The sequence below is a fragment of the Thauera sp. genome, from assembly GCF_035444905.1.
Taxonomy (GTDB): domain Bacteria; phylum Pseudomonadota; class Gammaproteobacteria; order Burkholderiales; family Rhodocyclaceae; genus Thauera.
Genome location: NZ_DAOMPS010000004.1, coordinates 55,499 through 111,203, shown reverse-complemented (window position 1 = coordinate 111,203; position 55,705 = coordinate 55,499). Strand labels below are relative to the sequence as shown.

The following is a 55,705-nucleotide window of genomic DNA, read 5'->3' as shown; positions in this document are numbered from 1 at the left end:
GGTGTCGAGCAGGTAGATCACAGCGCCTCGCGCTCCTGCACCCGCAGCGGCGCTTCCTGCTCGGCCTAGAGCGCGGCGACGAAGTCGTCGTCCACTTCGCCCAGCGCCTTCAGGGCCTGCATCAGGGCGGTGCCACGCTGTACGCGCAAGGGGTGGATCACCAGATCGCCCGCGTCGTTGCGCGTGATGCTGACGCGGTCGGTGTCGAGGCGGAACTCTGCGGGTATGCGCACAGCCTGGCTGTTGCCGTTGTTGAAGATACGGCTGGTCAGCGTTTCCAGCATGCCTCCTCGTGTAATTACGGCAATGTGTGTATTTTAGTCCCTGTAGATAGCACGGCAAACCTTCGCTACCCCTTACGTGGCATGTCACCGGCGCGCAGGAAATTCCCGTGCGGTGTGAACGACGTTGAGCACGATCACCGAGTCATCCGTCACTTTCACGAAGGCAATGTAGGGCAGTCGGCGAACGACGAGTTCGCGTGCGGCCGGGATCCGCGCACTTGCCCGGATACGGTCCGGGAAGACGCGCAAGGCTTCGACTTCGGCAATGATGCGCGACTGGACGGATGCTGCAGTCAAGGGGCCCGCCTCCGCGTGGTAATAGGCGAGAATTTCCTCGAGGTCGTCCAGCGCCTCGTCGGTCCATAGGAGGTTCATGCACGACGATTCCGCGCCGCCACACGTTCGCGCAGCATGGCCATGGCTTCGTCGTGATCATGCAGCTTGGTCTGGCCTGCCTCCAGGCGTTCGAGCGTGGTCGTAAGCTTCTCGAAGAGCCAGCCGTCGTAACCGGGGGTCTTGTCGAGCAGGAATTCGGGCAACAGTGTGTCTGCTGCATCCTCGATCGACACCATGATGCCGACGGGGCGATCGTTCTTGGTGATGACGACCGGCTCCCGGCGCGATGCATCAAGGAATTCGCCGAACCGGTTCTTTGCTTCGCGTGCGGTCATGACTTTCATGATCAGTGTCCTGATTAGTGTTGAGATAGATCCATAGTAGCTACTTTAGGCGGCGCGGCAAGCGTCTGTGCTCGAGGTGGTGTCCTCCGCCGAGATCCTTGTCATCCCCAAGAACGGCAAGCTGTTCGCCGAACTACACCCTCATCGGGGCGTGTGCGCATCGAGCAGGCCTGGCGCGCGGGCGAGCTCGCGGTGAGCGCGATCAGCCTCAGGGAATGCGCGATGCTTGTGGAGAAGGGCCACATTGTCCTGTCGCTTGCGGTCGAGGGCTGGCGAGCAGGCCTGCTCCGCGCGGGGCTGCTCGAGATTCCGCTCGATGGCCGCATTACGCTCGCGGCCGCAGGGTTCGCCGACCTGCATCGCGACCCCGCGGACCGCTTCATCGTCGCCTCTGCAGTCGTGCGCAACGCGACGCTGGTGACGGCGGACGAAAAGCTGTTGGCATGGAAGGCGGACCCGTCGCGGCTCGACGCGCGGCGCTGAACGGGCGTTCTGTTGCACGTCCGCAACAAGAAAGTCTGGAATGTGGTGTTTTCGCGCTATGGCGCTTGCAAGGCTGGCGGCAGGTTTGCAGAATCGCCTCAACTTCTCGCCAGAGAGGTGAGTAGGGCCGAGGCAGGTGCCGCGGTCTCAACTTCAAATTTGAGGAGAAACATATGCAGAAGAAACTGATCGCGCTGGCTGTTGCTGGCCTCGTTTCGGCCCCGGCCTTCGCTCAGTCGAACGTGACCATCTACGGTGTGGCTGACGCTGCCATCGGTATCGGTGAGCACGGCGACAACGACTTCCAGGGCGTGGTTAATGGCGTCCTGTCGGGCAGCCGCATCGGCTTCCGCGGCACCGAAGATCTGGGCAACGGCCTGAAGGCTGTTTTCGTGCTGGAGCAGGGTTTCGACATCGGTAATGGCGTTGCGAGCCCGTCGGTGTCCGCTACCGAGGGTACGAACGCCGGCGACCGTGACTCGGTCTTCTCGCGTCAGGCTTACGTCGGTGTCGGCGGCGCCTTCGGTACCGTCAGCCTCGGCCGTCAGTATGCTCCTGGCTACTTCTTCAACTACGACGCCGTCCTCGGCGCCCTGGTGTCGCCGCAGTCGATCCTGTCGAACGGCGCCGGCATGACCATCACCCCGAACAGCGCTGCGCGCTGGAACAACTCGCTGGCCTACACCGGCAGCTTCTCGGGTCTGACCGTTCGTGGCATCTACTCGGCCAATACGGTTGAAACCAGCATGAACCCGGAAGATGACGACGCCTATGGCCTGAGCCTCGACTATTCCAACGGCCCGCTGAAGGTGGGTGCCGTTTATCAGGTGGTGCAGAAGACCACTGATGACCAGAAGGAATGGGGCCTTGGCGCCAGCTACGACTTCGGCTTCCTGACCGTGGCTGGTTCGTACCAGGACGCTGAGGGCCTCGGCACCACAAACATTGACGGTGACCTGTGGCAAGTTGGTGTGATCGTGCCGGTTGGCGCGGCTGGCAACGTCCATGTCGGCTACGGCGAAGTCGATCTCGACAACAACCGTGGCGCCGAAAGCTGGACCGTGGCTTACACGCACGCCCTGTCGAAGCGCACCACCGCCTACGTTGGCTACAACAGCACCGAGAACGAAAGCGCTACTAAGGCTTATGGCCTTGTCGCGGCTCCGACTGTTGGTAACCTGGGTCAAGATTCCGACCTGTTCGTGGCTGGCATCCGTCACACCTTCTAATCTGTCTCCTCGACAGGTTTGAAGAGAAACGGGCCTTCGGGCCCGTTTCGTCGTTTACTACGTTCTCAACGGACGGGGCATGGTGCCGCTCGATAACTAGGGAAATAGGAAACAGGGGACAGACCCAACTCTTCCCCGCGTTGAGCGGCGACAACGATTCCAGGATGCGTGCGCGGTGTTCCTGGAGAGGCGAGGACTGTCCGAGCCGAGCGCAGCGATGGCGCTCATTTGCGTACCCTCAGCAAAGCACCGCGCAGCGGTGCAGCCTCGGAAGGAGTATCCCGTGCGCGTCCTACCCCGAGGCGCTCGAACGTGGACTCGATCTACTGACGGCCAACGATCGTCGCTACCGCCATGTCGAGCAACTCGGCATCGAGGTGTTCCGGCCATAAGGCATGGCGGTAGCGAAGGGAAGGCCTGTCGTTTGCTAACCGAGGGGCTGCTGGCATCGAGGTGTGGCCTCAGTCCCCCGTTCGTAGCCAACTTTTCACCGTCACCGTGGTCATCCTTCGGCGCGCGCCTACGGCGCAGCCTTTCCGAAACCCGATCCGGAGACGATCCCGATGCAGAAGCTGCTCACCGCCTCGATCCTCGCCCTTGCCGCCACCACCGCGCAGGCCGACCCCGCCGTGATGTTCGGCATCAACTACAATTTCGGCGGCGGTGGCCCGGGCCTGTCCGTCAAGGTGCTGTCGAGCGACCGCGAAGACCGTACCGTGGCCTCGGTGGGGGCGAACTACTACCCGATGATGAACCGTGTCGGCCTCGACCTCGGCGTCGGGCGTACCTTCCAGAACGGTGCGGCGACGGTGGGCTGGGATGTGATCAACAATGCGCCGCAGGCCAGCATCGGCTATGTCGATACCCGGCGCTGAGCGTGTGAAAGGCTGAGCGTGGCGTGATTCGAGATCTTCAGGAGACGGGGCCGGCGCCGGTCGAGGAACTGGCGCAGCTGGCGTTGCGCACGTGCGCGTCGCCCAACCACGATGCGCGCCCGGCCGGCGTGGCCGTGAGCCTGATCGTGGTGCATGCGATCAGCCTGCCACCGGACGAGTTCGGCGGGCCGGGCGTCGAGCAGCTGTTCACCAACACGCTCGACCCCGACGCCCATCCCTATTACGCCACCATCCACCAGCTGCGTGTGTCGGCGCATTACTTCATCCGCCGCGATGGCGAGACGCTGTGTTTCGTCGATCCCGAGCGCCGTGCGTGGCATGCCGGCGTGTCGTGCTGGCAGGGGCGCGAGGTCTGCAACGACTTCTCGATCGGCATCGAGCTGGAGGGCTGTGACACGCAGCCCTTCGAGCCGGCACAGTATGCCGCCCTGGCGCGGTTGATCGATGCCCTGCGGGCGCGTTACCCGATCGCCGACGTGGTCGGGCACTCCGATATCGCCCCCGGGCGCAAGACCGATCCCGGTCCTTTCTTCGACTGGGAGCGGCTCGAAAGCCTGCTTTCCGGCGGCAATGACAGACGGGCAGGCGCGCATTCCCATGTCAAGTTTTGACAAAATGTTTGTCCGCGCATAGAATTCGCCCGGTGTTGCGTTGCAACATTTTTATTAATCACGGTGCGGCGCCGCCCTCCTGAGGGTTGGTGACAGTTTCATGGACGCTCGCACCGCGGGGTCCGTCGTCTGGTTGCGGCGATGGGCTTGAACACCTACTGGCGACCGAGCCTGCTTGCCCGCTGACGTGGCCTATCCGCCGCGCGACGTGCGCGCTGTCCCAACCGGCAGCGTCGATCTGAGCCCCAAGCGGGCGAGGTCATGGCAGCAGCTCAGGCCACAGCACGGAGGACACCATGAAACACGCAACTCGATTCAACGCGCTCGCGCGTCAGGCGGGCGGTGTCGCGCTCAGCGTGGCACATGCAGGGGTTCTTTCACTCGGTCTGATGGGCATGGCCCATGTGGCGACCGATGGCGACTGGACGGGCCTGCAGTTCGAACAAACCTTCTCGCTTGCGGCTCAAGAGCCGACCGCGATCACGCCCACGGCGGCCGAGCTCGCGATGGCGGCGACGGCCAGCGACCGTGTGGTGCCGCCGGTGAGCGCGCTCACCCCGGTCGAGCCGGCACCGCGCATCGTGCACAGCCCGGTGAGGCTCGAGGTCAAGGGCCTGGCCGCGCTGGCGGAGGATCCCTTCGCCCAGGAAGAGGGTGAACTGTCGCTCGAGATGGCCAAGGTGCGTGACTGGATCACCGACACCTATCGCGTCTCCGAGACGGCGATCGTGCCCGCCCTGGCCGCGGCCGAGGCCTCGGCGCAGGAGCTCGGCTTCGACCCGCTGCTGATCGTCGCCATCATGGCCGTCGAGTCCAGCTTCAATCCGCGTGCGGTCAGCAACATGGGTGCACAAGGCCTGATGCAGGTGATCCCGCGTTACCACCAGGACAAGATTGCGCCCCATCGCGGCAAGAACGTGCTGTTCGACCCCGAGGTCAATGTCCGCGTCGGCACGCTGGTGCTGCACGAGGGCTTGCAGCGCTACGGCAGCCTGCAGCGCGCGCTGCAGTACTACAACGGCGCGCTGAAGGACCCGCAGGCACGGTATACGCGCAAGGTCATGGCGCTGAAGAAGCGCCTGATGACGATCGCCGGCCGCGACACCGCGCGCACCAGCCTGGAACAGGCGGGCTGACTCTTGCCGCGCGGCGCGCCCGCGCGCACTTCAGCACACCGGCTCGGCGCCCTGCGCCGCTTCAGGCGCGCAGGGCGCTGATCCGTTCGACCGCCTCGAGCAGGCGTTCCTTGCGCGTCGTGTAGGCGATGCGCAGGTGGCGTCGCGGCAGATGGTGGCCAAAGTCGAGGCCCGGCGTGGCTGCGACGCCCGCTTCCTCGATCAGGCGCCGCGCCAGGGCTTCGGAGTCGTTCGCCAGCGGCGAGACGTCGGCGTAGATGTAGAACGCGCCTTGCGGCTCGGTGGCGATGGTGAAGCCGATGTCGCGCAGGGCCGGCAGCAAGGTGTTGCGCCTTGCCGCGAACTCTGCCCGCCGCGCTTCCAGGATCTCCAGCGTGGCCGGCGCGAAGGCGGCCAGCGCGGCGTGCTGCGCCGGTGAGGAGGGCGAGATGAAGAAGTGCTGCGCCAGCTTCTCGATCTCGCGCACATAGGCGGGCGGGGCCACCAGCCAGCCCAGGCGCCAGCCGGTCATGCCGAAATACTTGGAGAAGCTGTTGACCACGAAGACGTCGTCCGCCGCATTGAGGACGGGATTCGACAGCGCCGTGGCCGCGTCCACGCCATAGCTCAGGCCCTGGTAGATCTCGTCCACCAGCAGCAGCCCGCCGCGCCGGTGGGTGACCTGGTGCAGTGCAGCAATCTCGTCGATATCGAGCAGCGTGCCGGTCGGGTTGGAGGGCGTGGCCACCATCAGCCCGCGGCTGCGTGTGCCCCAGGCGGCGTCGACCTGGGCGGCGGTGGGCTGGTAGCGCGTCTGCGCATCCACCGGCAGCGCGCGAGCCACCCCTTCGTAGGCGCGCACCAGGTGGCGGTTGGAGGGGTAGCCGGGGTCGGGCAACAGCCATTCGTCGCCGGGGTCGGTGGTCGCCGCCAGGGCCAGCATCAGCGCGCCCGAGGCGCCGGCGGTGACGATGATGCGCTCGGGCGCGACCTCGGCATCGAGGTGGTCGTGGTAGAAGCGCGCGATGGCCTCGCGCAGCGCAGGCAGGCCGAGCGCCGGGGTGTAATGCACGTCTCCAGCGGCAATGAAGCGCGTCGCCGCCTCGATGATGGGTTGCGGCGTGGCGAAGTCCGGCTCGCCGACCTCCATGTGGATGATGTCCCGCCCCTGCGCCTCGAGCTCGCGCGCCCGGCGCAGCAGCTCCATGACGTGGAAGGGCTGGATCTCGGTGGCGCGGCGGGAAAGCGTGTGCATGGCGGGCTCCTTGGAGCTTGGCGGCGGTGTGCGCAAGGATACGGGGTTGAAAAGGAAAAGCGCCGACCGGCGGCGCTTTTTCGGTCGGGCGAGGGGCAGGGCTCAGTCGGAGTTGAGCGCCAGTTCGAACAGCTCGCGTTTCAACACGAGCTGACGCGGCAGGCGGTCCTGCAGCTTGTCGAACCACTCCTTGTGCGAATTGAGCTCGGTGCGCCAGGCGTCGGCGTCGACCTTGGTCAGGGCCTCGAACGCCTCGCGGCTGATGTCGGCGCCGGTCCAGTCCAGATCCTCGAAGCGCGGCATCCAGCCGAGTGCCGTCTCCTTGGCCTGGACCTTGCCCTGGCAGCGTTCGACGATCCACTTCAGCACGCGCATATTCTCGCCGAAGCCGGGCCACATGAATTCGCCCTTGTCGTTCATGCGGAACCAGTTCACGCAGAAGATCTTGGGCGTGTCCTCGACGACGTGGCCCATGCGCAGCCAGTGGTTGAAGTAGTCGCCCATGTGGTAGCCGCAGAAGGGCAGCATCGCGAAGGGGTCGCGGCGCACCACGCCCTGCGCGCCGAAGGCGGCGGCGGTGGTCTCGGAACCGAGCGTCGAGGCCATGTACACGCCGAAGTTCCAGTTGAAGGCCTGGTACACCAGCGGCACGGTGGTGGCGCGGCGGCCGCCGAAGATGAAGGCCGAGATCGGCACGCCGGCGGGGTCTTCCCAGGCCGGGTCGATCGATGGGCACTGGCTGGCCGGAGCGGTGAAGCGCGCGTTGGGGTGGGCGGCCTTGCGCCCGGTCTCGGCGGCGATCTCGGGCGTCCAGTCCTTGCCCTGCCAGTCGACCAGGTGGGACGGGGCCTGCTTGCTCATGCCTTCCCACCACACGTCGCCGTCGTCGGTGAGCGCCACGTTGGTGAAGATGATGTTTTCCTTCAACGTCGCCATGGCGTTGAAGTTGGTCTTCTCGGAGGTGCCGGGGGCGACGCCGAAGTAGCCGTGCTCGGGGTTGATGGCGCGGAACTTGCCGTCGGGGCCGGGCTTGATCCAGGCGATGTCGTCGCCGACCGTGGTGATCTTCCAGCCGTCGAAGCTCTTCGGCGGGATCAGCATGGCGAAGTTGGTCTTGCCGCAGGCCGACGGGAAGGCGGCGGCGACGTAGGTCTTCTCGCCCTGTGGCGATTCGACGCCGAGGATCAGCATGTGCTCGGCCAGCCAGCCTTCGTCACGCGCCATGGTGGAGGCGATGCGCAGCGCGAAGCACTTCTTGCCGAGCAGGGCGTTGCCGCCGTAGCCCGAGCCGTAGGACCAGATCTCGCGCGTCTCGGGGTAATGCACGATGTACTTGGTGGTCGGGTTGCACGGCCAGCGGCTGTCCTTCTCGCCGTGGGCGAGCGGGGCGCCGACGGTGTGCACGCAGGGCACGAACTCGCCGTCGCTGCCGAGCACCTCGATCGCGCCACGGCCCATGCGCGTCATCGTGCGCATGTTGGTGACGACGTAGGGGCTGTCCGAGATCTCGACGCCGATGTGGGCGATCGGGCTGCCGAGCGGGCCCATCGAGAACGGGATCACGTACATGGTGCGGCCGTGCATCGAGGCCTTGAACAGGCCGTTGAGCGTCTCGCGCATCACGGCCGGGTCTTCCCAGTTGTTGGTCGGGCCGGCGTCGGCCTTGTCCTGCGAGCAGATGAAGGTGCGGTCCTCGACGCGGGCGACGTCGGAGGGGTCGGACCAGGCCAGGTAGGAGTTCTTGCGCTTTTCCGGGTTGAGCTTGATCAGCATGCCGGACTCGACCATCTCGGCGCACAGGCGGTCGTACTCTTCCTGCGAGCCGTCGCACCAGACCACGCGGTCGGGCTCGGTCAGCGCAGCGATTTCGCCGACCCACTTCTTGAGGCCTTCGTGGCGGACGTAGTCAGGGGCGGCCGCAATGGCCGCCTGGGCGTGGTTCTGAGACATGTGTACAGCTCTCCCGTGCTGTGATGCGAAACCATCCCCGTCGGTCGGCCATCGCGATGCAGGGTGCTGCCTGGCCGGCGGGCTGCGAAAGCTCATAATTATGCCATGGCCGGCTGCTTCCGATCAGGGCCTGGGTGTCTATCATGAAGATTGACGGGGCGAATATACGTATTTTTCACATCGCAGTTTTTGTTTTCGCAATGCGGTAAAGTCACGTTTCGCGGTATGCTCTCGGGCGCCGAGGCGCCATGGCCGGCGCACGAGGGCAACATCATTACCAGACGAGAGGGGAAGACAAGAATGGACGAACTGATCCGCGCGGCTGCGCTCGACTATCACCGCTATCCGCGCCCGGGCAAGATCTCGGTCACGCCCACCAAGGTGCTGTCCAACCAGCGCGACCTGTCGCTCGCCTACTCGCCGGGCGTGGCCGCGGCCTGCGACGCCATCGTCGAGGATCCGGCGCAGGCGGCCGAGCTCACCGCGCGCTCGAACCTGATCGGCGTGGTCACCAACGGCACCGCGGTGCTCGGCCTGGGCAACATCGGCCCGCTCGCCGCCAAGCCGGTGATGGAAGGCAAGGGCGTGCTGTTCAAGAAGTTCGCCGGCATCGACGTCTTCGACCTCGAGATCGACGAGCCCGACGCCGACAAGCTGATCGACATGATCGCCGCGCTCGAGCCCACCTTTGGCGGCATCAACCTCGAGGACATCAAGGCCCCCGAGTGCTTCTACATCGAGCAGAAGCTGCGCGAGCGCATGAAGATCCCGGTCTTCCACGACGACCAGCACGGCACCGCCATCGTGGTCGGCGCCGCACTGCTCAACGGCCTGCACCTGCAGGGCAAGGCGCTGGACAAGGTCAAGCTGGTGACCTCGGGCGCGGGTGCTGCGGCGCTGGCCTGCCTGGGCTTGCTGGTCAAGCTCGGCATTCCGGTCGAGAACATCTGGGTCACCGACATCGAGGGCGTGGTCTATGAGGGCCGCACTGCGTTGATGGATCCGATCAAGGCGCGCTATGCCAAGAAGACCGATGCACGCAAGCTCGCCGAGATCATCGAGGGGGCGGACGTGTTCCTGGGGCTGTCGGCCGGCGGCGTGCTCAAGCCCGAGATGGTCGCGAAGATGGCGCCCAACCCGATGATCCTCGCGCTTGCCAACCCCACGCCCGAGATCCTGCCCGAGGAAGTGAAGAAGGTACGCAGCGACGCCATCATCGCCACCGGCCGTTCGGACTATCCGAACCAGGTCAATAACGTGCTGTGCTTCCCCTTCATCTTCCGCGGTGCGCTCGACGTCGGCGCGACCACGATCACCGACGAGATGCAGCTCGCCGCGGTGAAGGCGATCGCCGAGCTCGCACGCGTCGAGCAGAGCGACATCGTCGCCGCCGCCTACGGTGAGAAGGTCGGCGGCTTCGGTCCCGAATACATCATCCCGCGCCCCTTCGACCCGCGCCTGATCGTCAAGATCGCGCCCGCGGTGGCCGAGGCGGGCATGAGCTCGGGCGTGGCCACGCGCCCGATCACCGACTGGGACGCCTACCGCGGCCAGCTCAACAACTTCGTGTGGCATTCCGGCCTGATCATGAAGCCGGTGTTCGCCGCGGCGAAGATGGCGCCCAAGCGCATCATCTTCTCCGAGGGCGAATCCGAGAAGGTGTTGCGCGCGGTGCAGCAGGTGGTGGACGAGGGCCTGGCGCGTCCGATCCTGATCGGCCGCCCCGACATCGTGAAGGGCAATATCGAACGCTTCGGCCTGCGCATGGCGGCCGAGCGCGACTACGAGCTGGTGAACCCGGACTCGGATCCGCGCTTCAACGAGCTGTGGCAGCACTATCACGCCCTGATGGAGCGCCGCGGCGTGTCAGTCGAGTACGCGAAGAAGGAAGTGCGCCGCCGCACCACGCTGATCGGCACGCTGCTGCTCAAGTTCGGCTACGGCGACGGCCTCATCTGCGGCACTTACGGCATGCACCGGCTGCATCGCGAATTCGTCGAGACCGTGCTCGGCCGCGCCGAGGGCGTCGACAACCTGTACACGGTGAACCTGTTGAACCTGCCCGGGCGTACGCTGTTCCTTGCCGATACCTACGTGAATTACGACCCGACGCCGGTGCAGATCGTGGAGATGACGCTGCTGGCGGCCGAGGAGATGAAGCGCTTCGGCATCGAGCCGCGCGTCGCGCTGCTGTCGCATTCGTCCTTCGGTTCGGCCGATTCGCCGACCGCCGACAAGATGCGCACCGCGCTGCGCATGCTGCACGAGCAGCACCCGGAGCTGGCCGTCGAGGGCGAGATGCACGGCGATTCTGCGCTCGACGCCAAGCACCGCCTGCAGATCTTCCCCAACGCCAAGATGCGCGAGGACGCCAACCTGCTGATCTTCCCGACGCTGGACGCGGCCAACATCGCCTTCAACCTGCTCAAGAACGCGGCGGGCGAGGGCATGACAGTGGGCCCGATCCTGCTCGGTGCGGCCAAGCCGGTGCACATCCTGACGCCCTCGGCCACCGTGCGCCGCATCATCAACATGACCGCGCTCACCGTGGTCGAGGCCGGGCAGGCGGGCTCGGCCGGCTGAGCATCGCCCAGGCCCTTGCCTGCCGGTCACGTCCTGCCCCATGCTGGTGGCAGGACGTGACCGGGGGCAGGGCGGATGGCGATGCATGAGGGGCGGGCGGCGCTGGTGCTGACCGGTGGCGGCGCGCGTGCCGCCTACCAGGTGGGCGTGCTCAGTGCCATCCGCGAACTGCGTGGCGCGCGTGCCGGCAATCCCTTTCCCATCCTGTGCGGGACCTCGGCCGGCGCCATCAATGCCGCCGCACTCGCCTCGCACGTCGTCGATTTCAATCGCGCGGTCAAGCACATCGAGCGCATCTGGCGCAACCTGCACGTCGATCAGGTGTATCGGGTCGATGCGCCGGCCTTGCTGGGCAGCGGACTGCATTGGGGCTCGGCGCTGTTCGGGGGCTGGCTGCTGCGGCAGACCCCGCGCTCGCTGCTCGACAATGCGCCGCTGCGGGTGCTGCTCGAGCGCGTGCTCGACTTCCACGCCATCGATCAGTCCATCAAGCGCGGCGAGCTGTATGCGCTCAGCGTCACTGCGTCGGGCTATTCGAGCGGCGAGAGCCTGGCCTTCTTCCAGGGCTCGCTCGACATCCATCCGTGGCGACGCGAGCAGCGCATGGGCGTGCGCACCCAGTTGCAGCTCGAGCACCTGATGGCGAGCAGCGCGCTGCCCTTCGTGTTTCCGGCGGTCAAGATCCATCGCGAGTACTTCGGCGACGGCTCGATGCGCCAGCTCGCGCCGGTGAGCCCGGCCATCCATCTCGGCGCCGAGCGCATCCTGGTGATCGGCGCCGGGCGCACCGCCGAAGAAGGGCGCCAGCGCGCCGAACGCTACCCTTCGCCGGCGCAGATTGCCGGTCATGCGCTGTCGAGCATCTTCCTCGACACCCTCGCAGTCGATCTCGAGCGCCTGGCGCGCATCAACGACACCCTCGGCCTTCTCGACCCGGCGCAGCGCCGGGCGGCGGGCATGCCCTTGCGCCAGATCGAGACCCTGGTGATCCAGCCTTCGCAACGTCTCGACACGATTGCCGGGCGCCATGGCGGCAGCCTGCCTCGCCTGCTGCGCACCGTGCTGCGCGGACTGGGCACGATGCGGCGCGAGGGCTCGACCCTGCTGTCCTACCTGCTGTTCGAGCCGGGATTCACGCGCGCGCTGATCGAGCTCGGCTACCACGACGCGATGGCGCGCAGGGCGGAATTGAAGGCCTTCCTGCGCATCGTCTGAGGTCGGGCGTGAGAATTTCCGTGGTGAGGACGGGCGGCGCCGCGCACGATATGGGAAAATGCCACAGAAGATTTCGAAACTACTTGAAATCCATTTTGTATCTGCTTATTTTTAAATCAAAACGCCAGTCCGTTCGTCGCAACTTTCGAGCTTGCCGCCCATCATGAAGCCCAGAATCCTCGTTGCCACCCTTGCCGCGCTGTTCGCGCTGCAGGCGGGGGGCGTCGGCGCCGCACCCAGCAAACCACAAACCACCACCAAGGCGGCGGCAACGAAGCCCGCAGCGACGGCCAAGGCGAGCACCGCGACGAAGCCGAAGGCGGCGGTCAAGCCCAGGGCCGCGGCCAAGCCGGCGCCGAAGAAGGCGACTGCAAACAAGGCTGTCGCCAAGAAGGCCGTGGCCAAGCAGATGAAGGTCAATCTGCGCAAGCCGGGCGCGGCCGCGGCGGCCGCAGCGCCTGCCGCCGCGCTGGGCGAGGAGCAGGACAGCCCGCTCACCCTCGATGCAAACGGTCTCCCGGTGCTCGGCTCGAGCGCCTTCTACGTGATCAACCAGAACACCGGCGAGGTGCTGCTCGAGCGCAATGCCGCCACGGTGCTGCCGATCGCCTCGATCACCAAGCTGATGACCGCGATCGTGGTGCTCGAGGCCGGGCAGAGCCTGAGCGAGCCGCTCACCATCACCGAGGGCGATATCGACCGCCTGAAGGGCACGGGGTCGCGTCTTGGGCTGGGTACCACGCTGACGCGCGAGCAGATGCTGCACCTGGCGCTGATGTCGTCGGAAAACCGCGCCGCCTCCGCGCTCGGGCGCAACTACCCCGGCGGCGAGCAGGCCTTCGTGTCGGCGATGAACGTCAAGGCGAGGCTGCTCGGGCTGTGGAACACGCGCTTCCACGACAGCACCGGCCTCAACCCGGCCAACGTCTCCAGCCCGCAGGATCTGGCCAAGCTCGTCGCGGCGTCGGCGTCCTACCCGCTGATCCGCGAATTCTCGACCTCGCATGAGCGCTATGTGGATGTGCGCGGGCGCTCGCTGCGTTTCGGCAACACCAATGGCCTGGTGCGCAGTCCGGAGTGGGCGATCAGCGTGTCAAAAACGGGTTACATCTCCGAGGCCGGGCGCTGCCTGGTCATGCAGACCTGGCTGCACCAGCAGCCGGTGGTGATGGTGCTGATGGATTCGAGCGGCCGCTATACCCGCACGGCCGACGCCAAGCGCGTGCGCAAGTGGCTCGAGCAGAGTACGGCCCAGCGCGTGGCGATCGCGCCGCAACGCGCCGGCGGCTGAGGCGGCCAGCGCGTCAGGCTTCCTTGCGCGCCGGCAGGTAGCCGAGCGCGCGCGAGATTTCCTCGGCGGTGTCGCGCACCAGCGGCGCCCAGTCGGGGTTGAAGCGCTCGGAAGGCGTCGACAGCGACAGTCCGGCGATCAGCTCGCCGCTGTCGTCGTGGATGCCCGCGGCGATGCAGCGCACGCCGGCTTCGACCTCGTCGAGGTCGAAGGCCACGCCGTGGCGGCGTACGCGGTCGAGCTCCTTCTCCAGCGCCGGCAGGGTCGTGATCGAGGCCGAGGTGGACGGAGGCAGGCCGGTGCGGCGGGCATAGTCGCGAATGCGCTCAAGGCCGTCCTCGACGAGAAAGAGCTTGCCGGTCGCGGTCGTGTGCAGGGGCGCGCGCGCGCCGACGATATGCACCACGCGCACCGAGGAACGTCCGCTCGAGGTGCGTTCGACATAGACGATCTCGTCGCCTGCCCGCACCCCCAGGTTGACGCTCTCGCCGGTGGTGGCGTGAAGCTTCAGCATGTAGGGCATGGCCGTCTCGCGCAGCGAGATGCGCGACTTCACCAGGCTGCCCAGTTCGAGCAGACGGATGCCGAGGCGATAGACGCCGGCCTCGGAGCGTTCGACGAAGCCGGTGTGCGTCATGGCGGCCAGGATGCGGTGCGCGGTCGACGGGTGCAGCCCGGTCTCCAGTGCGAGCTGCTTGAGCGGCACGGGATCGGCGTGCTGGGCGAGCACGTCGAGCAGCTTCATCATGCGCTCGATGACCTGGATCGAGGCTTTGCCATCCGGGGCGGCGGCAGGATCGGACTTGGTGGCGGACACGGCGGGACTCGGTAAAACGATGGACGACTCGGAATGCTGCGGAGCAGGCCGTGGAGGCGGTGGTGTGCCCCTTCTGCGGGGTCGGCCTGCACGACGGGAGAATGGTAACCGGGCGGGATGATTTCGCCTAGTGAAATACCGTGCCGTGTGGTGACGGGCCCACTTCGAATATATACTTTCGCCGAAACACAGCGGCTTCCTGCCGGATCTGGCCTGTCCAGGCGTATTTGCGCACCTTTCCCGCTCGGCGCCGGACCCGCCGCCTGTTACCCTCGCATCCCTTTTTCTCTCCTTCCCCGCCGGACGCCCAGATGAGCCTTGCCCTGATCGTGCTGCTGCCCTTCATCGGCGCGCTGTTTCCTGCGTTGATGATGCGTGCCGGCCGTAATGCCTGCGCGACCAGCACCTTCAGCTTCTCCCTGCTCGCCTTCACCCTGCTGCTGTCCCATGCGCCGGCGGTGTTCCGCGGCGAGGTGGTGACCGCGTCCTGGGACTGGCTGCCCGCGCTGGGCCTGAGCGCGAGCTTCTTCCTCGACGGCCTGGGCTTCTTCTTCGCCGGCCTGATCCTGGGCATCGGCCTGCTGATCATCGTCTATGCGCGCTTCTACCTCGCCAAGGACGACCCGATGGGCAGCTTCTACAGCTATCTGCTGCTGTTCCAGGGCGCGATGGTGGGCATCGTGCTGTCGGACAACGTCCTGCTGCTGCTGGTGTTCTGGGAACTGACCAGCCTGTCGTCCTTCCTCCTCATCGGCTACTGGAAGCACCTGCCCGAGGGCCGACAGGGCGCGCGCATGGCGCTCACGGTCACCGGCGCGGGCGGGCTGGCGATGATCGCCGGCATGCTGATCCTGGGCGACATCGCCGGCTCCTACAACCTGACCGACATCCTGCGCCAGAAGGAGGCGATCCAGGCCTCGCCGCTCTATCTGCCGGCGCTGCTGCTGATCCTCGCCGGCTGCTTCACCAAGAGCGCCCAGTTCCCCTTCCACTTCTGGCTGCCCCATGCGATGGCGGCACCGACGCCGGTCTCGGCCTACCTGCATTCGGCGACCATGGTGAAGGCGGGCATCTTCCTGCTGGCGCGCATGTGGCCGGTGCTGGCCGGCACCACCGAGTGGTTCTACATCGTCGCCACCATTGGCCTGGTCACCATGCTGCTCGGCGCGGTGATCGCGCTGTTCAAGGACGACCTCAAGGGCCTGCTCGCTTACTCCACCGTCAGCCACCTCGGCCTGGTGACCATGCTGCTCGGCTTCGGCACGCCGCTGGCGGCGGTGGCGGCAGTGTTCCACATCCTCAACCACGCCACCTTCAAGGCCGCCCTGTTCATGAACGCCGGCATCGTCGACCACGAGGCGGGCACGCGTGACATCCAGCGCCTCGGCGGGCTGCTGCACCTGATGCCGCTCACCGCGACGCTGGCGATGGTCGCCGCGGCCTCGATGGCCGGCCTGCCGCCGCTCAACGGCTTCCTGTCGAAGGAGATGATGCTGCACGAGGCGGTCGACACCGCCTGGCTCGGCCAGGCCTGGCTGGTGCCGGCGCTGGCGACGCTCGCGGCCTGCTTCTCGGTGGCGTATTCCTTCCGCTACATCGTGCATGTGTTCTTCGGCCCACCGCGCAGCGACTGCCCGCACACCCCGCATGACCCGCCGGCCGGCATGTGGCTGCCGCCGGCCCTGCTGGTGGTGCTGGTGGTGCTGATCGGGCTGTTCCCCGACACCATGGCCGGCCCGCTGGTGGCGATCGTGTCGCGCGCGGTGACGGGGGGCGAGCTGATGGACTATCACCTCGCGCTGTGGCACGGCTTCACGCCGGCGCTCGCCTTGTCGGGGATCGCGCTGGTGGTGGGCCTCACGGCGCTGCACTACTACCCGCGCCTGCGAGCCCTGTGGCAGGCTGGCCCGCACCCCGAGGCGAAGGCGATGTTCGACGCGGCGATCGGTGGCGCGCTGGCGCTGGCGCAGCGCCTCACCCACGGCCTGCACAACGGGTCGCTGCAGCGCTACCTGGCGTTTGCGATCGGGGCGATGGCCGTGGCCGGCTTCATCGCCTTTGCCGGCGCACCGCACGAGGCCGGCACGCGCACGCTGCTGCCGGCGCAGCCGGTGGCGGTGGTGGCCTGGGCGCTGTTGCTCGGCGGCTGCGTGCTGACCGTGGTGTTCTTCCGCAAGCGCCTGCTGTCGGTGCTGGTGGTGGGCACGGTGGGGCTGATCGTGTGCCTGGCCTTCATCTACCTGTCCGCGCCTGACCTGGCATTGACGCAGATTTCGGTCGAGGTCACCACCGTCATCCTGATCCTGCTCGCGCTCTACTTCCTGCCCAAGGAGAGCCCGATCAGCTCCACCGTGCGCGCCGACCCCCTGCGCCACCTGCGTGATGGGGTGCTGGCGCTGGTCGCGGGTGTGGGCATGGCGGGCGTGAGCTGGGCGATGATGACCCGCGACGGCAACTCGCTGTCGTCCTACTACCTCGAGAACTCGGTCGGCGGCGGGGGTGGCACCAACGTGGTGAACGTGATCCTGGTCGACTTCCGCGGCTTCGACACCTTCGGCGAGATCATCGTGCTCGGCATCGCTGCGCTCACCATCTACGCGCTCCTCGATGGGGCGCTGCATGGCCGCGTCGCCCGCCGTCTCAGCGCGTGGACGCCGGATCTGCCGGTGTCGGTCGACCGCCACCCGATCATCATGGTGGTCGCCACCCGCGTGATGCTGCCGCTGGCGCTGCTGGTAGGCGCCTACATCTTCCTGCGCGGCCACAACCAGCCCGGTGGCGGCTTCATCGCCGCGCTGGTGGTGTCGATCGCGCTGATCATGCAGTACATGGCGAGCGGTTTCGGCTGGGCGGCGAAGCGGGTGCGGGTGAAGTACCACGCCATGATCGGGGCGGGCGTGCTGGTCGCGGCGGCGACCGGCATCGCCGCCATGGTGCTCGACCGCCCCTTCCTGACCTCGGCCTTCACCCATGTGCACCTGCCGCTGGTCGGTGAGTTCGAGCTGGCGAGCGCGATGGCCTTCGATACCGGGGTGTTCCTGACCGTCGTCGGCGCAGTGATGCTGGCGCTCGCCAACCTGTCCCGCATGGGGCGCTGGACCGGCCAGCGCCCGGTCAACAAGATGGCGATGGACGTCGACCCGAGCGCCCCCGCGGCCAAGGAGTACCGCTGATGGAGTTCCTCATCGCCACTGCGATCGGCGCAATGACTGCCGCCGGCGTCTATCTGGTGCTGCGCGCGCGCACCTTCCCGGTCGTGATCGGCCTGACCCTGCTGACCTATGCAACCAACCTGTTCCTGTTCGCCACCGGCCGCCTGGTGGTGAATCGGCCACCCGTGATCAGCGCCGATGCGCTGGCCTATACCGATCCGCTGCCGCAGGCCCTGGTGCTGACCGCGATCGTGATCTCCTTCGGCATGACCGCGGTGATCGTGGTGATGGCGCTGCGCGCCTACCTCGAGACCGGCAACGACCACGTCGACCTGCCGGGCGATGCGTCGCCCGAGGCGCGTGACGACGACTGGAAGCTGCTTGGCCGCAAGCAGGGCGATGCAGTCCGCCCCGCCGCCGCCGTCGAGGAGAGCGCATGAACCACTGGCTGATCCTGCCCATCCTGCTGCCGGCCGTGCTCGGCGCGCTGCTGGTCGTCGCCGCCCGCCACGACAGCCTGTTGTCGCGCGTGTTCTCGGTGCTGTCCACCGTGCTGCTGCTGATGGTGGGCCTGGTGCTGCTGGCGATGGCGAGCGACGGCGCCATCCGCTCCTACGCGCTCGGCGAATGGATGGCGCCCTTCGGCATCGTGCTGGTGCTCGACCGCCTGGCGGCCCTGATGCTGGTGCTGACCGCGACCCTCGGCCTGGGCGTGCTGGTGTATGCCATCGGCGGCTGGGACGAGCGCGGCAAGCATTTCCACCCGCTGTTCCAGTTCCAGCTCATGGGCCTCAACGGCGCTTTCCTGACCGGCGACTTCTTCAACCTGTTCGTATTCTTCGAGATCCTGCTCATCGCCTCCTACGGGCTGATGGTGCATGGCGGCGGCGGCCTGCGGATGAAGGCCGGCGTGCAGTATGTGGTGACCAACCTCGTCGGCTCCTCGCTGTTCCTGATCGGCGTCGGCCTCATCTACAGCGTCACCGGCACGCTCAACATGGCCGACCTGGCGCTCAAGGTGCCGCAGGTGGCCCCGGCCGACCAGGCCCTGCTGCAGACCGGCGCGGTGCTGCTGCTGCTGGTGTTCGGCGTCAAGGCGGCACTGGTGCCGCTGCATTTCTGGCTCCCTGGCACCTATGCCAATGCGCCGGGCCCGGTGGCGGCGCTGTTTGCCATCATGACCAAGGTCGGCGCCTATTCGATCATCCGGCTGTATGTGCTCGCCTTCGGCGCCGACGCCGGCGAGGCGGCCTGGCTAGCCGCGCCCTGGCTGCTGCCGGCCGGCCTGCTGACCCTGGTGCTGGGCATGACCGGCGTGTTCGCCGCGCGCAGCCTGGGGCAGATGGCGAGCTTCGCGGTGATCGGCTCGATGGGCATGCTGCTGGCCACGGTGTCGGTGTTCACCCCGCAGGCGATGAGCGCGGCGCTGTACTACCTGCTGCATTCCACCCTCGGCGCGGCAGCCCTGTTCCTGATCGCGGACCTCGTCGCCGAGCGCCGCGGCGTGCATCGGGACCGCCTCGCGCAGGCGCCGCGCTTCGCCCAGGGCACGCTGATCGCCGGACTGTTCTTCGCCGCCGCGATCGCCGTCACCGGCATGCCGCCGCTGTCGGGCTTCCTCGGCAAGCTGCTGGTCCTCGACGCGGTGCGCAGCCATCCGCAGGCGAACTGGTTCTGGGCGCTGATCCTGGCGACCTCGCTGCTCGCCATCATCGGCTTCGCGCGTGGCGGCAGCCTGGTGTTCTGGAAGAGTCATGCGCTCGAGGCGCCGGCATCGCCGCTGCGCCGGCCGGCGCCGGTGTTGCCCTTCGTCGCCGTTGGCGGACTGCTGGCCGGGCTGGCGGCGCTGACGGTGTTCGCCGGCCCGGTCCACGCCTGGCTCGAACTCGCCTCGGCACAGGTGTTTACGCCTGCAGGCTATATCGACGCGGTGCTCGGCACGACAGGAGGGGTGCACTGATGGCCGACAGACCCGATACGGACACGCGCAGCTTCGTCCAGCGCTGGCTGCCGCACCCGCTGCTGACGCTGGTGCTCCTCACCCTGTGGATGCTGCTGCTCAACAGCCTCAGCGTCGGTGGCCTGGTGATGGGCCTGCTGCTGGGTCTGATCATCCCGATCGCCACCAGCAGCTTCTGGCCCGAACGGCCGCCGGTGAAGGCCTATGGCAAGGCCTTCTCGTACATGGCCCTGGTGGCCTGGGACGTGGTCGTGGCCAACGTCCAGGTCGCGCGCCTGATCCTGTTCCGGCGCGCCGACCAGTTGCATGTGCGCTGGGTCACGCTGCCGCTGGAGCTGCGCTCGCCCGAGGCGATCACCGTGCTCGCCGGCACCATCACGATGACCCCCGGCACCGTGTCCTGCGACCTGTCGGCCGACGGCCGCAGCCTGCTGGTGCATTGTCTCGATGCGCCCGATGCCGAAGAGGCCGTGCGCCAGATGAAGGCGCGCTACGAGGCGCGCCTGAAGGAGATCTTCCCGTGATCGAACATGCCCTCAACTTCGGTTATGCCGCGGTTTCGGTCGCCCTGCTGCTCAACCTGTGGCGCCTGCTGCGCGGGCCCTCGCTGATGGACCGTGTGCTGGCGGTCGACACGATGGTGATCAACGTCATTGCGCTGATCATCCTGTTCGGGATCCAGCAGCGCACCACGGTGTTCTTCGAGGCCGCGCTGCTGTTCGCGATGTTCGGCTTCATCTCCACCGTCGCCTACTGCCGCTTCATCCTGCGCGGCGACGTCATCGAGTGAGGCGGCCATGACATTCCTGCTCGAACTGCTGATTTCGGCACTGATCGTGCTCGGCGGCCTCTTCGCGCTGGTGGGCTCGATCGGCCTGGTCAAGCTGCCCGACCTGCTCACCCGCCTGCATGGACCGACCAAGGCGACCACGCTGGGCGTGGGCGGCGCGCTGCTCGCCTCGATGCTGTACTTTCTCGGCATCGAGGGTAGGCTGTCGATCCACGAGGTCCTGATCAGCGTGTTCCTGTTCCTGACCGCGCCGATCACCGCGCACTTCATCGCCAAGGCCCACCTGCACGAACACGTCGCCTTGCGTGACGCGCTGCCGCCCACCGGCCGCGAGCAGGGCTGGAGCACCTTCGATGGCATGCCGGAGGGCGATGACGGGGTCCCGGCCGGTGAGGCAGCGCGCGCCTCTGGTCTTGCGCCTGGTCCCGCCGCTGCTTCCACCACTGGCAATCGTCCGTCCGCCAAACGGACCGAGGAACGCTCTTGAACGCCGTACGCAGAACCCCCCCCACCCCCGCACCTTCCCGCATCGACGGCACCCTCAAGCTGCGCCCGCGCAGCGGCGACGACGGCGCCGAGCCGGCCCGCACCGCGCCGAAGGCGAAGCCCACGCGCAGCAACGAGGCCGCACGCGCGCGCCGCGCCGCGCCCGCCGGGCGTGCCGCGGCCGCGGCCTCTGGCGCGCAGGCGGTGCCGGATGTCCCGGCTGCCCCCGCGAGCCCGCCCCCCGAGGGCGTGCGCCTGTCCAAGGTGATGGCCGAGCGCGGCCTGTGCTCGCGGCGCGAGGCCGACGAATACATCGAGCGTGGCTGGGTCTTCGTCGAGGGCCGCCGCGTGTCCGAGCTGGGCACCCGCATCGACCCCGATGCGCGCGTCACGCTCGCGCCCGAGGCCACGCGCCAGCAGCAACAACGCGTCACCGTACTGCTGAACAAGCCGGTCGGCTACGTGTCGGGCCAGCCCGAGCCGGGCTACGCGCCGGCGGTGAGCCTGATCGGCGCCGACAACCAGTTCGACCGCGACAGCGCGCAGCGCTTCCACCCCAGCCACCTCAAGAACCTCGCCCCCGCCGGGCGGCTGGACATCGACTCCACCGGCCTGCTGGTGCTCACCCAGGATGGCCGCGTCGCGCGCCAGTTGATCGGCGATGACTCCAAGGTGGACAAGGAATACCTGGTGCGGGTGGAAGGCGAGCTGGCCGAGAACGGCCTCGCCCTGCTGAACCACGGCTTGTGGCTGGACGATCGCCCGCTGCGGCCGGCACAGGTCGAATGGATCAACGACGATCAGTTGCGCTTCGTGTTGCGCGAGGGCCGCAAGCGCCAGATCCGGCGCATGTGCGAGCTGGTGGGCCTGAAGGTGGTGGGTCTCAAGCGCGTGCGCATCGGCCACGTCAAGCTGGGCGACCTGCCGCTCGGGCAGTGGCGCTTTCTGCGCGACGACGAGCGCTTCTGAGCATCCCATCCTCCGCGCGCGCTGGCAGGCGCTCTTAAGGAAAGCGATAGCTTGTAGTGCGTTTTCGTGGGAGGGCGCCGCCCCGCAGCACGAGGCCGCGCCACGCCCGGCGCGGCCTCAGCCTCGGTCCGCCTCGGTTGAGGCCGCGCCGGGCGTGGCCGGGCGCGGCCTCTTCGCGAGTTCCTCATCGCGGTCGCGCGCCATCTCGTCGCCAAGCGCGCCGGTTCGCGGTGTCAGCCCGGAACGGTGCGCGGCGCGCCCCATGGCATGCGCGGCGAGCGGTGCGGTGGCGAGTACGATGACGAGCGCAAACATCGCCGCGAGCGCGAAGGCACCGCTGCTCGCGGCCGCCACCCCACCCAGGATCAGCGCGGCACCCAGCGCGCCGGCCTTGCTTGCGGCGTGCATGCGGGTGTAGCTGTCGGGCAGGCGCAGCACGCCGATCGCGCCCACCAGTCCGATCAGGCTGCCGAGCAGCAGCAGGGCCGATGCCAGCCAGGCGAGGAAGCCTTCGGTCATGCCTTGTCCTCCAGCGGTTTGGGGTTGAGGGCGGCGGGCTCGTCCGCGGGCGGGCGATCGACCCAGGTCACGCTCTCGTCGGCGCCGCGGCCGCGGCGACGGAACATCAGGATGAAGGCGGTGGTGCCGAGGAAGGACACCAGGGCGAGCACCACCGCGGCGTCGAGCAGCATCGCTTCGCCGGTCGACAGCGCGAGCAGGGCGATGACGCCGATGCCGAGCAGGGTCAGGGCGTCGATTGCCACCACCCGATCGGTGGCGTGCGGGCCACGCACCAGGCGCACCAGCACGAGCACGGCGCCGATCCCCTGCAGCGCGAAGGTCAGCGGCAGCACCCAGGCTGCGCCGGCAATTTCGCTCATCATGCTTGGTCTCCGTCGGTCGTCGTGGTGGGCCGGGGCTCGCCCGCATCCAGCCAGGCGAGCAGGCGGCGTTCGATTTCGCGCACGCCCGCTTCGACCTCGTCCGCATCGTCGGCGTCGATGGCGTGGATGTACATCACGCCGGTCTCGGGGGCATAGTCCATCGCCAGCGTGCCGGGTGTGAGCGTGAGCAGGCAGCCGAGCAGCGTGGCGACGCGCTCGTCGCGCCGGGCCAGCCTCATGCGGATGATCGCCGGCTGCGGAGCGACCGTGCGCCCCAGCACGATGCGGGCGACGTCGATGCTGGCCTTGAAGATCTCGGCGGCAAACCAGAAGGCGAAGCGGGTCCCGTACTCCAGGCGGCGCACGTAGCGGCGCAGGCCGAGCAGGTCGCTGCCCAGACGCAGCGCGAAGTGGATGACGACGAAGGCGGCGAGCACGCCGAGCGGGCTCAGCGCATCGACGAAGGCCGCCAGGCCGACCGCGAGCAGGATGTGTACGCCGAGCATGTTCACAGCCCTCCAGCATGGGTCACGGCCTGGATGTAGGCCTGCGGTGCCGCCAGCTGCTCGGCGGCGGCGATCGCGTAGTCCATCACCGGACCGGCCCCGAGGCCGATCGCGACCGTCATCGCCGCGAGCACGCTGACCGCCCAGATCGCCGGCTGCAGGCCGGCGCTGCTGCGCTCGCCGGTGGCGCCGGCCGGATGCGGCTTGAGGAAGGCCTCGTTCCAGATCTTGCTCATCGACAGCAGCGTGAAGATGCCGGTGACCAGTGCCACCGCGGCGGCGATCCAGGCACTGGCGTCGAGGCTGGCCTTGACCAGCACGAACTTGGCCCAGAAGCCGGACAGCGGCGGAATGCCCGCCAGCGACAGCGCCGGAATCGCGAACAGGATCGCCAGCCAGGGCGCGCGCGCATACAGCCCGCCCATCGCCGCGAGCCGTTCCGAGCCGGTCAGGCGGGCGGCGATGCCGCCGATGAAGAACAGGTTGGCCTTCACCACGATGTGGTGGATCAGGTAGAACACCGCGCCGGCGAGCGCCAGCGGCGTGGCCAGTGCCAGGCCGAGGATCATGTAGCCGACCTGGCTGACGATGTGGAAGGACAGGATGCGGCGCACCTCGACCTGGGCCGCGGCGCCGAGCACGCCGATCAGCATGGTGGCGCAGGCCACCCACAGCAGCACGTCATGGGCGGCGCCGGCGTCGGGCCAGAACAGCGTCACGATGCGGATCAGTGCATACACGCCGACCTTGGTCAGCAGGCCGGCGAACAGCGCCGAGATCGGCGTCCACGCCACGTGGTAGGAGGCCGGCAACCAGCCGAACACCGGAAACAGCGCGGCCTTGATCGAGAACGCGGTGAGCATCAGCACCACCGCCGCATGGGCGGTGGCCGGCACCTCGCCGGCCGCGAACTGCTGCGCCAGCAAGGCCATGTTGAGGCTGCCGCTGGCGCCATACAGCATGCCGGCGGCGAGCAGGAACATCAGCGTCGCCACCAGGTTGAGCACCACGTACACCACCGTGCCCGCCAGCCGGCGCTTCCCGCCACCGAGCACCAGCAGTGCGAAGGAGCCCACCAGCAGCACCTCGAACCAGACGTAGAGGTTGAACACGTCACCGGTGATGAAGGCGCCGCACACGCCGACCAGCAAGCCATGCACCAGGGGGTGAAATTCGCGGCTGCGCGCCGCGTCCTCGTCGCGCGCCATCGCAAACACGATGGTGGCGGTGCCGACGATGCCGGAGATGGCGACCATCGCTGCCGCCAGGCGGTCGATGACCACGCTGATGCCGTAGGGTGCCGCCCAGCCGCCGGCCTGCGCGGCGAGGATGCGGCCCTCGGCGGCGAGACCGACCAGGACCAGGCCGGCCGCGCTCAGTGCCAGCGCCCCGGCCAGGCTGATCGAGGCGACGAGGGCTGCGTTCCGGCGCGCGAGCAGGGTGAAGATCAGCGTGGCGAGCGGAATCAGGATCGGTGCGATGATGAGCGCGTTCATGCACGACCTCCCTCGGCCGCAGCGGGCGGCGCGCGCTCGGCGCCGTGGCCGGGCTGGCCCGGACCCGTGCCGGGCATGCTCGGTCGAGGCTGCCCGCAGTGGGGCAGATCGGGCGCCGGCTCCTCGGCGACGGCGGTGATGCGGTCGGTCTCGATGTTGTCGTGCACCTCCCAGGTGCGCTTGAGTACGGCCAGCGCGAACACGAACAGGGCGAAGCCGATGACGATGGCGGTCAGCACCAGCGCCTGCGGCAGCGGGTTGGCGGCCATCGCCGGGGCGCCGGCCTCGGTGACGAAGGCGGCGGCGCGACCGTCGAGGCGACCGGCGACGAAAACCGCCAGGTTGACCCCGTTGCCCAGCACGATGACGCCGAGCACCACGCGCAACAAGCTGCGATCGAGCAGCATCCAGATGCCGATGGCCACGAGCAGGCCGACCGTGATCGAAGCGATGATTTCCATGTTCAGGCCTCGCGCTCGAGCAGACGGAACAACATGTGCAGGACCGCGCCGACGACGGTGAGGAAGACGCCGACGTCGAACAGCAGCGGGGTCCCCAGTGGCAGCCCGCCGGGGAAGATCCAGCCGCCGGTGAGGAAGGGCTGGCCCTGCAGCAGGCCGATCACGCCGGCACCGGCGGCGCAGGCGAGACCGAGCGCCAGAATGATCGCGGGCGGCACGCGCAGCACGGCGCGCGCGCGGTTGACGCCAAAGGCCAGCGCCAGCAGCACTGCCGCGGTGGCGCCCACCAGGCCGCCGATGAATCCGCCACCGGGCAGGTTGTGGCCGCGCCACAGCAGCATCAGCGAGATCAGCGCGAGCAGTGCAGAGAGCGGCCGGATGCCCTGGCGCAGCAGCACCGAGGCGAAGTCCGAGCTGCCCTCGCTCGCGGTCTTGCCCGGCTTGCCACTGCCGAGCAGGTTGGCCGCAGCCAGCGCGGCCAGGCCGACGACGAGGATCTCGCCCAGGGTGTCGAGCGCGCGGAAGTCCACCAGGATCACGTTGACCACGTTGGCGCCATGGCCGCCGGGCAGGCTGTTGTCGAGATACCAGCGCGCGATGTCGCCCGGCAGCGGCTGGCTGACCGTCATCAGCATCATCGCGGTGACGACCGCACCGATGACCAGCGCGACGATGGCATGGAAGCGCTTGGCAGCGGGCTTGCGCGAACCGACCATGCGCGTGGGCGGCAGGTTGCGAAGCACGAGGGCGAGGAAGATCACGGTCAGGGTCTCGACCATCAGCTGGGTGATGGCCACGTCCGGCGCACGCGAGGCGAGGAAGAACATCGCCAGCCCGAGGCCGCTCGCCCCCAGGGTGGCGATCAGCGCCACCCGCCCCGGCATGACGGCCGCCGCAGCGGCGCCGGCCACCGCGAGCGCGCAGCCGACCACGGCGGCAAGGTTGAGCGGGCTGCTCACGTCCGGCCAGGCGAGGTCTTCGCCGGTGGAGGCGAACAGCCCGATGAGGGCGAAGCCGGCGATGGCGATCACCAGCGCGCTGATGTGCTGGCGCAGCGAGCCATGCTGGAAGCGGTCGGCGATGCCGCCGGCGAAGAGGAAGACGCGCTTGAGCAGGCGATCCCAGAGCATGTCGCCGCTCACGCGCCACAGCACGCGCCACAGCGACAGGCGCCGGCGCAGCCGGGTGCGTTGCAGGTAGAAGAACACGCCGAGCGCCACCGTGATGGCGCTGGCCAGCAGGGCGGGGGTGAAGCCGCCCCACAGGTAGAGGTCCACCGGCACCGCCGAGCTCGAGACCGCCTGCACGGCGGCGTCGATCAGCCACACCTCGGCGAGGTTGTTGAAGGCGCCGAACACGAAACCGCCGACCGCCAGCAGCATCGGCCCGATCCACATCAGCAGGCTCACCTCATGTGGCTTGCGCGGATAGCGGCCCTCCTTGCCGAGGAAGGTGCGCACGAACACCAGGCCCGCCGCGGTCAGCAAGAGCGCGTTGGTGAGGATCATCACCGCCGTCGTGACCCAGCCCGCGAGGCCCAGCTCGATCAGGCCCGCATACTTGAACTCCTTGGCGATGAAGCCGAAGAAGGGCGGCAGTCCGGCGTTGGAGAAGGCGGCCAGGGCGACGGCAAAGCCGGTGAGCGGCATGTAGCGCAACAGCCCTCCGAGGTTGGAGATCTGGCGCGTGCCGGTGGCGTGGTCGACCGCGCCGACCGCCATGAACAGCGCCGCCTTGTAGAAGGCGTGCGCCACCAGGTAGATGGCGAAGGCCTGCAGGCCGTAGTGGGTGTTGGTGCCGAGCAGCATGGTGAGCTGGCCGAGCACGGTGACCGTGGTGTAGGCCAGCACGCGCTTGAGGTCGGTCTGGCGGATCGCCAGCACCGCACCCACCAGTGCGGTGGCGGCACCGATGGTGATCAGGATGGTGCTCCAGCTTGCCGAGCCGCCGAGCGCGGGGTTCAGGCGGGCGAGCAGGTACACGCCGGCCTTCACCATGGTTGCCGAGTGCAGGTAGGCCGACACCGGCGTCGGCGCGGCCATCGCGTTGGGCAGCCAGAGATGGAAGGGGATCTGTGCCGACTTGGTGAAGGCGCCGATCAGCACCAGGGTGAGGATGGCCGGGTAGGCCGCGTGCTGCGCGATGGCTTCGGCCGACAGCCCGGAGAACTGCCAGCTGCCGCCGACGCTGCCGAGCAGGATCAGGCCGGCGAGCAGGGCAAGGCCACCGCCGCCGGTAATGAGCAGCGCCTGCAGCGCCGAGCGGCGCGAGTCGGCCTTGTCGTGCTGGAAGCTGATGAGCAGGAAGGAGGTGACGCTGGTCAGCTCCCAGAACACGAACATCGCGATCAGGTCGTCGGCCAGCACCAGGCCCAGCATCGCCGCCATGAAGCCCAGCAGATAGGCGTAGAAGCGGCCGAGATGGTGGTGGTCGGACAGGTAGGCGCCCGCGTACAGCACGATCAGGGTGCCGATGCCGCTGATCAGCAGCGCGAACAGCAACGACAGGCCATCGACGCGGAAGGCGAGCTCGACGTCGAGGGCCGCGACCCAGACGAAGCGCTGTGTCACCACCTCGCCCAGCGCCACCTCGGGCACGAGCGACAGGAAGTAGCCGAATGCGGTCAAGGGCGCGATCGCGAGCACCCACCCGGCGCGATCGTCGAGCGGGCGCGCGAGCAGCGGCGCGATCAGCATCGCGAAGGCGATCAGCGCTATGCCCGCGAACACGACGGCCCCTCTTGCATCTGCATGGTGTTGGTCTCCCTGACCGGCGGCCGCCAGCGCTGCGGCACCCGTCGTTTATGGTTCTGTTTGCCGAAAAATGACCACGTGGATCGCCGCGGGTTCCTGAATCCTGAAAATGAAAACAGCCGGAGCCCTCGATCGAGGGCTCCGGCTGCGATACGCTCCGAGCTTGCGCTCTTCTTCTGGGCGCTTGTTCAGGTCAGGCTCAATGAAGGGTCATCGGCGCGGCTGTGACCGCCTTGAGTTCGGGGTGGGGCTCGTAGAGTCCGCTCAGCTTGGCGAAACAGCCTTGGAGCGGGCAGTTGCGCCCTGGTGGGCATCCGTGTTCGCAGGCGCATTCAACTTGCGTTTCGTCCAGCAACACCATGGTGTGGGCGGCTTCGCAGCGTGCGATCGGGGCGTCGAGTGTGCACATGATGATCTCCTCGTGTGGTATTCGTGCAACTGGTTCAGGCTTTTCTGTTCGCGGCTGTGACATATCACACGGTCGCCTTTGATTTGAATCTAGTCCAGGACGGGCCTTTTTCCGGTTAATCGACATAAAGCTTGACTAAAGTCAACGTTTCGCCTGCCTGGCTCACTCTGCACGCAGCGCATCCACGGCGTTGAGCCCGGCGGCCCTGCGCGCCGGCAATACGCCCGCAGCCAGGCCGATCACGACCGCCAGTAGTTCGGCGACGAGCACGAAATGCCAGGGTGTCGCTACCGGCATCGCCGGTAGCAGGGCGCCGATCAGTTGCGCCAGGCCTGCACCAGCGAGCAGGCCGAGCAGGCCGCCGAGGGCAGCCAGCACCACCGCCTCGCCGAGGAAGAGGGCGAGGATGGTGCGCCGGCGCGCGCCGAGCGCCACCAGCAGGCCGATCTCGTTGGTGCGCTCGCTGACCGCGATGGTCATGATGGTGACGATGCCCACGCCGCCCACCAGCAGCGAGATACCGCCGAGCGCGCCGACCGCGGCGGTGAGGATGCCGAGGATGTTCGACAAGGTGGCGAGCATGTCCTCCTGGGTGCGGATGGTGAAGTCCTCGCGGCCGTGACGGGCGATCAGGGTGCGCTTGACCTGCTCGACCACGCGCACGGCCGGCACCTGCTCCTCGTAGTCGAGGCCGATCTCCATCAGCCCGTCGCGGTTGAACAGCGCCAGCCCGCGCGCGCTGGGGATGAACGCGGTATCGTCGAGGTCGATGCCGAGGAACTGGCCCTTCTCCTCCATGATGCCGATCACCCGGTAGCGTTCGTCGCCGATCTGCACCCGCTCGCCGAGCGCATTGCCGGCGTCGAACAGCTCGCGCTTGAGCTTGGGGCCGAGCACGACGAAGGCACGCGCGCTGTCACTGTCGTCGGGTGGCAGGAACTGGCCCACGCGAACCCGCATCGCGTAGACCTCGTGCATGTGGGCCCCGACCCCGAGCACCATCGTGCGGCGCACGCGGCCGTTGGCGCGCACCTCGGCGTTGCCGCTGACGTTGCCGGTGACATGGCGGACGTGTGGCAGCCGGGCCAGGGCCGCGGCGTCGTCCAGGGTGAGTTCGCGCGCGGTCGACGGCAGCCCGGGCGGACCGCCGCGCGGCCCCTGCCGGCCCGGCGTGATCTCGATGACGTTGGTGCCGAACTGGCCGAACTCCTGCAACACGAAGCGGTGCAGGCCTTCGCCGATCGAGGTCAGCAGGATCACCGCGGCGATGCCGACCGCGATGCCGCCGAGCGTGAGTGCGCTGCGCATGCGGTGAGCGGTGATCGAGCGCAGCGCGAGCTGCAGGAAGTCGGCCCAGCGCATGGCGTCAGTGCTTCATCAGCGCCTGCACCGGGTCCAGGGCGGCGGCGCGCCGCGCCGGCATCACCCCGAACAGCAGCCCGGTGACGAGCGCTGTGCCGACCGCGGCCGCAACCGCCCAGTCGGGCGGCCACGCGGGCAGGGCGGGGAAGGCCAGCCGGATGGCCCAGGCGCCGGCGTGGCCGAGGACGAAGCCTGCGGCCGCTCCGGCCAGCGACAGCAGCCCAGCCTCGGTGAGGAAGCCGAGGCGGATCGCGCGTGCACTGGCACCGAGCGCCTTGAGCAGGCCGATCTCGCCAGTGCGCTGGGTGACGGCGACCAGCATCACGTTCATGACCAGGATGCCGGCCACCGCCAGGCTGATCGCGGCGATGCCGGCCACGCCCAGGGTGAGCGCGCCGAGGATGCGGTCGAAGGTGCCGAGCACCGCGTCCTGGGTGATGACGGTGAAGTCGAACTCGCCCTCGCGCCGCGCCTGCAGCAAAGCCTCGACCTGACCCTGCGCCGGCGCCAGCGCTTCGCGGCCGCGGGTCTCGACCATGATGCGAAACAGCGCGTTGGTGTTGAACATGGCCTGCGCGGTGGCCACCGGCACCAGCACCAGCTCGTCGGAGTTCATCCCCAGGCCGCGCCCGGCCGGGCCCATGATGCCGATCACGCGCAGGCGGCGGTCGCCGAGGCGGATCATGCGGCCGATGGCGTTCTGGCTGCCGAACAGCTCGGCGCGGATGGTCTCGCCGATCACCGCCACCGCCGAGGCGCGGCCGAAGTCTTCACGCGGCAGGAACTGGCCGCTGGCGACCTTGAAGCCACGGATATCGAGGTAGTCGGCACTGGTGCCGACTACCAGCACTTCGCGCAGCCGCCCGCTCACCGAGATCTCGGAGTTGCCCACGGTCAGTGGCGCGACGCGCTGCACCAGCGCCAGGCGCTGCAGCGCGGCGGCGTCGTCGTTGGTAAGGTCGCGCGGCGTGCTGCTGACGAAGCTGCCCGGGTTGACGCCGCCAGTTTCGGTGCGTCCCGGGAGCACGATCAACAGGTTGGCGCCGAGCGCGGAGAATTCCTCCACCACATAGCGCCGGGCGCCGTCGCCGAGCGCGGTGAGCATGACCACCGCGGCCACCCCGATCGACATCGCCAGCACCATCAGCGCGCTGCGCAGCGGGTAGCCGAGCGCGGCGCGGCTGGCGAAGCGCAGGGTGTCGGCGGGGCTCATGCCGGCTCCGGGGCCCGGCGCAGGTCCTCGCGGATTGCGCCGTCTTCCATCAGCACGCGGCGGCGGGCACGTTCGCCCATGGTGGGGTCGTGCGTGACCACGATCAGCGTCATGCCGGCGGCGTTGAGCGCTTCGAGCAGGGCGGTGACGTCCTGCCCAGTGGCGCGGTCGAGGTTGCCGGTGGGCTCGTCGGCCAGCAGCATCGCCGGCCGCATGATGGTGGCGCGCGCGATCGCCACGCGCTGGCGCTGGCCGCCGGAGAGCTCTTCGGGGCGGTGATGGGCGCGCGGTTCCAGGCCGAAGTCCTTCAGTGCCGCCGTTACCCGTTGGGTACGCTCGTGGGGCGGGATGCCGGCGAGCATCAGCGGCAGGGCGACGTTCTCGGCGGCGGTGAGGCGGGGCACGAGGTGGAAGCTCTGGAACACGAAGCCGATGCGTGCGCTGCGCACCGCGGCCTGTTCGTCGGCCGACAGCGTGGTGACGTCGCGGCCTTCCAGGCGGTAGTGGCCGGCGTTGGGGCGGTCGAGCAGGCCAAGCAGGTTGAGCAGGGTGGATTTGCCCGAGCCGGACGGGCCCATCACCGCGACGTATTCGCCGGCCTCGATGCGCAGTGACACGTCACGCAGCGCATGCACCTGGCTGTCGCCGAGCTGGAAGAGGCGGTTGATGGCGTCGAGTTCGATCTGGGCCATGGGGTCTTTGTTGATCGGGCTGGTGCCGGCTGGTCTGGATGGTTTTGCTGGCTTCTGTTTTGCTGGGTTGCCGAGTGAAAAACGTTGCTGCTCAACGGCTCGTTGCGGGGACGCGCGGGGTGTTCCTTCCGGGGCTGCAACGCTGCGCGGTGCTTTGCGGAGGCTACGCAAATGAGCGCCCTTCGGGCTCGGACAGTCCTCGCCCCTTCAGGAACACCCCGAGCGTCCCCGGCTGGTCGCCGTCTGCGCGCGATCAATGCGCCTCTGCGGGCTGCGTCGTCACGCGAGCCCCTGCCACCACCCCCTGACGCTCGAGAGACGTCACCACCCGTTCGCCTTCCACAACCCCGGACAGCACCTCCGAAAACTCCCAATTCGCCACCCCTGTCTCCAGCCTACGCTCGACCAAGGTGTCGCCTTCGACCACCAGCACCCGACCACCTTCGCGCAATGCCGCGGTCGGGATGCGCAAGACCTCGGTGCGGCTGTCGAGCACGATCTCCACGTCGGCGCTGTAGCCGACCAGCATGCCGCGCGCCTCGTCCGGGCGGACGAAGTCGACATCCACCGCAACGGTGCGCGCCTGCTTCTCCACCGCGGTGATGTAGGGTGCCACGCGCTTGACCGTGCCCTCGAACACCTTGCCCGCCATCGCCTCCAGTGTGATTCGCACCGGCAGCCCGGGGCGGATCTTCGGCGCGTCGATCTCGTCCATCGGCGCCTTCACATACAGGCAGGAATCATCGATCAGATCGATCGCCGGCGGCGTCGGCACGCCGGGCGGCGAGGGGATGGAGATCTCGCCGAGTTCGCCGCTGATGCTGGCCACGGTGCCGGCGAAGGGCGCGACCAGCACCAGGCGCTGGCGGTCGGTTTCGGTGGCGGCGACCTGTGCCTGCACGGTGGCGATGTCGGCGCGCGCGGTGTCGCAGGCGGCGCGGCGGGCGCGGGCCTCGGTGCGGGCCTTCTCCTCGGCGCTGGCGGAGACGAAACCGCGCTTGACCAGTTGCGCCTGGCGCGCCGCCTCGCGCTCGGCGTTGTCGGCAACGGTGCAGGCCTCCTGCACGCGCTGGCGCGCGCTGGCGAGCTGCGCCTGGTTGATCGCCAGGCGCGCCTCCAGGTCGCCGTGCCACAGCCGCATCAGCACCTGTCCGGCATCGACGCGGTCGCCTTCCCTGACGCCGAGCCACTCGATGCGCCCGCCGACGATAGTCGCCATCCTGGTGCGCTGGCAGGCTTCGATTTCGCCCGCGCGAGTGTTCGACAGCGTCGCCTCGACCAGCCCGCGGCCGACCTCGTGCACCACGACGTCGACGGGCTTGGGCCGTGTGAGCCACCAGCCCGCCGCCCCAACCAGAGCAAGGATGATGAGTACGGTCAGCAGGCGGCGGAGGGCTTTCATGGCGTATCGATGTCAGAGGTCGTCGAAAAAGTCCGTGTCGGTCGCCCTGCTGATCATTGCCATGCTCCTTTCCGATCGGCCTTACTTCCCGCCCTTCGCCCACGAATCCTTCAAGGTCACCGTGCGGTTGAACACCGGTGCGCCGGGTTTCGAATCCACGCGGTCGGCGACGAAGTAGCCGTGGCGTTCGAACTGGAAGTGCTCTTCCGGGCGGGCGTCCTTGAGTGCCGGTTCCAGGTACGCGGTGATGACGCGCTTGCTGTCCGGGTTGATGTCGGTCAGGAAGTCGCGCTCGGCATCCGGCGCGTCGCCCTCGCGGCGCTGGCCGGGGTGGGGGTGGGCGAACAGGCGGTCGTAGATGCGGACTTCGGCCTCGTAGCCGTGCGCGGCTGAGACCCAGTGCAGGTTGCCCTTGACCTTGTAGTTGTCGGCGCCGGGGGTGCCGGACTTGGAGTCGGGCATGTACTCGGCGAGCACCGCGGTGAGCTTGCCGGCGGCGTCCTTCTCGCAGCCGGTGCATTTCACCACGAAGCCATAGCGCAGCCGCACCATGTTTCCGGGGTAGAGGCGGTGGAAGCCCTTCACTGGCTCCTCCATGAAGTCCTCGCGCTCGATCCACAGCTCGCGCGAGAACGGCATGTCGCGCTTGCCGAGCTCGGGCTTGAGCGGATGGTTGGGCGCCTGGCACAACTCGGAGGCGCCTTCGACGTAGTTGGTGATGACGAGCTTCAGCGGATCGAGCACTGCGACGCGGCGCTCGGCGGCCTCGTTGAGGTCGTCGCGCATGCACTCTTCGAGCACGCTCATGTCGATCCAAGAATCGGCCTTGGAGACGCCGATGCGCTCGGCGAAGCGGCGGAAGCCGGCGGCGGTGAAGCCGCGGCGGCGGGCGCCGATCAGCGTCGGCAGGCGCGGGTCGTCCCAGCCATCGACATGGCCTTCATTGACGAGCTGGATCAGCTTGCGCTTGGACAGCACGACGTAGGTCAGGTTGAGGCGGGCGAACTCGATCTGCTGCGGCAGCGGGCGCGGGAAGTGGCCTTCGGTGGCGAGCGCATCGAGCAGCCAGTCGTAGAAGGGGCGCTGGTCCTCGAACTCGAGCGTGCACACCGAGTGGGTGATGTTCTCGATCGCGTCCTCGATCGGGTGGGCGAAGGTGTACATCGGGTAGATGTGCCAGGCGTCGCCGGTGCGGTGGTGGGCGGCGTGGCGGATGCGGTAGATCGCCGGGTCGCGCAGGTTGATGTTGGGGTGGGCCATGTCGATCCTGGCGCGCAGCACGTGGCTGCCCTCGGCGAACTCGCCGGCGCGCATGGCGGCGAAGAGCGCGAGGTTCTCCTCGACGCTGCGCGCGCGCCAGGGGCTGTCCTTGCCCGGCTCGGTCAGCGTGCCGCGGTTGGCGCGCATTTCCTCGGCCGACTGCGAGTCCACATAGGCCTTGCCGGCCTTGATCAGGCTCACCGCGCAGGCATACATCTTGTCGAAGTAGTCCGACGCGAAGTACAGGTGCTCGCCCCATTCGAAGCCGAGCCACTGCACCGCCTCGAGGATGGCGTCGACGTATTCCTGCTCTTCCTTCTCCGGGTTGGTGTCGTCGAAGCGCATGTGGCACACGCCGCCGTAGGCTTCGGCGAGGCCGAAGTTCAGGCAGATCGACTTGGCATGGCCGTAGTGCAGGTAGCCGTTGGGTTCGGGCGGGAAGCGCGTCTCGACGCGGCCGCCCCATTTCGCCGTGCGGATGTCCTCGTCGATGATGTTGCGGATGAAGTTGGAGGCGACGGGGACTTCGGTGGCGGAGTTCTTTTCGGGTTTCATCACACGGAGGATCTGGAAGGTCGGCCCGGTGGCCGGGATGCGGGTTGGCGCAATTGTAGCCGATCCGCCTTGTGCGCTCGGCTGCACCCGGGGCAGCGGGTAGAATCGGGCTTCAGTTCATTCTGGATGGGTGGCGGATTCCATGTTCCGGGTCGTCTCGTTGGGGTGGTGGCGTTGAATCTGGCCACTTTCGCTGCAGTGGGCATGGGTGCGGCGCTCGGCGCCTGGCTGCGCTGGGGCTTGGGCATGTGGCTCAACCCGGCGTTCGCTCTGATCCCGCTCGGCACCCTGGTCGCGAATCTGGTCGGCGGCCTGGCGATGGGTTTCACGCTCGCGGCGGTGAAGGCCTGGCCGGGCATGGCGCCGGCCTTGAAGCTGCTGCTCACCACCGGTCTGCTCGGCGGACTGACGACGTTTTCCACCTTCTCGGCCGAGGCCTTTCACCTGCTGCAGCGCGGTGCGCTCGGCTGGCTCGGGCTGCACCTTTCGGTGCATGTGGTCGGCTCGGTGCTGATGACCTGGGCCGGCTATGCATTCTTCAATGCCCTGCGCGCCTGAGCGCGGCCAGCAGCGCGTTTCCGCGTCATTTTATGTTGCACTCGAATGGGCTAGAGTGAAGCGGCAGCACGAGCATAATTCCGCAACAAGCAACACAACGGAGGCAAAACGACATGAAGAAACTCGTCATCACCCTTTCCGCGCTGACCCTGGCGATGGGCGGTCTCAGCGGCTGCGCCAACATGACCGAGACGCAGCGTGATACCGGAGTCGGTGCCGGCATCGGTGCGGTGACCGGTGCCATCATCGGGCGTGCGACGGCGGGCGGCAACAAGGGACGCAGCACTGCGACTGGTGCAGCCATCGGCGCAGCGCTTGGCGCTGCGGGCGGCTATCTGTGGTCGCAGAACATGCAGCAGCAGAAGGCACAGATGGAGCAGGCCACGGCCGGCACCGGTATTGGCGTGAGCCAGACGGCGGACAACCAGTTGAAGGTGCAGATCCCGTCCGACGTCTCCTTCGACGTCGGTCGCTACGACATCAAGCCGAACATGCGGGCAGTGCTCGACAGCCTGGCCTCGACGCTGAACCAGCACCCGGTCACGACCGTGACCATCATCGGCCACACCGACAGCACGGGTAGCGATGCGGTCAACAACCCGCTGTCGGTCAATCGTGCGGCCGCCGTGCGTGACTACCTGGTCATGCGCGGCGTGTCGGCGCAGCGGATTGCGATCGATGGTCGCGGCTCGTATCAGCCGATTGCGGACAACGCCACTGCCGCCGGCCGAGCGATGAACCGCCGGGTGGAGGTCTTCATCGCCGAACCGGCACGTTGAATCACCGACAGCCCGGCCGACCGCTTCCAGGGTCGGTAGGGCTGAGTCCGTCGAGGCTTGCTGGAAAGCCTCCCAGATGGACTCCATTCAGAGCCTGCATGCCAGCTGGGCAAGATGCTCGACTGTGCCTGCAGGCCTTTCTTCGGCTGGATCAGCGTGTTGCGGACGGTAGCGGCGCCAGCAGCGCAGCGATGTCCGACTCGCCGAACTTTGCCAGCGCATCCGCATCCTCGGACAGCACGCCCTCGGCCAGCGCGGCCTTCTTCTCCTGCAGGGCGAGGATCTTCTCCTCGATGCTGCCGGCGCATACCAGCTTGAACACGAACACCGGCTTGTCCTGACCGATGCGGTGGGCGCGGTCGGTGGCCTGGTTCTCGGCCGCCGGGTTCCACCACGGGTCGTAATGGATCACTGTGTCGGCCGCGGTCAGGTTGAGGCCCACGCCGCCGGCCTTCAGGCTGATCAGGAACACCGGCACGCGGCCCTTCTGGAAGTCCTCGACCGGCACGCGGCGGTCGCGCGTGTCGCCGGTCAGCGCCACCCAGCCGATCTTCGCCTTGTCCAGTTCGGCGGCGATCAGGCCGAGCATGGTGGTGAACTGCGAGAACACCAGGATGCGCCGGCCCTCGTCGATCAGCTCGGGCAGCATGTCCATCAGCAGGTCGAGCTTGGCGCGCTCCTTGACGCGCGCGGCTGCCGGCGACTTCAGCAGGCGCGGGTCGCAGCACACTTGGCGCAGCTTCAACAGTGCGTCGAGGATCACGATCTGGCTGCGCGCGAAGCCCTTGCCGGCGATCTCGGCGCGCACCTTCTCGTCCATCGCCGCGCGTACCGTCTCGTAGAGGTCGCGCTGGCCGCCCTCGAGGCCGACGCTACGCACGATGATGGTCTTGGGCGGCAGCTCGGTGGCGACGTCCTCCTTGCGCCGGCGCAGGATGAAGGGGCGCAGGCGGGCGGCCAGGAGGTCGCGCCGATCGCCGTCGCCGTGCTTCTCGATCGGCGTGCGCCAGATCGCCGTGAACTGCTTGTGGCTGCCCAGGAAGCCGGGCAGCAGGAAGTCGAACTGCGCCCACAGTTCGCCGAGGTGGTTCTCCAGCGGCGTACCGGTGAGGCCCAGCCGGTGGCGCGCTTTCAACTGGCGGATCACCTGCGCGCCCTTGCTGGCGACGTTCTTCACCGTCTGCGCCTCGTCCAGGATCAACAGGCTCCACTCGCGCGCCTGCAGTTGCTCGGCGTCGCGCCACAGCAGGGGGTAGGTGGTGAGCGCCACGTCCACCTTGTCGCCAACGGTGTCGCCTGCGCCGAGCTCGTCGAAGCGGGCGTGGCGATCGGCACCGTGCAGGTTCAGCACCTTCAGGTCGGGAGCGAAACGCTCGGCCTCGGCCTGCCAGTTGAACACCAGCGAGGTCGGCAGGATCACCAGCGCCGGCAGGTCGAGGCGACCGGCCTGCTTCTCGGTGAGCAGGTGGGCGAGGGCCTGCGCGGTCTTTCCCAGGCCCATGTCGTCGGCGAGGATGCCGGCGAGGTCGTGGCGTACCAGGTGCTGTAGCCAGGCCAGGCCTTCGAGCTGGTAGGGGCGCAGCTCTGCGCGGAAGCCCTGGGGCGCAGTGACGGCCCGGATGCCTTCGGTGTTGCGCAGGCGGGCGGCGATCTCGGCGATGCGCTCGCTGCCGCGTCCCGGCAGATCGAGATCGGCCAGGCGCGTGGCGTCCAGCCTCGACAGCCGCCAGTCGTGATCGGGGTGATCGAACAGGTCCACCAATGCACGCACCAGCGGCTTGATGCGGGCGGCGCTGATGCGCAGGCGGCCGAGCTCCTCGTGTTCGAGGATCAGCGCCTCGTTGTCGGCGATGTCGTCGAGCCGGCCCGACAGCCAGCGCGCATCCTGGGCGAACAGGCCGGCGAGCAGCGGCGCCAGCGGCAGCGCCTTGCCATCGACCTCGATGCCGGGCGACAGGCCCAGCCAGCCGTCCTCGCTCTCGTCGATGTCGAGCATCAGGCGGTCGATGTCGATCGCGTGGTGACGGAAGTCGGCGGGAAACGCCACCTCCCAGCCCTCTTCGCGCAGCGTCGGCACGGTGTCGGCCATGAAGCCCGGCCATGCGGACTCGTTCGCCAGGCCGAGGGCTTCGGGCGGCAGCGTGCCGAAGCTCGCCTGGATTGCACCCGGCGGTACGCGGCTGAAGCCGGCCGCGCTCAGCCGCTGGGCCGCGGCGCGCTCGGCGGCCTCGTCGCGTCTCAGGCGCGCGCTGCGGCCGTCGGGCAGGGGGTGGAAGAGCCGTCCGTCCTCGGCATCGACGGTGACCGGCCCGTAGCGGAAGGCGAGCACGGCGAAATCGAACTCGTAGGTGCCATAGGCGGCGTAGCTGCGAAAGCGCACGTGATGCACGGGCCGCGTGTCGAGGCGCAGCACCGGCACCGGCACGCCGCCGACTTCGATCGGCGGCTCGCCGCGCAGGGTCGGCGCGGGCAGGGAGGGCGCGACCTCGGCCAGGGTTTCGGCAACGAGCTCGGATTCCGCCTGGGTCAGCGGGGGCAGCCAGAGCAGGCGTTGCACGAGCTCGGCCGGCACCGTGAGCACTATCGGGCCGGCCTCGGCGCGGGCGATATCCACATACCAGGGCGGCAGCAGGGGCAGGATGCGCTCGGCGGCGGGCTCCACCGTGAGTACCGGCGCACGCAGGCCGTCGGCGGTCAGTGTCCAGTCCGGATGCCCCGGACGCGGTTCGCCGGCGCTGAGCGCGGGGTTGGCGAGGCTGGCGAAATGCAGGCGTTGGCTGGCGAGCAGCTTGCTCAGCAGCTCATTGCTGTTGCGCCCATCGAGCGGCAGGCCGGCGCTGACGACGGTGCGTCCGCGCGGCCGGTGCGCCCACAGCAGGCGCAGGATCTCGAGATCGGTCTCGTCCACGAAGGCGGGCGGGGCCTGCAGGGCGCGCTCGAAGTTGCTCCAGCTCTCGCGCTGGCGGATCTGGCCTTGCTGGTCGAGGCGGACCTTGTAGCAGGCGATGGTGTCCTCGCCATGCTCGCTGTCGGGTTCGATCACATAGCGCAGGGCGTGCGTGCTGGCAGTCGACTTGCGCTTGCGTGCGGCGCTGGGGTCGAGCGCGCTGGCGGCATGGCGGAAGCCCTCGACCCAGGCCAGCACCTGCTGGCGCGGGCGGTCGGGCCGGCGACGCTGATGCAGCCACAACAGCATCATGGCCGCCACGTGCTTGCAGTCGTAGCCCATCGGGCAGCTGCAGGCGCTGACCAGTGCGGGGCGCCCGTCCTCCTCGACGACGTTGGCGAACACGTCATAGGGCGTGCGCTGCCGGCCCTTCACCAGGGCCGACACCTCGCTGCCCTCGGTCGACATCGCGCTCACCCGGCTCAGGTAGCCCAGGCCCTTGGCCACGGTCTCCATGCCGAGCTGGGCGATCAGGTCATCCTGGGTGAAGCGGTCGAGCGGCGTCATGGGCGGATGGTGTGCCCGGGACGGGCGCGAGCGGGAAACCCGTCAGTTTACACGCCTGCGCCGGGGGCTGTCTGGCCCCGCGCGCCGGATCGCTTGCGCACGGATGCGGGCGCAAAGGAAACGGGCCGCATGTGCGGCCCGTCGGTGCTCAAGCGCTGGCGTGCGGCATCACACGTTCCGATACACCTCAGCACCGCTCTTGACGAATTCCACCGCCTTCACCTCCATGCCCTTCTTCAGCGCCTCGGCCTCGTCGAGGCCCTGCTGGGCGGCGAAGTCACGCACGTCCTGGGTGATCTTCATCGAGCAGAAGTGCGGGCCGCACATCGAGCAGAAGTGCGCCACCTTGGCCGAGTCCTTGGGCAGGGTCTCGTCGTGGAATTCCTTCGCCTTGTCCGGGTCGAGGCCGAGGTTGAACTGGTCTTCCCAGCGGAACTCGAAGCGCGCCTTGGAGAGCGCGTTGTCGCGGATCTGCGCGCCCGGGTGGCCCTTGGCGAGGTCGGCGGCATGCGCCGCGAGCTTGTAGGTGATGATGCCTTCCTTGACGTCCTGCTTGTTGGGCAGGCCCAGGTGCTCCTTGGGCGTCACGTAGCACAGCATCGCGGTGCCGTACCAGCCGATGGTGGCGGCGCCGATGCCGCTGGTGATGTGGTCGTAGCCCGGCGCGATGTCGGTGGTGAGCGGCCCCAGGGTGTAGAAGGGCGCCTCATGGCACTGCTCGAGCTGCAGGTCCATGTTCTCCTTGATCAGGTGCAGCGGCACGTGGCCGGGGCCCTCGATCATCACCTGCACGTCGTGGCGCCAGGCGATCTGGGTGAGTTCGCCCAGCGTCTTCAGCTCGCCCAGCTGGGCCTCGTCGTTGGCATCGTAGATCGAGCCCGGGCGCAGGCCGTCGCCCAGGCTGAAGGCCACGTCATAGGCCTTCATGATTTCGCAGATGTCCTCGAAGTGCTCGTAGAGGAAGCTCTCCTTGTGGTGCGCCAGGCACCACTTGGCCATGATCGAGCCGCCGCGCGACACGATGCCGGTCATGCGGTTGGCAGTCAGCGGCACGTAGCGCAGCAGCACCCCGGCATGGATGGTGAAGTAGTCCACGCCCTGTTCGGCCTGCTCGATCAGGGTGTCGCGGAAGATCTCCCAGGTCAGCTCCTCGGCCTTACCGTTGACCTTCTCCAGGGCCTGGTAGATCGGCACCGTGCCGATCGGCACCGGGCTGTTGCGGATGATCCACTCGCGTGTCTCGTGGATGTTCTTGCCGGTGGACAGGTCCATCACCGTGTCGCCGCCCCAGCGGATCGCCCAGGTCATCTTGTCGACTTCCTCGGCGATGCTGGAGGTGACCGCCGAGTTGCCGATGTTGGCGTTGATCTTCACCAGGAAGTTGCGGCCGATGATCATCGGCTCGGACTCGGGGTGGTTGATGTTGTTGGGGATGATGGCGCGGCCGCGGGCGATCTCGTCGCGCACGAACTCGGGGGTGATCGTCGCCGGCAGGCTGGCGCCGAAGTTCTGCCCGGGGTGCTGGCGCAGCATCATGTCGGCCATCTTCTGGCCCTTGAGGCCGCCGCTGGCGCGCAGCGAGGCGATGTACTGCTCGCGGTTGAGGTTCTCGCGGATGGCGATGTATTCCATCTCGGGGGTGACGATGCCGCGGCGCGCGTAGTGCATCTGCGTGACGTTGGCGCCGGCCCTGGCGCGGCGCGGCTTGCGGTGCAGGCCGGGGAAGCGCAGCTCGTCGAGCGCCGTGTCGGCGGCGCGCTGGCGGCCGAATTCGGAGGACAGGTCGGGCAGCACCTCGGTGTCGCCGCGCTCCTCGATCCACGGCTGGCGCAGCGCGGGCAGGCCGGAGCGGATGTCGATCTTGGCTTGAGGGTCGGAGTAGGGACCGGAGCAGTCGTAGACGAAGACCGGCGGGTTGGGCTCGGCGCCGAAGGAGCCCGGGGTGTCGGCCTGGGAGATCTCGCGCATCGGCACGCGCAGGTCCGGGCGCGAGCCTTCGACGTAGATCTTGCGCGAGTTGGGCAGCGGGGCGATCGCGGCTTCATCCACGTGGGCCGTGGCGGCGATGAATTTTTCGTTGGCGTTCATGGACTCTCCTTGGGGGGTTCTGTGTGGGTTCTCATCTGCGCCACAGCGCGTGGAAGTGATGGACCGGGCCGTGGCCGCTGCCGACCGCGAGCTCGTCGGCATGGGCGATTGCGCCGAGCAGCCACTGGCGCGCATGACGCACGGCGGCCTCGACCGGGCGTAACTGGCCTTCGGCCTGCGGCAGCAGGGCGGCAATGGCCGAGCTGAGCGTGCAGCCGGTGCCGTGGGTGTTCTTGGTGTCGATGCGCGGCGCCGGCAGTTCCACCATGCGGTCGCCGTCGAACAGCAGGTCGACCAGCTCGTTGCCGGGCAGATGGCCGCCCTTCAACAGCACCCAGCGCTCGGAGGACAGTGGCAGCAGCTCGCGCAGGCGCTCGGCGGCGCGGTACATCTCCTTGACCGTGTCCGGCGCGCGCTGCTCGAGCAGCACGCCGGCCTCGGGCAGGTTGGGCGTGATCAGGAAAGCCTGCGGAAACAGCGCCTCGCGCATCATCGAAATGGCGCTCTTCGCCAGCAGGCTGTCACCGCTCTTGGCCACCATCACCGGGTCGAGGACGACGTTGGCGGCCTGCCAGTGGGCGAGGCGCTCGGCCACGGTGGCGGTGACCTCGGCGCTGCCGAGCATGCCGATCTTGGTCGCGGCCAGATGCACATCCGCAAACAGGGTGTCGATCTGCAGGCGCAGGAAGTCGGTCGGCGGCACATGCACGCCGGTGACGCCCTGGGTGTTCTGTGCGGTCAGTGCGGCGATCACGCCGCAGCCGTAGGCGCCCAGCGCCGAAAAGGCCTTGAGGTCGGCAAACACGCCGGCGCCGCCGGACGGGTCGACGCCCGCGATCGTGACGACGTTGGGAATGCGGGACGCGGCGCCTGAAGCGCTGGATGGGGTGGAGCGAGTACTCATGGATACGTTTCCCTACGCCGGTGCGAGCCGGATCAGGTTCTAAGGGTCTTTCTCAGCCCCCGGTTGGCGGGCACCCCTAACGAGATCGCCGCACGATACTGGATGCGTCTGCCTGTGGCAAGGTACTCAAGATCGGACCCGAATGGTCGTATAGCATCGTGATTGCCGATATCGCAGAACGCCCATGAAGCCCATCCGACTCCTGCTCGCCGCCTTGCTCCTCGCCCAGCCCCTGCAGGCCGCCTTCGCAGCCGACTGGCAGCTGGTGCTGAGCGACCGCAATCGCCGCGTCGAGATCGATCGCGACAGCATTCTGTCCTCGGATGCGGGCACCCGGGTCGGATGGGGGCGGGTGGTGCTCACGACCGACGAGGCGCGCAGGTCAGGCTACGCGATGATCAAGGCGCTCAACCGCTACGACTGCCGCAACAACACGTTTGCGACGATCAAGCGCGTGTATGTCGACGCCTTCGACAACATCGTCCGCGAGGAGTCGGTCGAGGGCGAGGCCCTGTCGGTCGCGCGTGGCTCGGTCGATGAGCGCATGTGGCGCGAGGTGTGCAAGCCCGCCACCGCGGCCGACCTGCAGCAACTGGCCAGCGAGGCCGCTCGCGTGGCGGCAGCGCCCGCGCGCGCCGCGAGCTCCGCAACCCCGCCGGCGGCACGGCTCGCCGCGCCGGCGATCGCCGCTGCGCCAACGTCGCCTGCCGCAGCACCGGCACCAGCAGCGCTAGCAGCACCGGCACCGGCACCGCCAGCACTCGCAGCGCCAGCACCGGCCGCGCCTGTACCAGTGCCTACCGCGGAATCGGTGTCGGCGGCCCCCCCCGCGCCTGTGGTGCAGATACCCGCCAAGTTCGCCGCCGGGGCCATTCGCACTGCGGACGTTTCGCAGGAGCCGCAGACGTCGATCCTGCCGCCCCTGCCGCGCATCGTCCCGCCAACGGCGGAGGTGGACAAACGCGCGGCGCAGCCGGTCGCCGCCCGCGTCCCGGCACCGGCTACCCCGTCTGCGTCCGCAGCAGTGCCGGCGCGCGTCGCCGCGCCAAAGCCGCCTGCGTCACCCAGGCCCACTGCAGCGCCGGCGCGGCCGGTCCGAGGCGAGGCGCCGAACGTGGCGCCCGCCGCCGCGCTGACGGCGGCCCCGCAGCCGACTGCGCCACGCCCGGCTGTCCAGGCCCAGGCCAGGCCTCAGGCCCAAGCGCGAACCGCGGCGCCGACGAACGAGCCGCGGGCGGCGCAGGCGACGCCGAGCGGCATCCGCATTACCCGCCTTGGCCAGGCCGAGCCGGGCTGGAGTTACGACGGCGATACCGGACCCGAGCACTGGGGCAGGCTGCGCCCGGAGTGGCGCGTGTGCGCCGAGGGCAGCCGGCAGTCGCCGATCGACCTGCGCGATGGCATTGCGGTCGAGCTCGCGCCGGTCGTGTTCGACTACCGGCGCAGCGGCTTTCGCGTGCGCGACACCGGCAACACCTTGCAGGTGGAGGTGGGCGAGGGCATGGGCATCGAGGTGCGCGGCACGCGTTATGCGCTCGAGCGCTTCACCCTGCACCGGCCCTCGCAGGATCGCGTCGGCGGCATGGCGCATGACATGGCGCTCTATCTGGAGCACCGTAGCGAGGACGGCCGGGTGGCGATGCTGTCCCTGTTGCTCGAGGCTGGCGGCGCGCGCAACGAGGTGCTGCAGACCGTGTTCAACAACCTGCCCCTCGATCGCGGCCGGGAGTTCGTGCCGCAGGCCGTGCTCGACCTCGCCGCCCTGGTTCCCGCGCAGCCCGGTCATTTCCTTTACATGGGCTCGCTGCCCACCCCGCCGTGCTCCGAGGATGTGCTGTGGGTGGTCATGAAGCAGCCGCTGCCGATTGCCGATGAGCAGCTTGTGGTGTTCTCGCGCCTTTATCCGCGCAACGGCCGTCCCATCCAGCCCCTCAACGGGCGTCTGCTGCTCGAGTCGCGCTGACGCCCCCCCGTCTCCAGCCCGAATCGCAGTGCAGCAACTGCGCTAGAATGACGCAGTTTGCCCTCACGGATCACGCTATTAATTAGCGTGTGCTAATATTTAGCCTGGAGTCCCAGATGAACTTCGAGAAAGCGCGCTTCAACATGGTCGAGCAGCAGATCCGCCCCTGGGAGGTGCTGGATCAAAATGTGCTCGACCTCCTGATGACGGTCAAGCGCGAGGAATTCGTGCCCGCTGCCCATCGCGAACTCGCTTTTGCCGACGTCGAGATCCCGCTCGGTCATGGTCAGGTCATGCTCAAGCCGGTCATCGAAGGCAAGGTGCTGCAGGCGCTGCGCATTGCCAAAGGCGACTCGGTGCTCGAGGTCGGCACGGGCTCGGGCTACTTCGCTGCCCTGCTGGCGGCGCGCAGCGAGTGGGTGCGGACGATCGAGATCGAGCCTCGCCTGGTCGAGCTGGCGAGCGCCAACCTGGCCCGCAACGGGGTCGAGAACGTGGTCGTCGTCGAGGGCGACGGACTCGCCGGCTGGGCCGAGCGTGCGCCCTACGACGCGATCGTGCTGTCGGGCGGGGTCCCCTTCGTGCCGCAGGCCCTGCTCGAGCAGCTCAAGGTGGGTGGGCGCCTGTTTGCCTTCGTCGGCGAGGCGCCGGTCATGAAGGCGCGCCTCATCACCTGCGAGGCCGAGGGCCGCTTCCGCACCGAGGACATCTTCGAGACCGTCGTGCCGATGCTGAAGACCACGGCGCGCAGCGAGCACTTCAGTTTCTGACCCCCATCATGCGCCAGATCAGCCCGACCCAACTTGCCCAGCGACTGCAGGACCCGCAGCAGCCCGCCCCCGTGCTGCTCGACGTGCGCGAACCCTGGGAATTCCAGATCTGTCACATCGACGGGTCATTGCCGATGCCGATGTCGAGCGTGCCGGCGCGCGTCGCCGAGCTCGATCGCGACGCTGAGATCGTCGTCGTCTGCCACCACGGCGGGCGTAGTGCCCAGGTGTGCATGTTCCTCGAGCACCAGGGTTTCACCCGCGTGATCAACCTCGCCGGCGGCGTGGCCGGCTGGGCCGCGCAGGTCGACCCCCGAATGCCGCAGTACTGACGTCAGCCGAGCAAACGAGCGGAGAATGGCATGAAGAAAGTGTTGGCAATGTGCATCGCAGGCCTGTTTTCAAGCGCCGCCGCTGCGGCCGACCTGATGCAGGTGTACCAGGATGCGCTAGCCAACGATGCCAGGTTCTCCGCCGCGCGGGCGCAGCTCGAGGCCGGGCAGGAGCGCGTGGTGCAGGGCCGCGCCGGGCTGCTGCCGCAGCTCGGCGTGTCGGCGAACACGACCTGGAACGACGCCGATATCAAGCTGCGAACCCCGCAGCCCGGCACTTCCAATGCCAGCTTCAACAGCAACGGCTACGCCGTGCAGCTCACCCAGCCGCTGTTTCGCATGCAGAACTGGGTGCAGTTCAAGCAGGGCGAACTGCAGACGGCGCTGGCCGAGACCCAGTTCGGCATCGAGCGCCAGGATCTCGTGCTGCGCGTGTCGGAAGCCTATTTCAACGTGCTCATCGCCCAGGATGCGCTTGCCGCCGTGAGCCAGTTGCGCGCCGCGGCGGCCGAGCAGCGCGAGCTGGCCGCGACCAGCTTCGAGGTCGGCACGGTGACGATCACCGATGTGCACGAGGCGCAGTCGCGCTTCGACCTGGCCTCGGCGCAGGAGATCGCGGCGCAGAACCAGCTCGAGGTCGCGCGCCAGAGCCTGGCGCAGATCATCGGCAAGGAGCCCGAAGCGCTCGCCGGACTGCGCGAAGGGGTGGAGCTGCAGCGTCCCCAGCCCGACAGCATTGCCGACTGGGTCGCCGCGGCCGAGTCGGGCAGCTTCGGCGTGCAGGCCCAGCAACTGACGCGCGAGATCGCCGCGCGAGAGGTCGAGCGGGCGCGCGCCGGCCACCTGCCGACCGTCGATGTGGTCGCCAGTCACGGCCTCAACAACCGGCCCCAGCCCACAACCGAGCGTTCAGAGGCCACCACCATCGGCCTGCAGCTCAACCTGCCGCTGTATGCGGGCGGGCGCGTGTCCTCGGTGTCGCGCGAGGCGGCGGCCTTGCGCATGAAGGCCGATGCCGACCTCGAGGATGCGCGCCGCAGGGCGGCGCTCGCGGCCCGGCAGTCGTGGCTGGGGGTCACCAGCGGCATGGCGCAGGTGAAGGCGCTCGAGGCCGCGCGCGTCTCGTCCACTTCGGCGCTCGAGGCCAACCGGCTGGGCTACGAGGTGGGCGTGCGCATCAACATCGACGTGCTCAACGCCCAGACCCAGCTCGCCGACACCTTGCAGCAGCTCTCGCGCGCCCGCTACGACACCCTGCTCGCCCAGCTGCGCCTGCGCGCGGCCGCCGGTACGCTGGGCGAGGAAGACGTGCGCGCCATCAACGCCCTGCTCGCGCCCTGAGCTCGCCCTCGGACGCCTCCAGCCCCTCCAGGATGTCCACCGTCCGCCGCGTCGCACCCTGATGCAGGGTGGCGAAGCTGCGACCGGCTGCCGCCATCGCCTCGCGGCGCGGCACGTCGGCGAGCAGGGCGAGCGCGGCGGCCATGCCGGCGTCGGCATCGTCGGCGCGCAGGGCGGCGCCGCAGCGCACTGCCTCTTCGGCGATCAGCTGGAAGTTGAAGGTGTGCGGCCCCACCACCACCGGCGTGCCGACGGCGCACGCCTCGATCAGGTTCTGCCCGCCCAGGGGTAGCCAGCTGCCGCCAATCAGGGCCACATCGGCCGTGGCGTAATAGGCGAACATCTCCCCCATCGAGTCCCCCAGCAGCACGCGGGTTTCGGCGTCGACCGCGGCCTCCGCGCTGCGGCGCTGCAGCTTGAGCCCGGCGGCGCCCACCGCCGCGGCGACCTCGTCGAAGCGCTGTGGATGGCGCGGCACGAGCAGCAGCAGTACATCGGCCGCGGCCTGGCGGGCGAAGGCTTCGACCAGCAAGGCCTCTTCGCCCTCGCGCGTGCTCGCCGCGAGCACGACCGGACGGGGGCCGATGCGCGCGCGCAGGGTGGCCGCCAGTTGCAGGGCCGCCTGCGGCGGCGCGATGTCGAACTTGATGTTGCCGGTGACGCTGACGCGGCGCGCCCCGAGCTGGCTCAGGCGGGCCGCATCGGCGGCGCTCTGCGCGCCGATCACGCTCAGCGCCCTCATCGTCAGCGCGGTGAGGGCCGGCAGGCGCGCGTAGCGGCGGGCCGAACGCTCGGACAGGCGGGCGTTGGCCAGCATCACCGGGATGCGTCGGCGGCGACAGGCGGCGAGCAGGTTGGGCCACAGCTCGGTCTCCATCACGACGCCGAAGCGGGGGCGGAAATGACGCAGGAAGGCGTGGGTGAAGCAGCCGATGTCGTAGGGCAGGTAGGCGCGCAGCACGCGCGCGTCGTTGCCGAACAGCGCGCGCGAGGTATCGCGGCCGGTGGGCGTCATGTGGGTGAGCAGCACGCTGTGCTCGGGCCAGCGTTCGAGCAGCGCCCGCACCAGCGGCTCGGCGGCGCGGGTCTCGCCGACCGACACCGCATGGACCCAGATCACCGCCCCCGGCGCGCGCACCCGGTAGTGGCCGAAACGCTCGCCGAGATGGCGCACATAGCCGGGTTGGCGCCGCCCTCGCCACAGCAGTCGCAACAGCACCAAGGGCAGGGCGAGCAACCAGAGCAGGGTGTAGGGCAGGCGGGTCAGCATCGAGTCGGGGCGGCAGGCGACCGCGCAAGTATAAGCATGGATGCGGCGCGCAAGACGTCTGTCACACGCCTGCCCCGGCCTGCGTGCGATAATTCCGCCCGATTACTTCCCTTGGTCAAACGCTCCCCATGAAGATCCTCGTCACCGGTGCCGCCGGTTTCATCGGCATGCACACCTCGGAACGCCTGCTCGCCCGTGGCGACCAGGTGGTCGGGCTGGACAACCTCAACGACTACTACGATCCGACGCTCAAGGAGGCGCGGCTGGCGCGCCTCACGCCCCATGCCGGGTTCCGCTTCGTCAGGATGGATGTCGCCGATCGCGCGGGCATGGAGCGCCTGTTCGCCGAAGAGGGCTTCGACCGCGTGATCCACCTCGCGGCCCAGGCCGGCGTGCGCTACTCGCTGCAGAACCCCCACGCCTACATCGACAGCAACCTCGTCGGCTTCATGAACATCCTCGAGGGCTGCCGCCATTCGCAGGTGCAGCACCTGGTGTATGCGTCGAGTTCCAGCGTCTACGGCGGCAACACCAGGATGCCGTTCTCCGAGCGCGACAGCGTGGATCATCCGGTGAGCATCTACGCCGCCACCAAGAAGGCCAACGAGCTGATGGCCCACACCTACAGCCACCTCTATGGCCTGCCCACCACCGGCCTGCGCTTCTTCACCGTGTATGGTCCGTGGGGGCGGCCGGACATGGCCTTGTTCCTGTTCACCAAGGCCATCCTCGAGGGGCGGCCGATCGACGTCTTCAATCACGGCCGCATGAAGCGCGACTTCACCTACGTCGATGACATCGTCGAAGGCGTCATCCGCACCCTCGATCGCGTCGCTGCCGCCGATCCCGGCTTCGACGCCGATCAGCCCGACCCGGGAACCAGCAACGCCCCCTACCGCGTGTTCAATATCGGCAACCACGATCCGGTCGAACTCATGGATTTCGTCGCCGCGATCGAGGACACGCTCGGCGTCCGCGCGCAGAAGAACTTCCTGCCGCTGCAGGATGGCGATGTGCCGGCAACCTATGCCGACACCGCGGCGCTCAATGCGTGGACCGGCTTCGCCCCGGCGACCAGCGTGAAGGACGGGGTGGCGCGCTTCGTCGCCTGGTATCGCGACTACTACAGGGTCTAGCGCAAGGTCGGCGGCGGACGATGGCAACCTACGCAATCGGCGACATCCAGGGCTGTTACGCGCCGCTCGAACGCATGCTCGACAAGCTTGCGTTCGACCCGGCGGCCGACCGGCTGTGGGTCGTCGGCGACCTCGTCAACCGCGGGCCCGAGTCGCTGCGGGTGCTGCGCGCCCTGCGCGACCTGGGCAAGGCCGCCACCATCGTGCTCGGCAATCACGATCTCTACCTGCTGATGGTGGCGGCCGGCTTCAAGCATCGCGACAGCGACGACACGCTGTTCCAGGTGCTCGAGGCGCCCGATCGGGAGGAACTGATCGACTGGCTGTCCTGCCTGCCGCTGATCGTTGTCGAGGGCGAGCATGTGCTCGTCCATGCCGGCTTGCTGCCGCGGTGGACCGTGACCCGGGCGCAGGCGCTCGCCGCCGAGGTCAGCGCCGCGCTGTCGGGGCCGCGCGCGCGCGAGTTCCTGCTCAACATGGGCGGCAATCGGCCCGAGCGCTGGTCGGACGGGCTCAAGGGCTGGGACCGGCTGCGGGTGATCGTCAATGCGCTCACCCGGCTGCGCTTCTGCACCGCCGATGGACGCATGGACCTGCGCGCCAAGGGGGCGCCGCACAAGGCGCCGCCGGGCATGATGCCGTGGTTCAGCGTGCCCGACCGCTTCAGTCGCACCCACACGATCGTCTGTGGGCACTGGTCGGCGCTGGGCTTTTACCGCGAGCCGGGCCTGATCGCGCTCGACTCGGGCTGCGTCTGGGGCGGAAAGCTCACCGCGCTGCGGATCGAGGACGATGCGGTCTTTCAGGTGCCGGGCTGAGGCGATGCTGCGCCCGGCTCGGCGATCACGGCGGCGATCTGCGCATGCGCATGCGCGGCGAGGGTGCGCCGATCCACTCCGTCGCAGGTGGGAATCGGTGCCGCCACGGTGACGCGGGCGATCGTGCGGCGGCTGGCGACGATGTTGGCCACGCACTCACCGAGGCTGAGCTCGCCGTCGTAGGCCGGGGCGCGGCTGAAGCGATCGTCCGCCGTGCGGTACTGCAGGGCGAGCGGCTGCAGCGGGTGGCCGCAGGCGATCGTCGGCTGCAGCAGGGCGGCGTGAAAATGCAGCAGGTGGCTGCCGTCGGTGGTCGTGCCTTCCGGAAAGATCGCCACGTTGCAGCCGGCGTCGAGCAGTCCGGCGATTTCGGCGTTGATGATGCGCGCATGGCCGCGACTGCCGCGGCGCAGGAAGATGGTGTCGTTGCGCTCCGCCAGCCAGCCGATGAGCGGCCAGTTGCGCACCTCGGCCTTGGACACGAAGGCCGCCGGGGCGAGCGCGTTGATGACGAAGATATCGACCCAGGAGATGTGGTTGGCGACGAGCATGCATCCGGGCGCGACTGCCTCGCCGCGCGTCTCGAGCTCGATGCCGAGCACGCGCAGCAGGCCGGCCGACCAGCGGCGACGCAGGGCCTGGTGGGCGGGACGCCTGCACAGCGGATAGACGAAGGCGACCGTCAACAGGCCCTGCACGAGATGCAGCGCCAGCCGGGTGTAGCGCCAGGCGCGCAGCAGGCGTGGCGTTGGCCGGCTGCCGGCTGCGATCGTGCCCGCAGCCGGCGCTGCCTGCAGACGCGTGAAGGCGGCGACGTCGGGAACGCCGTCCGCGTGTTCCGAGGCGTTCATCGCAGGCTTGTCCTTGTCGCTGTGGTGGGCGTTATGTTTCAGTCCTTGCGTCCCAGGAAGTGCTTGGCGTAGCGCTCGTCGACCTTGCCCATGGGCAACAGGACGGGCAGGTCGGCGGTGTTGAAGTCGGGGTCCCAGGCCGGCGCGCCACAGATCCAGGCCCCGGCGCGCAGATAACCCTTGATCAGCGGCGGCGGCTCGGCGGCCAGGTCGTTGCGCAGGCTCTCGAGTGGCAGCGGGGCGCGCGGGAAGACGTGGTATTCGAGCGGTGCCAGGTGCTTTTCGCGCAGGCGATTATACAGGCTGGCTGCGGCGTGGCCGCCGTCGGCCATGCTCACCGAGGCGCAGCCGATCAGGTAGTCGTAGCCGTTTTCCTGCATGTAGCGCGCCAGCCCCGACCACAGCAGGGTGATCACCGCGCCGCTGCGATACTCGGCGTCGATGCAGGAGCGGCCGATTTCCACCAGCCGGCTGCGCAGGTGCTGCAGCCGGGTGAGGTCGAATTCGTTTTCCGAGTAATAGCCGCCGACCTTGCGCGCGGCCGACGGCGACAGGATGCGATAGGTGCCGACGATGCGACCGGCGTCCTCGTCGCGCACGATCAGGTGCTCGCAGAAGGGGTCGTAGATGTCGCGGTCAACTCCCGGCGTGCGGCTCGGCAGGCGTGCGCCCATCTCCTCGGCGAACACGCGATAGCGCAGCTTCTGCGCTTCGAGGATCTCGGTCTCGCAGGTGGCGAGGCCCACGTGCAGGTTGCGCGACTTGCGTGCGGCCCCTTCGGGGCGTGGCTGGACGTGCTGGAGCATGGCGGTCTTCCGTGCTGTTCGGTTGGCGCCATTCTCGAAAGGGCGCGTTGCGATGCAGTGACGTGCTCATTACGATGTGGTGACACCCACAACGGAAAGGAGCCTGGAAGCATGGAAAACTGCGTGTTCTGCCGCATCGCCCAGGGCGAGCTGCCGGCGTCGAAGGTCTTCGAGGACGAGCACACCCTCGCCATCATGGACATCCAGTCGGTCAATCCGGGCCATATGCTGGTGCTGCTCAAGCCGCATCGTGCCAATGTCTATGAGCTTGACGACAGCCTCGCCGGCGCCGCCTTTCGCACCGCGGCACGCATGGCGCGCGCGGCCAAGCAGGCCTTTGGCTGCGAGGGCGTGACCCTGCTCCAGGCCAACGAGAAGGCCGGCGCGCAGACCGTCTTCCACTTCCACATCCATGTGCTGCCGCGCTGGGAGGGCGATGGCATGGAGCTGGCTTGGCCGGTGAAGAATCCGCCGCGCGAGGAGCTCGAGGCCATGGCGGAGAAGCTGCGCGCCGCGTTGGCCCTGGGCTGAAGCGAGGCCCGCGCAAGCGGGCACCATGGGCGGCGGCGGATTTTGGGATAATGGCGCTTTACTCCGTCGCCACGCCTGCCAATGTCCATCCTCGTCTGCGGATCGGTCGCCTACGACTCGATCATGGTCTTCCCCGACCGCTTCAAGAATCACATCCTGCCCGAGCAGATCCACATCCTGAACGTCTCCTTTCTGGTGCCCGACATGCGCCGGGAGTTCGGCGGCTGCGCGGGCAACATCGCCTACAGCCTCAAGCTGCTCGGCAGCGACCCGCTCATCATGGCAACGGTGGGCGAGGATGCCGGGCCCTACCGGGCGCGCCTGAAGGCGCTCGGTATGCGGCAGGACCACCTGCGCGAGGTGGCGGGCAGCTTCACCGCCCAGGCCTTCATCACCACCGACCTCGACGACAACCAGATCACCGCCTTCCATCCGGGGGCGATGTTCCACTCCCACCTCAACGACGTGCGCGAGGCACGCGGCGTGAGGCTGGGCATCGTGTCACCGGATGGCGCGGACGGCATGCTGCGCCACGCGGCGGGTTTTGCCGAGGCGCGCGTGCCCTTCGTCTTCGATCCGGGCCAGGCGCTGCCGATCCTCGGTAGCGAAGCGTTACTGAATTGTCTGCAACAGGCGCGCTACTGCACGGTCAATGACTACGAGGCCCGCCTGATGTGCGACAAGACCGGGCGCAGCGAGGCTGAACTCGCGCGCGAGGTCGAGGCGCTGGTCGTGACGCTGGGCGCGGAGGGTTCGCGCGTTCATTGGCACGGCGAGGTGTTCTCCGTGCCGGCGGTCAAAGCCGACGCGATCGTCGATCCGACCGGTTGCGGCGATGCCTACCGGGCGGGCCTGCTGCACGGGCTGGTCAACGATTGGCCGTTGTTGAAGAGCGTGCGCCTGGCTTCGGTGATGGGCGCGATCAAGATCGCGCATCGCGGTGGGCAGAACCACCAGCCGACGCGGGCGGACATTGCATCCCGCTTCGCGGCGGAATTCGGGGAGGAGTTTGGGTGAATCACAAGGGAATGAAGTTGCGTGCGGCCGTCGGTGCGATCGTTGCGGTCCTGGTGCTTGGCGGTTGCGCGCAGGGCCTGGGCGGTGGCACGTATTCGCGCACCGAGGCGCGCAGGGCGATGACCGTGCAGTTCGGCACCATCGAGTCGGTGCGTGCCGTGCAACTCGAGGGCACGAAGACGCCGATCGGAACCGTTGCCGGGGCGGCCGTCGGCGGCATTGCCGGCAGCACCATCGGCGGTGGGCGTGGCCAGGCGGTCGCCACCGTGCTCGGCGCGGTTGCCGGTGGCGTGGCAGGTTCGGCGGTCGAGGAGGGCGCGACCCGCACGCCGGGTGTCGAGGTGACGGTGCGCCTGGACAACGGTCAGTTCCTCGCCGTGGTGCAGGGGGATGAGGGAGAACGCTTCCGCCCGGGCGAGCGCGTGCGGGTGTTGCGCGATGGCGGCACGACGCGCGTCACGCGCTGAGCGGGCACGTCTCGGCGCGCGGCTGGCAGCAGGCGCGCGCCAGGCTCAAGGGTAGAAGAGGTAGATGCGGTAGCCGGTCGGCGCGATCCCCGGTGCCTCGAAGGGGATGCGCACGCCGACCGCACTGCGGGCCGCAAAAGCCTCGGCCGATTGGGTGTTCGGCAGCCAGTCGGCCGGTGTCAGCACGCGACGGGAGATCGGCTTGTCACCGGCGTCGGTCAGCGTCAGTTCGAGGTGGGGCCAGTGCTGCGGGTAGTCGGCGCGGTTGTTGAGCGTTGCCTGCAGCAGGTAGTGACCCGGTCGGCCCGGCTCGGATTGCAGTTCGGAGGCGTCGATGGCAATCCGGTCCGCATCGCGCGGATACGGCACCGTGCAGCCGATCCGCGCGCAGGCGGCGACGAGCAGGGGCCGCAAGCCGGGCAGCTCGCGTGCGATTTCCATTCGATACAGATAGCCGAGCTGGGTGCCCAGCAGGCCGAGCATGAGCACCAGGACCAGGCTCGCAAGCGCGCGTACGGCCGGATGGGCAGCCTGCTTGGGGCGGCCATAGGCAGCGTCGAGGCGGGCGATGTCCGGTGCAGGCTCCGGTGCAGCTTGCGCCGCCGGTTGCGCGGGGGGCTCCGTCTCAGGCGCGGGCTCGCGTGCTGCCACGGCCGAGGGCTCCGCTGGCGCGGCAGTGGCCGCGCGGCGGCCGCTGCGCAGCACGCCCGGCATCATGGGCGGGACGAAGGCTGCTTGTGCGTATGGCGGTGACCCTTCGGCGCCGGGCGCCAGGGCGTAGTCCGTCAGTCCAGCGCGTTCGAAGGGCGCGGGTGACGTGGGCGCCTCGCGGCTTGCGGGCACTTCCGCCCGTTCGGGCCATTCCGCGTCCTTGGCCAATTCCGCGTGCTGGGGTGCATCGGGCGGCGGAAAGTCGGGAATCTCGAAATCCAGGGCAGCACCGGCCGAAGCCGCGGTCTGCGGCTTTTCGGCGAGCACGAAGAAGTCCGCCCCCTGCGTGCGCTGGGTCGCGCGTTCCAGGGTGGGCGCCGGCGACGCGCTCCGCGGCGGCTGGGCCGCGCCTGCCGCGGACGCAGTGGCGGCCGGTGCCTCGACCGGCATGTCGATGGCGTGCTCGAGCGCGTTGAAGGGGTGGAAGCAATGCCCGCAGCGCACCTCGCCACGCCTGGCGTGCAGCTGCTCCGGCCGCAGCCGGAACACCGTCTGGCAGGCGGGGCAGCGCGTGAGCATCATGGCCTGGGGCGCTGTCCTTCGAGCCGTATCCAGCCGTCCAGGCTGGCGCCGACGTGCAGCGTGACGAAGGGGGCCCAGGCCTCGATGACCTGCTCGGCCTGGGTGTCGAGCACGCCCGACAAGGCCACCCGGCCGCCGGCGGTGATGCGGGCGGCAATTGCCGGCGCGAGCACGCACAGCGGATTGGTGAGGATGTTGGCGACAACGAGGTCGAAGGTCTCGTCCACCGGGATGCCCGAGTGCTCCAGGCGCATGTTCACGGCATTGCGCCCGGCATTGTCGCGTGCGGCCTCGACCGCCTTCTCGTCGATGTCGATGCCCAGCACGTCGCCGGCGCCGAGCTTGGCCGCGGCGATGCCGAGGATGCCCGAGCCGCAGCCGTAGTCGAGCACGCTGCAACCGGGCGTGACCGCGTCGCACAGCCACTGCAGGCAGAGCCGGGTGGTCGGGTGCGAGCCGGTGCCGAAGGCCATGCCGGGATCGAGCTCGATGTTGATCGCGTCGGCGTCGGGCGCCGCGTGCCAGGACGGTACGATCCACAGCCGGTCGGTGATGCGGATGGGGTCGAACTGGCTCTGCGTGAGCTGCACCCAGTTCTGCTCGGCCACCTCTTCCGTGGTGAACGGCG

At 68.5% G+C, this 55,705-nt stretch carries 53 protein-coding genes and 1 riboswitch (2 of these 54 cut by a window edge); of the genes, 26 read left to right on the top strand and 27 right to left on the bottom strand.

What is annotated here, in order from left to right:
• The 4 genes from PLC66_RS03265 to PLC66_RS03250 all read right to left on the bottom strand — a co-directional run.
• Positions 1–21, bottom strand: the 5' end (the start) of a protein-coding gene (locus PLC66_RS03265; RefSeq protein WP_324537817.1) for a type II toxin-antitoxin system VapC family toxin. The gene continues 432 nt to the left of window position 1, outside the view; only the first 21 of its 453 coding nucleotides appear in the window; the start codon lies at positions 19–21; its stop codon lies off the left edge, out of view.
• 44 nt (positions 22–65) lie between these two features.
• Positions 66–284, bottom strand: a complete 219-nt coding sequence (locus tag PLC66_RS03260) for an antitoxin (protein WP_324537816.1) — start codon at positions 282–284, stop codon at positions 66–68.
• An 84-nt stretch (positions 285–368) separates the two neighbouring features.
• On the bottom strand, positions 369–659 hold the full coding sequence (locus PLC66_RS03255; protein WP_324537815.1) for a type II toxin-antitoxin system RelE/ParE family toxin: 291 nt from the start codon (positions 657–659) through the stop codon (positions 369–371).
• Positions 656–964, bottom strand: a complete 309-nt coding sequence (locus PLC66_RS03250) for a type II toxin-antitoxin system Phd/YefM family antitoxin (RefSeq protein ID WP_324537814.1) — start codon at positions 962–964, stop codon at positions 656–658. The genes PLC66_RS03255 and PLC66_RS03250 overlap by 4 nt, the downstream gene beginning before the upstream one ends.
• 153 nt (positions 965–1,117) lie before the next feature.
• Here PLC66_RS03250 and PLC66_RS03245 point away from each other — a divergent pair, with 153 nt between their 5' ends.
• The 5 genes from PLC66_RS03245 (at position 1,118) to PLC66_RS03225 (ending at position 5,319) form a co-directional block, all read left to right on the top strand.
• The gene (locus tag PLC66_RS03245) at positions 1,118–1,447 is read left to right on the top strand and encodes a type II toxin-antitoxin system VapC family toxin (protein WP_324537813.1); all 330 of its coding nucleotides are present in this window, start codon (positions 1,118–1,120) and stop codon (positions 1,445–1,447) included.
• A gap of 173 nt (positions 1,448–1,620) precedes the next feature.
• Positions 1,621–2,676, top strand: coding sequence for a porin (locus tag PLC66_RS03240; RefSeq protein WP_324537812.1), 1,056 nt, complete (start codon positions 1,621–1,623; stop codon positions 2,674–2,676).
• A 563-nt stretch (positions 2,677–3,239) separates the two neighbouring features.
• Entirely contained in the window at positions 3,240–3,551 is a 312-nt protein-coding gene (locus tag PLC66_RS03235) for a hypothetical protein (protein WP_324537811.1), read from the top strand.
• Positions 3,552–3,628: 77 nt separating this feature from the next.
• Positions 3,629–4,183: a 1,6-anhydro-N-acetylmuramyl-L-alanine amidase AmpD gene (gene ampD / locus PLC66_RS03230; protein WP_324537859.1), complete on the top strand. Its 555-nt coding sequence runs from the start codon at positions 3,629–3,631 to the stop codon at positions 4,181–4,183.
• 296 nt (positions 4,184–4,479) lie between these two features.
• Positions 4,480–5,319, top strand: a complete 840-nt coding sequence (locus PLC66_RS03225) for a transglycosylase SLT domain-containing protein (protein WP_324537810.1) — start codon at positions 4,480–4,482, stop codon at positions 5,317–5,319.
• Positions 5,320–5,380: 61 nt separating this feature from the next.
• On the opposite strand, the gene PLC66_RS03220 is transcribed toward PLC66_RS03225, so the two are convergent.
• Entirely contained in the window at positions 5,381–6,553 is a 1,173-nt protein-coding gene (locus tag PLC66_RS03220; RefSeq protein WP_324537809.1) for a pyridoxal phosphate-dependent aminotransferase, read from the bottom strand.
• A gap of 102 nt (positions 6,554–6,655) precedes the next feature.
• Complete coding sequence (locus PLC66_RS03215; protein ID WP_324537808.1) at positions 6,656–8,503, bottom strand: phosphoenolpyruvate carboxykinase (GTP); 1,848 nt, start codon at positions 8,501–8,503, stop codon at positions 6,656–6,658.
• Between the two features lie 300 nt (positions 8,504–8,803).
• Between PLC66_RS03215 and PLC66_RS03210 the strand changes: the two genes are divergently transcribed.
• From PLC66_RS03210 to PLC66_RS03200, 3 genes are all read left to right on the top strand, one after another.
• A complete protein-coding gene (locus PLC66_RS03210) occupies positions 8,804–11,086 on the top strand; it encodes an NADP-dependent malic enzyme (protein ID WP_324537807.1) in 2,283 nt (760 codons plus the stop codon).
• 75 nt (positions 11,087–11,161) lie between these two features.
• Complete coding sequence (locus tag PLC66_RS03205) at positions 11,162–12,301, top strand: patatin-like phospholipase family protein (protein ID WP_324537806.1); 1,140 nt, start codon at positions 11,162–11,164, stop codon at positions 12,299–12,301.
• A 163-nt stretch (positions 12,302–12,464) separates the two neighbouring features.
• Positions 12,465–13,592 carry a serine hydrolase gene (locus tag PLC66_RS03200; RefSeq protein ID WP_324537805.1) on the top strand — a complete coding sequence of 376 codons (1,128 nt, stop codon included), beginning with the start codon at positions 12,465–12,467 and terminating at the stop codon, positions 13,590–13,592.
• Between the two features lie 13 nt (positions 13,593–13,605).
• Here the strand turns inward: PLC66_RS03200 and PLC66_RS03195 are convergent, their stop codons facing one another.
• The gene (locus PLC66_RS03195) at positions 13,606–14,409 is read right to left on the bottom strand and encodes an IclR family transcriptional regulator (protein WP_324537804.1); all 804 of its coding nucleotides are present in this window, start codon (positions 14,407–14,409) and stop codon (positions 13,606–13,608) included.
• A 311-nt stretch (positions 14,410–14,720) separates the two neighbouring features.
• Here PLC66_RS03195 and PLC66_RS03190 point away from each other — a divergent pair, with 311 nt between their 5' ends.
• Genes PLC66_RS03190 through PLC66_RS03160 form a run of 7 tightly spaced genes read left to right on the top strand, consistent with a single transcriptional unit; the run spans position 14,721 to position 21,766 of the window.
• Entirely contained in the window at positions 14,721–17,582 is a 2,862-nt protein-coding gene (locus PLC66_RS03190) for a monovalent cation/H+ antiporter subunit A (protein WP_324537803.1), read from the top strand.
• Positions 17,582–18,001, top strand: coding sequence for a Na+/H+ antiporter subunit C (locus tag PLC66_RS03185; RefSeq protein ID WP_324537802.1), 420 nt, complete (start codon positions 17,582–17,584; stop codon positions 17,999–18,001). Before PLC66_RS03190 ends, PLC66_RS03185 begins: the two co-directional genes overlap by 1 nt.
• On the top strand, positions 17,998–19,521 hold the full coding sequence (locus tag PLC66_RS03180; RefSeq protein WP_324537801.1) for a monovalent cation/H+ antiporter subunit D: 1,524 nt from the start codon (positions 17,998–18,000) through the stop codon (positions 19,519–19,521). The genes PLC66_RS03185 and PLC66_RS03180 overlap by 4 nt, the downstream gene beginning before the upstream one ends.
• Positions 19,521–20,045 carry a Na+/H+ antiporter subunit E gene (locus PLC66_RS03175; RefSeq protein WP_324537800.1) on the top strand — a complete coding sequence of 175 codons (525 nt, stop codon included), beginning with the start codon at positions 19,521–19,523 and terminating at the stop codon, positions 20,043–20,045. Before PLC66_RS03180 ends, PLC66_RS03175 begins: the two co-directional genes overlap by 1 nt.
• Positions 20,042–20,311: a K+/H+ antiporter subunit F gene (locus tag PLC66_RS03170; RefSeq protein ID WP_324537799.1), complete on the top strand. Its 270-nt coding sequence runs from the start codon at positions 20,042–20,044 to the stop codon at positions 20,309–20,311. The genes PLC66_RS03175 and PLC66_RS03170 overlap by 4 nt, the downstream gene beginning before the upstream one ends.
• Before the next feature lie 7 nt (positions 20,312–20,318).
• Positions 20,319–20,798: a Na+/H+ antiporter subunit G gene (locus tag PLC66_RS03165; RefSeq protein ID WP_324537798.1), complete on the top strand. Its 480-nt coding sequence runs from the start codon at positions 20,319–20,321 to the stop codon at positions 20,796–20,798.
• On the top strand, positions 20,795–21,766 hold the full coding sequence (locus PLC66_RS03160) for a pseudouridine synthase (RefSeq protein WP_324537797.1): 972 nt from the start codon (positions 20,795–20,797) through the stop codon (positions 21,764–21,766). Before PLC66_RS03165 ends, PLC66_RS03160 begins: the two co-directional genes overlap by 4 nt.
• A gap of 117 nt (positions 21,767–21,883) precedes the next feature.
• Here PLC66_RS03160 and mnhG read toward each other — a convergent pair whose 3' ends face one another.
• From mnhG to PLC66_RS03100, 12 genes are all read right to left on the bottom strand, one after another.
• Positions 21,884–22,285 (bottom strand): monovalent cation/H(+) antiporter subunit G, encoded by a 402-nt coding sequence (gene mnhG, locus PLC66_RS03155; protein WP_324537796.1) that lies wholly within the window; start codon positions 22,283–22,285, stop codon positions 21,884–21,886.
• Entirely contained in the window at positions 22,282–22,650 is a 369-nt protein-coding gene (locus PLC66_RS03150) for an MrpF/PhaF family protein (RefSeq protein WP_324537795.1), read from the bottom strand. The genes mnhG and PLC66_RS03150 overlap by 4 nt, the downstream gene beginning before the upstream one ends.
• Positions 22,647–23,156, bottom strand: a complete 510-nt coding sequence (locus tag PLC66_RS03145; RefSeq protein ID WP_324537794.1) for a Na+/H+ antiporter subunit E — start codon at positions 23,154–23,156, stop codon at positions 22,647–22,649. Before PLC66_RS03145 ends, PLC66_RS03150 begins: the two co-directional genes overlap by 4 nt.
• A 2-nt stretch (positions 23,157–23,158) precedes the next feature.
• The gene (locus PLC66_RS03140; protein WP_324537793.1) at positions 23,159–24,652 is read right to left on the bottom strand and encodes a proton-conducting transporter transmembrane domain-containing protein; all 1,494 of its coding nucleotides are present in this window, start codon (positions 24,650–24,652) and stop codon (positions 23,159–23,161) included.
• On the bottom strand, positions 24,649–25,113 hold the full coding sequence (locus PLC66_RS03135; RefSeq protein ID WP_324537792.1) for a sodium:proton antiporter: 465 nt from the start codon (positions 25,111–25,113) through the stop codon (positions 24,649–24,651). Before PLC66_RS03135 ends, PLC66_RS03140 begins: the two co-directional genes overlap by 4 nt.
• Before the next feature lie 2 nt (positions 25,114–25,115).
• Complete coding sequence (gene mbhE / locus PLC66_RS03130; protein ID WP_324537791.1) at positions 25,116–27,842, bottom strand: hydrogen gas-evolving membrane-bound hydrogenase subunit E; 2,727 nt, start codon at positions 27,840–27,842, stop codon at positions 25,116–25,118.
• A 223-nt stretch (positions 27,843–28,065) separates the two neighbouring features.
• Complete coding sequence (locus tag PLC66_RS03125; protein ID WP_324537790.1) at positions 28,066–28,275, bottom strand: hypothetical protein; 210 nt, start codon at positions 28,273–28,275, stop codon at positions 28,066–28,068.
• A 162-nt stretch (positions 28,276–28,437) separates the two neighbouring features.
• A complete protein-coding gene (locus PLC66_RS03120) occupies positions 28,438–29,637 on the bottom strand; it encodes an ABC transporter permease (protein ID WP_324537789.1) in 1,200 nt (399 codons plus the stop codon).
• A 4-nt stretch (positions 29,638–29,641) separates the two neighbouring features.
• Entirely contained in the window at positions 29,642–30,850 is a 1,209-nt protein-coding gene (locus PLC66_RS03115; protein ID WP_324537788.1) for an ABC transporter permease, read from the bottom strand.
• Positions 30,847–31,542: an ABC transporter ATP-binding protein gene (locus PLC66_RS03110; RefSeq protein ID WP_324537787.1), complete on the bottom strand. Its 696-nt coding sequence runs from the start codon at positions 31,540–31,542 to the stop codon at positions 30,847–30,849. The genes PLC66_RS03115 and PLC66_RS03110 overlap by 4 nt, the downstream gene beginning before the upstream one ends.
• Before the next feature lie 253 nt (positions 31,543–31,795).
• A complete protein-coding gene (locus tag PLC66_RS03105) occupies positions 31,796–32,944 on the bottom strand; it encodes an efflux RND transporter periplasmic adaptor subunit (protein WP_324537786.1) in 1,149 nt (382 codons plus the stop codon).
• A gap of 81 nt (positions 32,945–33,025) precedes the next feature.
• Positions 33,026–34,759: a glutamine--tRNA ligase/YqeY domain fusion protein gene (locus PLC66_RS03100; protein WP_324537785.1), complete on the bottom strand. Its 1,734-nt coding sequence runs from the start codon at positions 34,757–34,759 to the stop codon at positions 33,026–33,028.
• A 174-nt stretch (positions 34,760–34,933) separates the two neighbouring features.
• On the opposite strand from PLC66_RS03100, the gene crcB reads away from it, so the two are divergent.
• Entirely contained in the window at positions 34,934–35,317 is a 384-nt protein-coding gene (gene crcB, locus PLC66_RS03095; RefSeq protein ID WP_324537784.1) for a fluoride efflux transporter CrcB, read from the top strand.
• A 113-nt stretch (positions 35,318–35,430) separates the two neighbouring features.
• Complete coding sequence (locus PLC66_RS03090) at positions 35,431–36,096, top strand: YiaD family glycine zipper/OmpA-like lipoprotein (protein WP_324537783.1); 666 nt, start codon at positions 35,431–35,433, stop codon at positions 36,094–36,096.
• A 151-nt stretch (positions 36,097–36,247) separates the two neighbouring features.
• Here PLC66_RS03090 and PLC66_RS03085 read toward each other — a convergent pair whose 3' ends face one another.
• The 3 genes from PLC66_RS03085 to thiD all read right to left on the bottom strand — a co-directional run bounded on the left by PLC66_RS03085 (position 36,248) and on the right by thiD (position 42,542).
• Positions 36,248–39,550 (bottom strand): DEAD/DEAH box helicase, encoded by a 3,303-nt coding sequence (locus tag PLC66_RS03085; RefSeq protein ID WP_324537782.1) that lies wholly within the window; start codon positions 39,548–39,550, stop codon positions 36,248–36,250.
• 168 nt (positions 39,551–39,718) lie between these two features.
• On the bottom strand, positions 39,719–41,638 hold the full coding sequence (thiC, locus tag PLC66_RS03080; protein ID WP_324537781.1) for a phosphomethylpyrimidine synthase ThiC: 1,920 nt from the start codon (positions 41,636–41,638) through the stop codon (positions 39,719–39,721).
• Positions 41,639–41,669: 31 nt separating this feature from the next.
• A complete protein-coding gene (gene thiD, locus PLC66_RS03075; RefSeq protein ID WP_324537780.1) occupies positions 41,670–42,542 on the bottom strand; it encodes a bifunctional hydroxymethylpyrimidine kinase/phosphomethylpyrimidine kinase in 873 nt (290 codons plus the stop codon).
• Positions 42,535–42,630, bottom strand: a riboswitch (TPP riboswitch). It overlaps the preceding gene by 8 nt.
• Before the next feature lie 96 nt (positions 42,631–42,726).
• Between thiD and PLC66_RS03070 the strand changes: the two genes are divergently transcribed.
• The 4 genes from PLC66_RS03070 to PLC66_RS03055 all read left to right on the top strand — a co-directional run bounded on the left by PLC66_RS03070 (position 42,727) and on the right by PLC66_RS03055 (position 46,948).
• Positions 42,727–44,505 carry a carbonic anhydrase gene (locus PLC66_RS03070; protein WP_324537779.1) on the top strand — a complete coding sequence of 593 codons (1,779 nt, stop codon included), beginning with the start codon at positions 42,727–42,729 and terminating at the stop codon, positions 44,503–44,505.
• A gap of 116 nt (positions 44,506–44,621) precedes the next feature.
• Positions 44,622–45,275, top strand: a complete 654-nt coding sequence (locus PLC66_RS03065; RefSeq protein WP_324537778.1) for a protein-L-isoaspartate O-methyltransferase family protein — start codon at positions 44,622–44,624, stop codon at positions 45,273–45,275.
• 8 nt (positions 45,276–45,283) lie between these two features.
• Entirely contained in the window at positions 45,284–45,607 is a 324-nt protein-coding gene (locus PLC66_RS03060) for a rhodanese-like domain-containing protein (RefSeq protein ID WP_324537777.1), read from the top strand.
• Between the two features lie 30 nt (positions 45,608–45,637).
• Positions 45,638–46,948, top strand: a complete 1,311-nt coding sequence (locus PLC66_RS03055; RefSeq protein ID WP_324537776.1) for a TolC family outer membrane protein — start codon at positions 45,638–45,640, stop codon at positions 46,946–46,948.
• Here PLC66_RS03055 and waaA read toward each other — a convergent pair.
• Positions 46,926–48,218: a lipid IV(A) 3-deoxy-D-manno-octulosonic acid transferase gene (gene waaA, locus PLC66_RS03050; protein WP_324537775.1), complete on the bottom strand. Its 1,293-nt coding sequence runs from the start codon at positions 48,216–48,218 to the stop codon at positions 46,926–46,928. The two genes, PLC66_RS03055 and waaA, sit on opposite strands and share 23 nt — an antisense overlap.
• Positions 48,219–48,346: 128 nt before the next feature.
• Between waaA and PLC66_RS03045 the strand changes: the two genes are divergently transcribed.
• Both PLC66_RS03045 and PLC66_RS03040 read left to right on the top strand, forming a co-directional pair.
• The gene (locus PLC66_RS03045; protein WP_324537774.1) at positions 48,347–49,354 is read left to right on the top strand and encodes an NAD-dependent epimerase; all 1,008 of its coding nucleotides are present in this window, start codon (positions 48,347–48,349) and stop codon (positions 49,352–49,354) included.
• A gap of 20 nt (positions 49,355–49,374) precedes the next feature.
• Entirely contained in the window at positions 49,375–50,172 is a 798-nt protein-coding gene (locus PLC66_RS03040; RefSeq protein WP_324537773.1) for a symmetrical bis(5'-nucleosyl)-tetraphosphatase, read from the top strand.
• Here PLC66_RS03040 and PLC66_RS03035 read toward each other — a convergent pair.
• Positions 50,157–51,023: a lysophospholipid acyltransferase family protein gene (locus tag PLC66_RS03035; protein WP_324537772.1), complete on the bottom strand. Its 867-nt coding sequence runs from the start codon at positions 51,021–51,023 to the stop codon at positions 50,157–50,159. The two genes, PLC66_RS03040 and PLC66_RS03035, sit on opposite strands and share 16 nt — an antisense overlap.
• A gap of 38 nt (positions 51,024–51,061) precedes the next feature.
• Complete coding sequence (locus PLC66_RS03030) at positions 51,062–51,829, bottom strand: GNAT family N-acetyltransferase (RefSeq protein ID WP_324537771.1); 768 nt, start codon at positions 51,827–51,829, stop codon at positions 51,062–51,064.
• Positions 51,830–51,940: 111 nt separating this feature from the next.
• On the opposite strand from PLC66_RS03030, the gene PLC66_RS03025 reads away from it, so the two are divergent.
• The 3 genes from PLC66_RS03025 to PLC66_RS03015 all read left to right on the top strand — a co-directional run bounded on the left by PLC66_RS03025 (position 51,941) and on the right by PLC66_RS03015 (position 53,844).
• Positions 51,941–52,360 carry an HIT family protein gene (locus PLC66_RS03025; protein WP_324537770.1) on the top strand — a complete coding sequence of 140 codons (420 nt, stop codon included), beginning with the start codon at positions 51,941–51,943 and terminating at the stop codon, positions 52,358–52,360.
• An 81-nt stretch (positions 52,361–52,441) separates the two neighbouring features.
• Positions 52,442–53,377: a carbohydrate kinase family protein gene (locus PLC66_RS03020; protein ID WP_324537769.1), complete on the top strand. Its 936-nt coding sequence runs from the start codon at positions 52,442–52,444 to the stop codon at positions 53,375–53,377.
• An 11-nt stretch (positions 53,378–53,388) separates the two neighbouring features.
• On the top strand, positions 53,389–53,844 hold the full coding sequence (locus PLC66_RS03015; protein WP_324537858.1) for an outer membrane lipoprotein: 456 nt from the start codon (positions 53,389–53,391) through the stop codon (positions 53,842–53,844).
• Between the two features lie 45 nt (positions 53,845–53,889).
• Here the strand turns inward: PLC66_RS03015 and PLC66_RS03010 are convergent, their stop codons facing one another.
• Both PLC66_RS03010 and prmA read right to left on the bottom strand, forming a co-directional pair.
• Positions 53,890–55,077, bottom strand: coding sequence for a DUF3426 domain-containing protein (locus PLC66_RS03010; protein WP_324537768.1), 1,188 nt, complete (start codon positions 55,075–55,077; stop codon positions 53,890–53,892).
• Positions 55,074–55,705: the 3' portion of a 50S ribosomal protein L11 methyltransferase gene (prmA, locus tag PLC66_RS03005; protein WP_324537767.1), read on the bottom strand. Its footprint extends 271 nt past the window's final position; the window shows 632 of its 903 coding nt (coding positions 272–903); its start codon lies beyond the right edge, outside the window — the gene reads right to left on this strand; it ends in the stop codon at positions 55,074–55,076. The genes PLC66_RS03010 and prmA overlap by 4 nt, the downstream gene beginning before the upstream one ends.

Excerpts from the sequence above, each read along its gene's own strand:
- PLC66_RS03260 (WP_324537816.1), bottom strand. The coding sequence starts at position 284 with ATGCTGGAAACGCTGACCAGCCGTATCTTCAACAACGGCAACAGCCAG.
- PLC66_RS03255 (WP_324537815.1), bottom strand. The coding sequence starts at position 659 with ATGAACCTCCTATGGACCGACGAGGCGCTGGACGACCTCGAGGAAATT.
- PLC66_RS03250 (WP_324537814.1), bottom strand. The coding sequence starts at position 964 with ATGAAAGTCATGACCGCACGCGAAGCAAAGAACCGGTTCGGCGAATTC.
- PLC66_RS03240 (WP_324537812.1), top strand. The coding sequence starts at position 1,621 with ATGCAGAAGAAACTGATCGCGCTGGCTGTTGCTGGCCTCGTTTCGGCC.
- PLC66_RS03235 (WP_324537811.1), top strand. The coding sequence starts at position 3,240 with ATGCAGAAGCTGCTCACCGCCTCGATCCTCGCCCTTGCCGCCACCACC.
- PLC66_RS03225 (WP_324537810.1), top strand. The coding sequence starts at position 4,480 with ATGAAACACGCAACTCGATTCAACGCGCTCGCGCGTCAGGCGGGCGGT.
- PLC66_RS03220 (WP_324537809.1), bottom strand. The coding sequence starts at position 6,553 with ATGCACACGCTTTCCCGCCGCGCCACCGAGATCCAGCCCTTCCACGTC.
- PLC66_RS03215 (WP_324537808.1), bottom strand. The coding sequence starts at position 8,503 with ATGTCTCAGAACCACGCCCAGGCGGCCATTGCGGCCGCCCCTGACTAC.
- PLC66_RS03210 (WP_324537807.1), top strand. The coding sequence starts at position 8,804 with ATGGACGAACTGATCCGCGCGGCTGCGCTCGACTATCACCGCTATCCG.
- PLC66_RS03205 (WP_324537806.1), top strand. The coding sequence starts at position 11,162 with ATGGCGATGCATGAGGGGCGGGCGGCGCTGGTGCTGACCGGTGGCGGC.
- PLC66_RS03200 (WP_324537805.1), top strand. The coding sequence starts at position 12,465 with ATGAAGCCCAGAATCCTCGTTGCCACCCTTGCCGCGCTGTTCGCGCTG.
- PLC66_RS03190 (WP_324537803.1), top strand. The coding sequence starts at position 14,721 with ATGAGCCTTGCCCTGATCGTGCTGCTGCCCTTCATCGGCGCGCTGTTT.
- PLC66_RS03185 (WP_324537802.1), top strand. The coding sequence starts at position 17,582 with ATGGAGTTCCTCATCGCCACTGCGATCGGCGCAATGACTGCCGCCGGC.
- PLC66_RS03180 (WP_324537801.1), top strand. The coding sequence starts at position 17,998 with ATGAACCACTGGCTGATCCTGCCCATCCTGCTGCCGGCCGTGCTCGGC.
- PLC66_RS03175 (WP_324537800.1), top strand. The coding sequence starts at position 19,521 with ATGGCCGACAGACCCGATACGGACACGCGCAGCTTCGTCCAGCGCTGG.
- PLC66_RS03165 (WP_324537798.1), top strand. The coding sequence starts at position 20,319 with ATGACATTCCTGCTCGAACTGCTGATTTCGGCACTGATCGTGCTCGGC.
- mnhG (WP_324537796.1), bottom strand. The coding sequence starts at position 22,285 with ATGACCGAAGGCTTCCTCGCCTGGCTGGCATCGGCCCTGCTGCTGCTC.
- PLC66_RS03150 (WP_324537795.1), bottom strand. The coding sequence starts at position 22,650 with ATGATGAGCGAAATTGCCGGCGCAGCCTGGGTGCTGCCGCTGACCTTC.
- PLC66_RS03145 (WP_324537794.1), bottom strand. The coding sequence starts at position 23,156 with ATGCTCGGCGTACACATCCTGCTCGCGGTCGGCCTGGCGGCCTTCGTC.
- PLC66_RS03140 (WP_324537793.1), bottom strand. The coding sequence starts at position 24,652 with ATGAACGCGCTCATCATCGCACCGATCCTGATTCCGCTCGCCACGCTG.
- PLC66_RS03135 (WP_324537792.1), bottom strand. The coding sequence starts at position 25,113 with ATGGAAATCATCGCTTCGATCACGGTCGGCCTGCTCGTGGCCATCGGC.
- PLC66_RS03125 (WP_324537790.1), bottom strand. The coding sequence starts at position 28,275 with ATGTGCACACTCGACGCCCCGATCGCACGCTGCGAAGCCGCCCACACC.
- PLC66_RS03120 (WP_324537789.1), bottom strand. The coding sequence starts at position 29,637 with ATGCGCTGGGCCGACTTCCTGCAGCTCGCGCTGCGCTCGATCACCGCT.
- PLC66_RS03115 (WP_324537788.1), bottom strand. The coding sequence starts at position 30,850 with ATGAGCCCCGCCGACACCCTGCGCTTCGCCAGCCGCGCCGCGCTCGGC.
- PLC66_RS03110 (WP_324537787.1), bottom strand. The coding sequence starts at position 31,542 with ATGGCCCAGATCGAACTCGACGCCATCAACCGCCTCTTCCAGCTCGGC.
- PLC66_RS03105 (WP_324537786.1), bottom strand. The coding sequence starts at position 32,944 with ATGAAAGCCCTCCGCCGCCTGCTGACCGTACTCATCATCCTTGCTCTG.
- PLC66_RS03100 (WP_324537785.1), bottom strand. The coding sequence starts at position 34,759 with ATGAAACCCGAAAAGAACTCCGCCACCGAAGTCCCCGTCGCCTCCAAC.
- PLC66_RS03090 (WP_324537783.1), top strand. The coding sequence starts at position 35,431 with ATGAAGAAACTCGTCATCACCCTTTCCGCGCTGACCCTGGCGATGGGC.
- PLC66_RS03085 (WP_324537782.1), bottom strand. The coding sequence starts at position 39,550 with ATGACGCCGCTCGACCGCTTCACCCAGGATGACCTGATCGCCCAGCTC.
- thiC (WP_324537781.1), bottom strand. The coding sequence starts at position 41,638 with ATGAACGCCAACGAAAAATTCATCGCCGCCACGGCCCACGTGGATGAA.
- thiD (WP_324537780.1), bottom strand. The coding sequence starts at position 42,542 with ATGAGTACTCGCTCCACCCCATCCAGCGCTTCAGGCGCCGCGTCCCGC.
- PLC66_RS03070 (WP_324537779.1), top strand. The coding sequence starts at position 42,727 with ATGAAGCCCATCCGACTCCTGCTCGCCGCCTTGCTCCTCGCCCAGCCC.
- PLC66_RS03065 (WP_324537778.1), top strand. The coding sequence starts at position 44,622 with ATGAACTTCGAGAAAGCGCGCTTCAACATGGTCGAGCAGCAGATCCGC.
- PLC66_RS03060 (WP_324537777.1), top strand. The coding sequence starts at position 45,284 with ATGCGCCAGATCAGCCCGACCCAACTTGCCCAGCGACTGCAGGACCCG.
- PLC66_RS03055 (WP_324537776.1), top strand. The coding sequence starts at position 45,638 with ATGAAGAAAGTGTTGGCAATGTGCATCGCAGGCCTGTTTTCAAGCGCC.
- waaA (WP_324537775.1), bottom strand. The coding sequence starts at position 48,218 with ATGCTGACCCGCCTGCCCTACACCCTGCTCTGGTTGCTCGCCCTGCCC.
- PLC66_RS03045 (WP_324537774.1), top strand. The coding sequence starts at position 48,347 with ATGAAGATCCTCGTCACCGGTGCCGCCGGTTTCATCGGCATGCACACC.
- PLC66_RS03040 (WP_324537773.1), top strand. The coding sequence starts at position 49,375 with ATGGCAACCTACGCAATCGGCGACATCCAGGGCTGTTACGCGCCGCTC.
- PLC66_RS03035 (WP_324537772.1), bottom strand. The coding sequence starts at position 51,023 with ATGAACGCCTCGGAACACGCGGACGGCGTTCCCGACGTCGCCGCCTTC.
- PLC66_RS03030 (WP_324537771.1), bottom strand. The coding sequence starts at position 51,829 with ATGCTCCAGCACGTCCAGCCACGCCCCGAAGGGGCCGCACGCAAGTCG.
- PLC66_RS03025 (WP_324537770.1), top strand. The coding sequence starts at position 51,941 with ATGGAAAACTGCGTGTTCTGCCGCATCGCCCAGGGCGAGCTGCCGGCG.
- PLC66_RS03020 (WP_324537769.1), top strand. The coding sequence starts at position 52,442 with ATGTCCATCCTCGTCTGCGGATCGGTCGCCTACGACTCGATCATGGTC.
- PLC66_RS03015 (WP_324537858.1), top strand. The coding sequence starts at position 53,389 with ATGAAGTTGCGTGCGGCCGTCGGTGCGATCGTTGCGGTCCTGGTGCTT.
- PLC66_RS03010 (WP_324537768.1), bottom strand. The coding sequence starts at position 55,077 with ATGATGCTCACGCGCTGCCCCGCCTGCCAGACGGTGTTCCGGCTGCGG.